Origin of the sequence: Amycolatopsis sp. NPDC098790, from assembly GCF_044759945.1 — a bacterium.
GTDB lineage: Bacteria > Actinomycetota > Actinomycetes > Mycobacteriales > Pseudonocardiaceae > Amycolatopsis.
Genome location: NZ_JBIWAI010000003.1, coordinates 846,225 through 899,846 on the forward strand (window position 1 = coordinate 846,225; position 53,622 = coordinate 899,846).

The 53,622-nt window shown below is 71.0% G+C and carries 53 protein-coding genes and 1 rRNA gene (1 of these 54 cut by a window edge); 33 read left to right on the top strand and 21 right to left on the bottom strand.

Annotation, left to right across the window (positions count from 1 at the left end; genetic code table 11):
- Positions 1-240 carry the beginning of an MBL fold metallo-hydrolase gene (locus ACIQWX_RS29175; protein ID WP_400877622.1) on the bottom strand. The gene continues 438 nt to the left of window position 1, outside the view, so the window shows 240 of its 678 coding nt (coding positions 1-240); it begins with the start codon at positions 238-240; its stop codon lies beyond the left edge, outside the window.
- A 110-nt stretch (positions 241-350) separates the two neighbouring features.
- On the opposite strand from ACIQWX_RS29175, the gene ACIQWX_RS29180 reads away from it, so the two are divergent.
- Entirely contained in the window at positions 351-1,556 is a 1,206-nt protein-coding gene (locus ACIQWX_RS29180) for an acyltransferase family protein (RefSeq protein WP_400877484.1), read from the top strand.
- Positions 1,557-1,633: 77 nt separating this feature from the next.
- On the top strand, positions 1,634-4,495 hold the full coding sequence (uvrA, locus tag ACIQWX_RS29185) for an excinuclease ABC subunit UvrA (RefSeq protein ID WP_400877486.1): 2,862 nt from the start codon (positions 1,634-1,636) through the stop codon (positions 4,493-4,495).
- A gap of 3 nt (positions 4,496-4,498) precedes the next feature.
- Here uvrA and ACIQWX_RS29190 read toward each other — a convergent pair whose 3' ends face one another.
- Entirely contained in the window at positions 4,499-5,041 is a 543-nt protein-coding gene (locus ACIQWX_RS29190; protein WP_400877488.1) for a fibronectin type III domain-containing protein, read from the bottom strand.
- Between the two features lie 223 nt (positions 5,042-5,264).
- Here ACIQWX_RS29190 and ACIQWX_RS29195 point away from each other — a divergent pair, with 223 nt between their 5' ends.
- The 4 genes from ACIQWX_RS29195 (at position 5,265) to ACIQWX_RS29210 (ending at position 7,618) form a co-directional block, all read left to right on the top strand.
- Positions 5,265-5,759 carry a hypothetical protein gene (locus ACIQWX_RS29195; RefSeq protein ID WP_400877490.1) on the top strand — a complete coding sequence of 165 codons (495 nt, stop codon included), beginning with the start codon at positions 5,265-5,267 and terminating at the stop codon, positions 5,757-5,759.
- Between the two features lie 146 nt (positions 5,760-5,905).
- Positions 5,906-6,457: a sigma-70 family RNA polymerase sigma factor gene (locus tag ACIQWX_RS29200; RefSeq protein ID WP_026469270.1), complete on the top strand. Its 552-nt coding sequence runs from the start codon at positions 5,906-5,908 to the stop codon at positions 6,455-6,457.
- Positions 6,454-7,173: an anti-sigma factor gene (locus tag ACIQWX_RS29205; protein ID WP_400877492.1), complete on the top strand. Its 720-nt coding sequence runs from the start codon at positions 6,454-6,456 to the stop codon at positions 7,171-7,173. Before ACIQWX_RS29200 ends, ACIQWX_RS29205 begins: the two co-directional genes overlap by 4 nt.
- Before the next feature lies 1 nt (position 7,174).
- Entirely contained in the window at positions 7,175-7,618 is a 444-nt protein-coding gene (locus ACIQWX_RS29210) for an SRPBCC family protein (RefSeq protein WP_400877494.1), read from the top strand.
- Here the strand turns inward: ACIQWX_RS29210 and ACIQWX_RS29215 are convergent.
- Positions 7,606-9,081 carry an MFS transporter gene (locus ACIQWX_RS29215; protein WP_400877496.1) on the bottom strand — a complete coding sequence of 492 codons (1,476 nt, stop codon included), beginning with the start codon at positions 9,079-9,081 and terminating at the stop codon, positions 7,606-7,608. The two genes, ACIQWX_RS29210 and ACIQWX_RS29215, sit on opposite strands and share 13 nt — an antisense overlap.
- Before the next feature lie 105 nt (positions 9,082-9,186).
- On the opposite strand from ACIQWX_RS29215, the gene ACIQWX_RS29220 reads away from it, so the two are divergent.
- Positions 9,187-9,582, top strand: a complete 396-nt coding sequence (locus ACIQWX_RS29220) for a winged helix-turn-helix transcriptional regulator (protein ID WP_400877498.1) — start codon at positions 9,187-9,189, stop codon at positions 9,580-9,582.
- Between the two features lie 138 nt (positions 9,583-9,720).
- Here ACIQWX_RS29220 and ACIQWX_RS29225 read toward each other — a convergent pair whose 3' ends face one another.
- Positions 9,721-11,082 (bottom strand): cation:dicarboxylate symporter family transporter, encoded by a 1,362-nt coding sequence (locus ACIQWX_RS29225; protein ID WP_400877500.1) that lies wholly within the window; start codon positions 11,080-11,082, stop codon positions 9,721-9,723.
- A gap of 146 nt (positions 11,083-11,228) precedes the next feature.
- Between ACIQWX_RS29225 and ACIQWX_RS29230 the strand changes: the two genes are divergently transcribed.
- Positions 11,229-12,803, top strand: a complete 1,575-nt coding sequence (locus tag ACIQWX_RS29230) for an ATP-binding protein (protein ID WP_400877502.1) — start codon at positions 11,229-11,231, stop codon at positions 12,801-12,803.
- On the top strand, positions 12,800-13,468 hold the full coding sequence (locus ACIQWX_RS29235) for a response regulator (protein ID WP_400877504.1): 669 nt from the start codon (positions 12,800-12,802) through the stop codon (positions 13,466-13,468). The genes ACIQWX_RS29230 and ACIQWX_RS29235 overlap by 4 nt, the downstream gene beginning before the upstream one ends.
- Before the next feature lie 4 nt (positions 13,469-13,472).
- Here ACIQWX_RS29235 and ACIQWX_RS29240 read toward each other — a convergent pair whose 3' ends face one another.
- A complete protein-coding gene (locus ACIQWX_RS29240; protein WP_400877506.1) occupies positions 13,473-14,135 on the bottom strand; it encodes a hypothetical protein in 663 nt (220 codons plus the stop codon).
- Positions 14,136-14,199: 64 nt separating this feature from the next.
- On the opposite strand from ACIQWX_RS29240, the gene ACIQWX_RS29245 reads away from it, so the two are divergent.
- Positions 14,200-15,948 (top strand): M64 family metallopeptidase, encoded by a 1,749-nt coding sequence (locus tag ACIQWX_RS29245; RefSeq protein WP_400877508.1) that lies wholly within the window; start codon positions 14,200-14,202, stop codon positions 15,946-15,948.
- Position 15,949: 1 nt separating this feature from the next.
- On the opposite strand, the gene ACIQWX_RS29250 is transcribed toward ACIQWX_RS29245, so the two are convergent.
- From ACIQWX_RS29250 to ACIQWX_RS29285, 8 genes are all read right to left on the bottom strand, one after another.
- The gene (locus ACIQWX_RS29250; RefSeq protein ID WP_400877510.1) at positions 15,950-17,320 is read right to left on the bottom strand and encodes a beta-N-acetylhexosaminidase; all 1,371 of its coding nucleotides are present in this window, start codon (positions 17,318-17,320) and stop codon (positions 15,950-15,952) included.
- 1 nt (position 17,321) lies between these two features.
- Positions 17,322-18,170, bottom strand: coding sequence for a carbohydrate ABC transporter permease (locus ACIQWX_RS29255; RefSeq protein WP_400877512.1), 849 nt, complete (start codon positions 18,168-18,170; stop codon positions 17,322-17,324).
- Positions 18,161-19,108, bottom strand: coding sequence for a carbohydrate ABC transporter permease (locus ACIQWX_RS29260; protein WP_400877515.1), 948 nt, complete (start codon positions 19,106-19,108; stop codon positions 18,161-18,163). The genes ACIQWX_RS29255 and ACIQWX_RS29260 overlap by 10 nt, the downstream gene beginning before the upstream one ends.
- Entirely contained in the window at positions 19,108-20,391 is a 1,284-nt protein-coding gene (locus ACIQWX_RS29265) for an extracellular solute-binding protein (protein WP_400877517.1), read from the bottom strand. The genes ACIQWX_RS29260 and ACIQWX_RS29265 overlap by 1 nt, the downstream gene beginning before the upstream one ends.
- A gap of 73 nt (positions 20,392-20,464) precedes the next feature.
- A complete protein-coding gene (locus ACIQWX_RS29270; protein WP_400877518.1) occupies positions 20,465-21,592 on the bottom strand; it encodes a lactonase family protein in 1,128 nt (375 codons plus the stop codon).
- Positions 21,593-21,638: 46 nt separating this feature from the next.
- Positions 21,639-23,027 carry a GntP family permease gene (locus tag ACIQWX_RS29275; RefSeq protein WP_400877520.1) on the bottom strand — a complete coding sequence of 463 codons (1,389 nt, stop codon included), beginning with the start codon at positions 23,025-23,027 and terminating at the stop codon, positions 21,639-21,641.
- Entirely contained in the window at positions 23,024-24,619 is a 1,596-nt protein-coding gene (locus ACIQWX_RS29280; RefSeq protein WP_400877522.1) for an amidohydrolase family protein, read from the bottom strand. The genes ACIQWX_RS29275 and ACIQWX_RS29280 overlap by 4 nt, the downstream gene beginning before the upstream one ends.
- A complete protein-coding gene (locus ACIQWX_RS29285) occupies positions 24,619-25,917 on the bottom strand; it encodes an amino acid deaminase (protein WP_400877524.1) in 1,299 nt (432 codons plus the stop codon). Before ACIQWX_RS29285 ends, ACIQWX_RS29280 begins: the two co-directional genes overlap by 1 nt.
- Before the next feature lie 151 nt (positions 25,918-26,068).
- On the opposite strand from ACIQWX_RS29285, the gene ACIQWX_RS29290 reads away from it, so the two are divergent.
- The 3 genes from ACIQWX_RS29290 to ACIQWX_RS29300 are packed head-to-tail and all read left to right on the top strand — an operon-like array spanning position 26,069 to position 28,142.
- Positions 26,069-27,004 (top strand): sugar kinase, encoded by a 936-nt coding sequence (locus ACIQWX_RS29290; protein WP_400877625.1) that lies wholly within the window; start codon positions 26,069-26,071, stop codon positions 27,002-27,004.
- The gene (locus ACIQWX_RS29295) at positions 27,001-27,759 is read left to right on the top strand and encodes an IclR family transcriptional regulator (RefSeq protein WP_400877526.1); all 759 of its coding nucleotides are present in this window, start codon (positions 27,001-27,003) and stop codon (positions 27,757-27,759) included. The genes ACIQWX_RS29290 and ACIQWX_RS29295 overlap by 4 nt, the downstream gene beginning before the upstream one ends.
- Entirely contained in the window at positions 27,759-28,142 is a 384-nt protein-coding gene (locus tag ACIQWX_RS29300; RefSeq protein ID WP_400877528.1) for a RidA family protein, read from the top strand. Before ACIQWX_RS29295 ends, ACIQWX_RS29300 begins: the two co-directional genes overlap by 1 nt.
- A gap of 35 nt (positions 28,143-28,177) precedes the next feature.
- Here the strand turns inward: ACIQWX_RS29300 and ACIQWX_RS29305 are convergent, their stop codons facing one another.
- The 3 genes from ACIQWX_RS29305 to ACIQWX_RS29315 are packed head-to-tail and all read right to left on the bottom strand — an operon-like array spanning position 28,178 to position 30,222.
- Positions 28,178-29,173, bottom strand: coding sequence for a 1-aminocyclopropane-1-carboxylate deaminase (locus ACIQWX_RS29305; RefSeq protein WP_400877530.1), 996 nt, complete (start codon positions 29,171-29,173; stop codon positions 28,178-28,180).
- Positions 29,170-29,805 (bottom strand): GntR family transcriptional regulator, encoded by a 636-nt coding sequence (locus ACIQWX_RS29310; RefSeq protein WP_400877532.1) that lies wholly within the window; start codon positions 29,803-29,805, stop codon positions 29,170-29,172. The genes ACIQWX_RS29305 and ACIQWX_RS29310 overlap by 4 nt, the downstream gene beginning before the upstream one ends.
- A 57-nt stretch (positions 29,806-29,862) precedes the next feature.
- Positions 29,863-30,222, bottom strand: coding sequence for a DUF1844 domain-containing protein (locus ACIQWX_RS29315; RefSeq protein WP_400877534.1), 360 nt, complete (start codon positions 30,220-30,222; stop codon positions 29,863-29,865).
- A gap of 197 nt (positions 30,223-30,419) precedes the next feature.
- On the opposite strand from ACIQWX_RS29315, the gene infC reads away from it, so the two are divergent.
- From infC to pheT, 7 genes are all read left to right on the top strand, one after another.
- A complete protein-coding gene (gene infC, locus ACIQWX_RS29320; RefSeq protein WP_400877536.1) occupies positions 30,420-31,040 on the top strand; it encodes a translation initiation factor IF-3 in 621 nt (206 codons plus the stop codon).
- A 69-nt stretch (positions 31,041-31,109) separates the two neighbouring features.
- Positions 31,110-31,304, top strand: coding sequence for a 50S ribosomal protein L35 (gene rpmI / locus ACIQWX_RS29325; RefSeq protein ID WP_086672342.1), 195 nt, complete (start codon positions 31,110-31,112; stop codon positions 31,302-31,304).
- Between the two features lie 68 nt (positions 31,305-31,372).
- Positions 31,373-31,747, top strand: a complete 375-nt coding sequence (rplT, locus tag ACIQWX_RS29330; RefSeq protein ID WP_086672344.1) for a 50S ribosomal protein L20 — start codon at positions 31,373-31,375, stop codon at positions 31,745-31,747.
- Entirely contained in the window at positions 31,744-32,559 is an 816-nt protein-coding gene (locus ACIQWX_RS29335; protein WP_400877627.1) for a TrmH family RNA methyltransferase, read from the top strand. The genes rplT and ACIQWX_RS29335 overlap by 4 nt, the downstream gene beginning before the upstream one ends.
- A 49-nt stretch (positions 32,560-32,608) precedes the next feature.
- Positions 32,609-33,442 carry a DUF6159 family protein gene (locus ACIQWX_RS29340; RefSeq protein ID WP_400877539.1) on the top strand — a complete coding sequence of 278 codons (834 nt, stop codon included), beginning with the start codon at positions 32,609-32,611 and terminating at the stop codon, positions 33,440-33,442.
- Positions 33,443-33,576: 134 nt separating this feature from the next.
- Positions 33,577-34,638, top strand: coding sequence for a phenylalanine--tRNA ligase subunit alpha (gene pheS, locus ACIQWX_RS29345; RefSeq protein WP_400877541.1), 1,062 nt, complete (start codon positions 33,577-33,579; stop codon positions 34,636-34,638).
- Positions 34,638-37,202, top strand: coding sequence for a phenylalanine--tRNA ligase subunit beta (gene pheT, locus ACIQWX_RS29350; protein ID WP_400877543.1), 2,565 nt, complete (start codon positions 34,638-34,640; stop codon positions 37,200-37,202). Before pheS ends, pheT begins: the two co-directional genes overlap by 1 nt.
- 89 nt (positions 37,203-37,291) lie before the next feature.
- Here the strand turns inward: pheT and ACIQWX_RS29355 are convergent, their stop codons facing one another.
- Complete coding sequence (locus tag ACIQWX_RS29355) at positions 37,292-37,981, bottom strand: DNA alkylation repair protein (RefSeq protein WP_400877545.1); 690 nt, start codon at positions 37,979-37,981, stop codon at positions 37,292-37,294.
- A 193-nt stretch (positions 37,982-38,174) separates the two neighbouring features.
- On the opposite strand from ACIQWX_RS29355, the gene ACIQWX_RS29360 reads away from it, so the two are divergent.
- Both ACIQWX_RS29360 and ACIQWX_RS29365 read left to right on the top strand, forming a co-directional pair.
- A complete protein-coding gene (locus ACIQWX_RS29360; protein WP_400877547.1) occupies positions 38,175-39,752 on the top strand; it encodes an alpha/beta hydrolase in 1,578 nt (525 codons plus the stop codon).
- 200 nt (positions 39,753-39,952) lie between these two features.
- The gene (locus tag ACIQWX_RS29365; protein ID WP_400877549.1) at positions 39,953-40,450 is read left to right on the top strand and encodes a helix-turn-helix domain containing protein; all 498 of its coding nucleotides are present in this window, start codon (positions 39,953-39,955) and stop codon (positions 40,448-40,450) included.
- Positions 40,451-40,593: 143 nt separating this feature from the next.
- Here the strand turns inward: ACIQWX_RS29365 and ACIQWX_RS29370 are convergent, their stop codons facing one another.
- Positions 40,594-41,550, bottom strand: a complete 957-nt coding sequence (locus tag ACIQWX_RS29370) for a helix-turn-helix transcriptional regulator (protein ID WP_400877550.1) — start codon at positions 41,548-41,550, stop codon at positions 40,594-40,596.
- Between the two features lie 74 nt (positions 41,551-41,624).
- Here ACIQWX_RS29370 and argC point away from each other — a divergent pair, with 74 nt between their 5' ends.
- From argC to argH, 8 genes are read left to right on the top strand one after another with little or no spacing between them, the layout of a single operon-like run.
- Complete coding sequence (argC, locus tag ACIQWX_RS29375; protein WP_400877552.1) at positions 41,625-42,653, top strand: N-acetyl-gamma-glutamyl-phosphate reductase; 1,029 nt, start codon at positions 41,625-41,627, stop codon at positions 42,651-42,653.
- On the top strand, positions 42,650-43,810 hold the full coding sequence (argJ, locus tag ACIQWX_RS29380) for a bifunctional glutamate N-acetyltransferase/amino-acid acetyltransferase ArgJ (RefSeq protein ID WP_400877553.1): 1,161 nt from the start codon (positions 42,650-42,652) through the stop codon (positions 43,808-43,810). Before argC ends, argJ begins: the two co-directional genes overlap by 4 nt.
- Positions 43,807-44,724 carry an acetylglutamate kinase gene (gene argB, locus ACIQWX_RS29385; RefSeq protein WP_086681022.1) on the top strand — a complete coding sequence of 306 codons (918 nt, stop codon included), beginning with the start codon at positions 43,807-43,809 and terminating at the stop codon, positions 44,722-44,724. The genes argJ and argB overlap by 4 nt, the downstream gene beginning before the upstream one ends.
- Positions 44,721-45,923, top strand: coding sequence for an acetylornithine transaminase (locus tag ACIQWX_RS29390; RefSeq protein ID WP_400877556.1), 1,203 nt, complete (start codon positions 44,721-44,723; stop codon positions 45,921-45,923). The genes argB and ACIQWX_RS29390 overlap by 4 nt, the downstream gene beginning before the upstream one ends.
- A complete protein-coding gene (gene argF, locus ACIQWX_RS29395) occupies positions 45,923-46,849 on the top strand; it encodes an ornithine carbamoyltransferase (protein WP_400877557.1) in 927 nt (308 codons plus the stop codon). The genes ACIQWX_RS29390 and argF overlap by 1 nt, the downstream gene beginning before the upstream one ends.
- Positions 46,846-47,346: an arginine repressor gene (locus ACIQWX_RS29400; protein ID WP_103338651.1), complete on the top strand. Its 501-nt coding sequence runs from the start codon at positions 46,846-46,848 to the stop codon at positions 47,344-47,346. The genes argF and ACIQWX_RS29400 overlap by 4 nt, the downstream gene beginning before the upstream one ends.
- Positions 47,343-47,669, top strand: coding sequence for an argininosuccinate synthase (locus tag ACIQWX_RS29405; protein ID WP_400877558.1), 327 nt, complete (start codon positions 47,343-47,345; stop codon positions 47,667-47,669). Before ACIQWX_RS29400 ends, ACIQWX_RS29405 begins: the two co-directional genes overlap by 4 nt.
- The gene (gene argH / locus ACIQWX_RS29410) at positions 47,666-49,081 is read left to right on the top strand and encodes an argininosuccinate lyase (RefSeq protein WP_400877560.1); all 1,416 of its coding nucleotides are present in this window, start codon (positions 47,666-47,668) and stop codon (positions 49,079-49,081) included. The genes ACIQWX_RS29405 and argH overlap by 4 nt, the downstream gene beginning before the upstream one ends.
- On the opposite strand, the gene ACIQWX_RS29415 is transcribed toward argH, so the two are convergent.
- From ACIQWX_RS29415 to ACIQWX_RS29425, 3 genes are read right to left on the bottom strand one after another with little or no spacing between them, the layout of a single operon-like run.
- Positions 49,074-49,724, bottom strand: a complete 651-nt coding sequence (locus tag ACIQWX_RS29415) for a TetR/AcrR family transcriptional regulator (RefSeq protein WP_400877562.1) — start codon at positions 49,722-49,724, stop codon at positions 49,074-49,076. The genes argH and ACIQWX_RS29415 overlap by 8 nt on opposite strands.
- The gene (locus ACIQWX_RS29420) at positions 49,724-50,392 is read right to left on the bottom strand and encodes a DUF4166 domain-containing protein (RefSeq protein ID WP_400877564.1); all 669 of its coding nucleotides are present in this window, start codon (positions 50,390-50,392) and stop codon (positions 49,724-49,726) included. The genes ACIQWX_RS29415 and ACIQWX_RS29420 overlap by 1 nt, the downstream gene beginning before the upstream one ends.
- On the bottom strand, positions 50,389-50,934 hold the full coding sequence (locus ACIQWX_RS29425; RefSeq protein ID WP_400877566.1) for a hypothetical protein: 546 nt from the start codon (positions 50,932-50,934) through the stop codon (positions 50,389-50,391). Before ACIQWX_RS29425 ends, ACIQWX_RS29420 begins: the two co-directional genes overlap by 4 nt.
- Before the next feature lie 103 nt (positions 50,935-51,037).
- Between ACIQWX_RS29425 and ACIQWX_RS29430 the strand changes: the two genes are divergently transcribed.
- The 3 genes from ACIQWX_RS29430 to ACIQWX_RS29440 all read left to right on the top strand — a co-directional run.
- Positions 51,038-51,676 (top strand): DNA-3-methyladenine glycosylase, encoded by a 639-nt coding sequence (locus tag ACIQWX_RS29430; protein WP_400877568.1) that lies wholly within the window; start codon positions 51,038-51,040, stop codon positions 51,674-51,676.
- A gap of 32 nt (positions 51,677-51,708) precedes the next feature.
- Positions 51,709-52,983, top strand: coding sequence for a tyrosine--tRNA ligase (gene tyrS, locus ACIQWX_RS29435; RefSeq protein ID WP_400877570.1), 1,275 nt, complete (start codon positions 51,709-51,711; stop codon positions 52,981-52,983).
- Positions 52,984-53,329: 346 nt separating this feature from the next.
- A 16S ribosomal RNA gene (locus tag ACIQWX_RS29440) occupies positions 53,330-53,622 on the top strand; the annotation flags it as partial.

Below are 53,622 nucleotides of genomic sequence, written 5' to 3' on the forward strand. Positions count from 1 at the left end.
CGTCACGACCGTCTTCAACGACGGCCGGTCCGGGCCGTGGCCGATCAGGTCCGAGATGCGCTCCGGGTCGTTCGCCGCGTCGATCAGCAGGGCCTCGTTCGACGCCCGGCACACCAGCAGGTACGCGTTGTTGTCCATCGGGCCGACGGACAGCTTGGTGATGGTCAGCGCGTCCAGGGTGCGGCGAGCGGCGTCGCCGCCCGGGTCGACGTGCCCCGTGTAGGTCTCCACGATGTTCACCTGGCACACGGTAGTCGTTTCGCTCCAACCGGTTCCACCCGCACAAGCGCCGCGGTGATCGGACACGTAGGCTCACGGCGACCCCCAGCCCAGCCGACCTCAGGACGACCGTGCCCACCTCCCCGACGCCGCGCCGGATCAGCTGGGACCTCCTCCGGGTCGTCGCCGTCCTCGCCGTCATCCTGGGGCACGTCACCCACCAGGGCGCTCTCCTGCACCCCGAACTCACGGGGTACCCCGTGCGGGTGACCGCGCAGTTCGGGGCCGCCATCCTGCTGGTGATTTCCGCCTTCTTCGTTTGCGCCAGCCTCCGCAAGGGCAACCCGCGCCGGTGGCTGTGGAACCGCGTCGCGCGCCTCGTGCCCGCCTACCTGGCCGCCGTCCTGGTGACCTACGTCATCACCCGCTGGGCCGCCATCTCCTTCAGCGGCCTGCCCTACCCGCCCGGCGTCACCGGGTTCCTCTTCGGGGTTCCGCAGGGACCGCCGACGAACCCGTCGCCGTGGTACATCCCGACCTGGCTCGACCTCGTCGCCAACCTCGGCATGGTGCAGGAGTGGGGCATCCGCTCCGAGACGTTCTACTACCTCGACGGCTCCTACTGGACGCTGCCGGTGCAGCTGCTCGCCTTCACCGGCGCCGCCCTGCTGTGGCCGCGCTCCTGGCGCACCCACCGGCTGACCGTCGCCCTGCTCTGGGCGCTCATCCTCGTCCCGCTCGCCCTCCGCTTCGTGGTCTTCCCACCCGGGACGGCGAGCCCGGTCGTCGAAACGTTCTTCTACGGACTGGGCCTGCACCGGCTGCACGTCTTCGCCATCGGCGTCGCGATCTGGCTGTGGGCGCAGCGCCGGCTGAAGACGTGGCACGTCGCGCTCTTCGTCACCGCCGCCGTGGCCGCGCAGGACCTGCAGGTCTTCCCGTTCCACGTCGCGCTGCCGCAGGACGCGCAGCGCTGGCCCTCCACGATCGGGTTCGCCGTGCTCCTGCTGCTGGTCTGCGTGGCCGCCCGCGGCCCGGACTGGCGGTTCCCCGGACTGGCGCGGATCGCCCCGGCCGTCACCTGGCTCGCGGGCATCTCGTATGGTCTTTATCTGGTGCACCAGGAACTGGGTTACATCCTGGCCCGCGCCCTGCTCGACCTCGGCCTCCCCGGCTGGCTGCGGCTCCCCGTGGTCGTCGGCGCCGCCGTGCTGGCCGGCTGGGCGGTCACCGCGGGGGTCGAACGCCCGGCCCACCGGTGGCTCACCAGACGTCGGAAGCCCGAAGAACCGCAGGTCAAGGACGCGGAACCCGTTTTTGTCGGTGGTGGCTCGTAGCATGGATCGAGGCCACCCGTGCAGCCTGACACCGGGTCGGCGACCGCAGCTGAAGAAGACATTGAGAGGACCCTGGCGTGGCTGATCGCCTCGTTGTTCGCGGTGCCCGCGAGCACAACCTCCGCGGCGTGGATCTCGACCTGCCCCGCGACAGCCTGATCGTGTTCACCGGCCTGTCCGGGTCGGGGAAGTCGAGCCTCGCCTTCGACACCATCTTCGCCGAGGGGCAGCGGCGCTACGTCGAGTCGCTCTCGGCGTACGCCCGGCAGTTCCTCGGGCAGATGGACAAGCCGGACGTCGACTTCATCGAGGGCCTCTCGCCCGCGGTGTCGATCGACCAGAAGTCGACCTCGCGCAACCCGCGCTCCACCGTGGGCACGATCACCGAGGTCTACGACTACCTGCGCCTGCTCTACGCCCGCGCCGGCAAGGCGCACTGCCCGAAGTGCGGCGAGGCGATCAGCAAGCAGACCCCGCAGCAGATCGTCGACCAGGTGCTGGAGATGGACGAGGGCGTCCGCTTCCAGGTGCTCGCGCCGGTGGTGCGCGGGCGCAAGGGCGAGTACGTCGACCTGTTCGAGAACCTGCAGCAGCAGGGCTACGCGCGCGTGGTCGTCGACGGCACGGTCCACGCGCTGACCGACCCGCCGAAGCTGAAGAAGCAGGAAAAGCACCAGATCGGCGTGGTCATCGACCGCCTGAGCGTGAAGTCGTCTTCGCGCCAGCGGCTCACCGACTCGGTCGAGACGGCGCTGCGGCTGGCCGACGGGCTGATCGAGCTGGAGTTCGTCGACCTCCCCGAGGGCGACCCGCACCGCATCCGCGGCTTCTCCGAGAACCTCGCCTGCCCCAACGGCCACCCGCTGGCCATCGAGGACCTCGAGCCCCGCTCGTTCTCCTTCAACTCGCCCTACGGCGCCTGCCCCGAGTGCACCGGCATCGGCATCCGCAAGGAGGTCGACCCGGAGCTCGTGGTGCCGGACGACGAGCTGTCCCTGGCCGAGGGCGCGATCGCGCCGTGGTCGGGCGGCCAGAGCGCGGACTACTTCATCCGCCTGCTGGAGTCGCTGTCGGAGACCATCGGCTTCCGCATGGACACGCCGTGGCGGCGCCTGCCCGCGCGTGCCCAGAAGGCGGTGCTCCACGGCGTCGACGAGCAGGTCCACGTCCGCTACAAGAACCGCTACGGCCGCCAGCGCTCGTACTACGCGGCCTTCGAGGGCGTCATCCCGTTCCTCGAGCGGCGCCAGGAGCAGACCGAGTCCGAGTACATGCGCGAGCGGTACGAGGGCTACATGCGCGAGGTGCCGTGCCCGGCCTGCCAGGGCACCCGGCTCAAGCCGGAGATCCTCGCGGTGACCCTCGCGCACAAGACCCGCGGCGACATGTCCATCGCCGAGGTCTGCGGGCTGTCCATCGCGGAGGCGTCGCAGTTCCTCGACGAGCTGGAGCTGGGACAGCGCGAGGCGATGATCGCCGGCGCCGTCCTGAAGGAGATCCAGGCCCGCCTGCGCTTCCTCCTCGACGTCGGCCTGACGTACCTGTCGCTCGACCGCGCGTCCGCCACTCTTTCGGGTGGTGAAGCGCAGCGGATCCGGCTCGCGACGCAGATCGGCTCGGGCCTCGTCGGCGTGCTGTACGTGCTCGACGAGCCGTCGATCGGCCTGCACCAGCGCGACAACCACCGCCTGATCGAGACGCTGACCCGGCTGCGGAACCTGGGCAACACGCTGATCGTCGTCGAGCACGACGAGGACACCATCCGCTCCAGCGACTGGGTGGTCGACATCGGCCCGGGCGCCGGCGAGCACGGCGGCCACATCGTCCACAGTGGACCGTACAAGAAGCTGCTGAAGAGCAAGGAGTCGCTGACCGGGCAGTACCTGTCCGGCCGGCGGCGGATCGAGATCCCGGCGATCCGGCGGCCGATCGACAAGAAGCGGCAGCTGACCGTCGTGGGCGCGCGCGAGCACAACCTGCGCGGGCTGGACGTCTCGTTCCCGCTCGGCTGCCTGGTCTCGGTGACCGGCGTGTCCGGCTCGGGCAAGTCCACGCTGGTCAACGACATCCTCGCGACGGTGCTGGCCAACAAGCTCAACGGCGCCCGCCAGGTGCCGGGCCGCCACACCCGCGTGAACGGCCTGGGCAACGTCGACAAGCTGGTGCGCGTCGACCAGTCGCCGATCGGGCGGACCCCGCGGTCCAACCCGGCCACCTACACCGGCGTCTGGGACCACGTCCGCAAGCTGTTCGCCGCGACGACCGAGGCGAAGGTCCGCGGCTACCAGCAGGGCCGGTTCTCGTTCAACGTCAAGGGCGGCCGCTGCGAGGCGTGCGCCGGCGACGGCACGATCAAGATCGAGATGAACTTCCTCCCGGACGTCTACGTCCCCTGCGAGGTCTGCAAGGGCGCGCGGTACAACCGGGAAACCCTCGAGGTGCACTACAAGGGCAAGACCGTCTCGGACGTGCTCGACATGCCCATCGAAGAAGCGGCCGAGTTCTTCGAGCCGATCAAGGCCATCCACCGCCACCTGCAGACGCTGGTGGACGTCGGCCTCGGCTACGTCCGGCTCGGCCAGCCCGCGCCGACGCTGTCCGGCGGCGAGGCGCAGCGCGTCAAGCTGGCCAGCGAGCTGCAGAAGCGCTCGACGGGCAAGACGGTCTACATCCTCGACGAGCCGACGACCGGGCTGCACTTCGAGGACATCAACAAGCTCATCGGCGTGATCAACGGGCTGGTCGACAAGGGCAACTCGGTGATCGTGATCGAGCACAACCTCGACGTGATCAAGACCTCCGACTGGATCATCGACATGGGTCCCGAAGGCGGCAACGGCGGCGGCACGGTCGTCGCCGAGGGCACGCCGGAGCACATCGCGAGCGTCGAGGAGAGCTACACGGGCGAGTTCCTGCGGACGGTGCTCGCGGGGGAGTGACGGCTACCGCTCCTTCCCGGTGGTCTGGTGGACCACCGGGGAGAGCGGGCCGTAGTGCAGCGCCCGGAGCCGGAACTCCGAGTGCTCCTCACCGGGCAGCAGCGACAGCGCGCACGTCGTCGTGTCCGGGTCGGTCACCTCGACCGGGTCGAAGCCCGGCGCGCCCGGCCGCCGGATCTCCAGCAGGAACCCGGCTTCGTCGCTCGTGCGGTCGGGCCACGTGAACGTCACCGTGTCGCCGGCCGTCTCCGCGTGCAGCTCCGCCGAGACCGGGCCGGTGAACGGCTGCTCCCGGTAGTAGAACGGCGTCTCCGGGATCAGGTCCGGGTGGTGGTAGCTCGTCGTGTGCGCGGGCAGGAACCGCAGCGTCGTCCACGGCCCGGCCGGGTCGTTCGCGTACTCGACGCGGTGGCCGTCCCCGTCGTCCGGCCACGTCAACACCACGTCGGTCGGTGACGTCAGCGCGGCGCTGAACGAGGGAGGCGGCGCGGCCGCCGAACAGCCCGCGGCCAGCAGCGCCAGCAGGACGAGGGGTTTCGCGGACACGGCGGCTCCCGGGACGAGCGGGGCGGCGGTGCGAACGCGACCAGCTTAGGAACCCGCCCGCACGGCGACAAGATCGTGCCGATCACCGGGACGCACCAATCCGGCCGCGAACCGGCACCGAATCGCGCGAAACCCCGCTGAACCGTTTTCCGCGACCGTCCGTGTTCTGAGGTGTCGAGGTCCGCCGGACGGCGGTGCCGCCCTCACCGAGGAGAGAAACGTCATGAACCGTATCCGGCCGGTCGTCGTCAGCGCTCTCGCGCTCGCCGCCGTCGCCACGTTGTCGGCCTGCAGCGAGATGGCCTCCAGCGCGCAGGGACCGGAACACGGTCAGCCGGGGCACAAGATGCTGTCGGCGGGCTCGGTCAACGGGCTGGGCGCGGTCGTCACCGACGCCGACGGCAAGACGCTCTACCGGTTCGACAAGGACTTCTCGCAACCGCCGACGTCCAACTGCGACGGCGAGTGCGCGACGACCTGGCCGCCGGTGCTCGCCGGGGTGGCCACCCCGATGCTCAAGGGCATCCAGGACACCCAGGTCGGCACGGTCGCCCGCAAGGACGGCAGCCAGCAGATCACGCTCAACGGCTGGCCGCTGTACGAGTTCTCCGGCGACCGGGCACTGGGCGACGCGAACGGCCAGGGCGTCAACGGTGCCTGGTTCGCGATCGCCCCCGACGGCAGCAAGATCACCGCGGCCAGGGCCTCCGGGTCCTGACCGACGACGGTTCTCCGGGCAGAACGAGGAAGGACGGGCAGCCGATGAACACCATGGTCGCGCTGCGCTCGGCGCACGCACCGCCGGTGGAGCTGAGGGTTGCAGTACTGTCCTCGCCGACTCAGAACACCGTCGGGAGGACGAGGGTGGCCATAGGAGGCAGGCGGCCTAAGAAGGCCAAAGGCGAGGACTTGATTCGGCAGCTGTACGCCGAACACGGGCGAAGCCTGCTGGCCTACGCGACGAGGCTGACCGGTGATCGGGCGGCGGCCGAGGACGTGGTCCAGGAGACGCTGGTCCGAGCGTGGAAGCACGCGGACGATCTGCAGAACGACGGGAAGGGCTCGGTGCGCGGCTGGTTGCTGACCGTCGCGCGCAACCTGGTCACCGACCGGGCGCGGGCCCGGGCGGCCCGGCCACAGGAGGTGGCCGAGCCTGCCGAAGGCGTGCCGACGCCGGCCGTCGAGCGCGATCACGCCCAGGGCGTGGTCGACTCGATGACCGTGCTCGGGGCGATGGACGGACTGTCCAACGAGCACCGAGAGGTCCTGGTGGAGATCTACTACCGGGGACGGACGGTGGCCGAAGCGGCGAGAACACTGGGCGTCGCACCGGGTACCGTGAAATCAAGGTCGTACTACGCACTGAGAGCGCTGAGAGCAGCGATGATATCGAGCGGAACGGAGGTGGCGCGATGAACTCGGTCGACGAGAGTCACACGCAGCTCGGCGCGTACGCCCTCGGCGCGCTCGATCCCGGGGAGGCGGCCGACTTCGAGCGGCGGCACCTGCAGACCTGCGCGCAGTGCCGGTTCGACCTGAACGAGCTCGTGGCGTTGCGCGAGTCGCTCGACGAGGTACCGCCCGAGGCGTTCCTCGACGGGCCGCCCGAAGGCGGGGACCTGCTGCTGCAGAAGACCCTGCGGCGGGTGCGCGACGAAGAAGAAGCGGCGCCGGCCCGCTCGGGCCGCTCGTCTCGCCGGGGCCTGGCCCTGGTCGCGGCGGCGGTGCTGGTCGTGGCCGCACTGGGCGGCGGCGTCCTCGTCGGGCGGCAGACGGCGCCGGACACCGGCATCGCCGCTCCGGCCCCGCCGCCGGACGCGCCCCCGGGCACGAAGAGCGTCGAAGGGCGCGATCCGACGACCGGCGTGCAGCTGGCCGCATCGGTGGCCCCGTTCCAGGGCTGGGTCAAGGTGGACGTCAACGTCAAGGGCGTCAAGGCCGGGGAGAAGTGCCTGCTCCAGGTGGTGACCAAGGAAGGTCAAGCGGTGACCGCCGGCAGCTGGCAGGTCTCGGAGAAGTGGGAGAACCAGGGGTTCCGGCTCGACGGCTCCGCCCTGGTGGCGCCCGACGACGTGAAGTCGGTCGACATCGTCACGGTGGACGGCCGGAAGCTGGTCTCGGCCCAGGTGTGACGTGACGGGCGCGCGCTACCGGTTCAGCAGCACGTGGCTGCTGCCCGGTACCGCGCCCGAGCGGGTCTTCGGCGCGGTCACCGACCTCGCCGGCTACCCGCGGTGGTGGTCGGACGTCCGCGAGGTGCGCCGCGTGGACGACGACACCGCCGAGCTGATCTGCCGGTCGCGGCTCCCGTTCCGCCTGGTCGTCCGGATGCACCGGGACCACCAGGACGAACGGGCGGGGTTGCTGCGGGTCCGGTTGAGCGGCGACCTGGACGGGGTGCTGTCGGGAGCGGTCCGCGCGGCGGGCGCGGGCACGCTCCTGCGGATCACCCAGGACGTCCAGGCTCGCAAGGAGCTGCTGCGGCGGCTCGACGCGGTGGCCCGGCCCATCTTCCGCGCGAACCACGCGCTGATGATGCGGCGGGGCCACCGTGGGCTGTCGGCCTACCTGGCCTGACCCTCCGGCTCGAAGCGCCCCAATGTGGCCTTGGTTGCGTCAGACGCACCGAAGGCCGCCTTGGGTGCGTCTGACGCACCGAAGGCCACATTGGGGCGCTTGCGGCGGGCCAGCACCAGGCCGCCCAGCGCCACCGCCGTGATCAGGAAGCCTGCGCTCACCCCGTACGCCAGCCGGAACCCGGCCGCCAAGGCCTCGCGGTGGTCCACCGATCCCAGGCTCGCCGTGCGGGACGCGGCCACCGAAGCCAGCACCGCCGTGCCGATCGCTGCCCCCACCTGCTGGGTCGTGTTGATCAGGCCGGACGCCACGCCCGCGTCCGCGGCCGGGACGTCCGACATCGCCAGCCCCATCAGCGCGGGGATCGCCGCGCCCGCGCCGAGGCCCATCACCAGCAGCGGCGGCAGCACCCCGGTGAAGTAGCCGTCGCCGACCTGCGTCAGGAGCAGCAGGCCCGCGATCACCAGGCCCAGTCCGGACAGCAGCACCGCCCGCGGCCCGAACCGCGCCGACAGCCTGTCCGCGAAGCCCAGCGACGCCACCGCGATCACCAGCGGCACCGGCAGGAACGCGACGCCGGTGCGCAGCGCGTCGAAGCCCAGCACCTGCTGCAGGTACAGCGCCGTCACGAACTGGAAGCCCAGCATCCCGGCGACCATCAGCACCATCACCAGGTTCGCGCCGGCGACCGCGCGGATCCGGAACAGCCGCAGCGGCAGCAGCGGCGTCCGCGCCTTCGCCTGCCGCACCACGAACGCCGCCAGCAGCCCGAGCGCCGCGGCCAGCGCCGCCCACACCGCCGACGAGATCGCGTACACGCCCAGCATCACGGCCGCGGTGACCAGCACCGCGCCGAGGACGTCCAGGCCGGCCCGCAGACCGGTGCCGCGGTCCGGCGCGACGACCCGGACCGCCAGCACCATTGCCGCCACGCCGATCGGCAGGTTGACGTAGAACGTCCAGTGCCAGTTCAGCGCCTGCGTCAGCGCGCCGCCCGCGATGAGGCCGATCGACGCGCCCGCGGCCTGCGTGAAGCTGTAGACGCCGATCGCGCGAGTCCGCGCTCGCGGCTCGGGGTACATCGTGACGATCATGCCGAGCACGACGGCCGACGCGAGCGCGCCGCCGACCCCTTGGACGAACCGGGACACGACCAGCACCCCGGCGTCCTCCGAGAGCCCGGCGACCAGCGAAGCGAAGGTGAACAGGCCGAGCCCGCCGAGGAAGACGCGGCGGCGGCCGAGCAGGTCGCCCAGCCTGCCGGAGATCAGCAGCAGGCCGCCGAAGGCGACCAGGTACGCCGTGACGACCCAGGCCAGGCCGGCGGGCGTGAACCCGAGGTCGGCCTGGATCGCGGGCAGCGCCACCGCGACGATGCTGCTGTCGAGCACGACCATCAGCGACGCGGCGCACAGCACCGCCAGCGCGAGGCCGCGGGAGCGAGTGGGGTGGTTCTCGGCCATGACAAGGCCCTCCAGTCGAGCGTTCCCCCTGGTCGTTGCCAGGGCACTTCTTGTAACAGTGCCCATCATGTGTGACCATGGATGCGCGCGTAAGGAGGCACTTCCATGTCCCAGGGGAACATCGGTGTACCCGACCAGGTCACGGAGATCGACCCGGCGAAACTCGACGTCTGCACGGTGCTCGAGGTCATCAACCGGATCAGCGGCAAGTGGGCGATCGGCATCCTGCTGGAGGCCATCCAGGGGCCGGTGCGGTTCACCGAGCTGGAACGCGCGGTCAACGGGATCAGCCGCCGGATGCTGACCTTGACGCTGCGCAACCTCGAGCGCGACGGCCTGCTCGAGCGCACGATCTACCCGACGGTCCCGCCGCGGGTGGAGTACGAGGCCACGGCGATGGCCAAGGAGCTGTACCAGTCGCTGAACGGCCTGATGGGGTGGGCCGAGCAGCACCGCGACGACATCGCCGCGGCGCGCGTCGCCTACGACGCCGCCGTCTGAACCGCCGAAAGCGGCACTTTCACGTGAAAGTGCCGCTCTCGACGTGGAAACGGGCCGCTGCGCGAGGTCGGGGAGACTCGCACAGCGGCCCGTCGTGGCTCGTGCTCAGCGGGGGCAGTGAGCACGAACGTCTAGGTGTTACTTGGCGGGTTCCGGGCCGTCCAGGTCGTCGGTCCCGGCCGCGTGGCTGTGCTCGTCGAGCATCGTCGCCTCGTCGAACGGTTCCTGGCCGGCGAAGACGCGTTGCGCCTTCTCGCGGTCGAACTCCTTCGTCCAGTTTCCGATGAGGACGGTCGCGACGGCGTTGCCGGCGAAGTTCGTCAGGGCGCGGGCTTCCGACATGAACCGGTCGATGCCGAGGATGAAGCCGACGCCGTTGACCAGTTCCGGCCGGTGCGACTGCAGGCCGCTCGCCAGGGTCGCGATGCCGGAGCCGCTGACGCCGGCCGCGCCCTTCGACGCGATGATCATGAACGCCAGCAGGCCGATCTGCGCGCCGATCGACAGCGGCTCGTCCTGCGCCGCGGCGATGAACAGCGTCGCCATGGTCAGGTAGATCGCGGTTCCGTCCAGGTTGAACGAGTACCCGGTCGGCACCGTGATGCCGACGACGGACTTGCTGACGCCGACGTGCTCCATCTTCGCGATCAGCCGCGGCAGCGCCGACTCCGACGACGACGTCGAGAGGATCAGCAGGAATTCGCGGCCGAGGTAGCGCAGCAGGTTCCAGATGAAGACGCGAGCCCCGAGCCACAGCACGATCCCGAGGATCACGAACACGAACACCAGGCAGGTCGCGTAGAACCCGACCATGATGACGGCGAGGCTCTTGAGCGCCGCCCAGCCCGTCGCGCCCACCACCGCCGCGATGGCGCCGAACGCGCCGATCGGGGCGGCCCACATGATCATCGCGAGGACCCGGAACACCAGGCGCTGGATGTGCTCGATGCCGCGCAGGATCGGGGCGCCCTTCGGGCCGAGCTTCTGCAGCGCGAACCCGACGAGCAGCGCGACCAGCAGCGTCTGCAGGACCTCGCCTTCGGTGAAGGCGGACACCAGGGTCTTGGGGATGATGCCGAGCAGGAAGTCGACCGGGCCTTCGGCGCCGCCGGCGGACTTCTGGACGCTCTTCACGTCGGCCGGGTTGAGGTGCAGGCCGGTACCCGGGTGCAGGATGTTGCCGACGACCAGGCCGATCGCCAGGGCGAAGGTCGACATGATGATGAAGTAGAACAACGCCATCAGACCGACTTTGCCGACCTTGGCCGCCTTCGCGACCGAGCCGACGCCGATGACGATGGTGCAGAAGATGATCGGCGTGATCATCATCTTGATCAGGTTGACGAATCCGTCGCCGAGGGGCTTGAGGCCCTTGGCGAAGCCCGGGAAGAGGAAGCCCACCAGGATCCCGAGCGCGACCGCGACGATCACGGCCAGGTACAGGAAGTGGGTCTTGTCCCGCTTGCGCGGGGTCTCCTCGGTGGTCGGTGGGGTCGGCACCGTTGCCTCCAGCTCAGGGGTGTTCCAGGTTGCGGCACACTGTAGGCGCCCGCCGGTGATCCGGCTCACTTGTGTTCATTGAGTTCGCGCACCGTCCCCTTCGGACACCGGAGCGCGTGTGCTGGTATGAGGAGGTGCCCCCGACGATGCGGTCCCGCTGGAGCCTCGCCCGTCAGCTGCTCGTGCTGCAGCTGGCGGTGCTCTGCGTGCTCGCCGGCGCCGGGATCACGTTCGCCTACCTCGACGCGTCCCGTGCGGTGAACGAGAACGCGCGCGACCAGGTCCGCGTGGTGGCCTCGGCGGTGGCGGACGCCCCGACCGTCGTCGGCGCGGTCGCGACGGCGAACCCGAGCGCCACGCTGCAGCCGTACGCGGTGCGCGTGCAGGCCGACACCGGCGTCGACTTCATCACGATCATGAGCCCGGCCGGGATCCGCTACACGCACCCGAACCCGGCGCTGATCGGCCAGCACTACATCGGGAACATCGCGCAGGCGCAGCGCGGACAGCCCTACACCGAGACCTACACCGGCTCGCTCGGCCCGTCGGTGCGCACGGTCGTCCCGGTGTTCGCCCCGGACCGCCGCGTCGTCGCGCTGGTCGCCGTCGGGATCACCGTCGCGGCGATCTCGGCCGAGCTGCGCGAACGGCTGTGGCCGCTGTTCGGCGTCGCCGGCGCGGTGCTCGTGGTCGGCGCGCTGGGCGGCTGGCTGATCAGCGCGCGATTGCGGCGGCAGACCCGCGGGATCGCGCCGGACGAGCTGAGCAACCTGTTCGAGTACCACGAAGCCGTGCTGCACTCGGTCCGCGAGGGCGTGCTGCTCGTCGGCCGCGACGGGCGCATCGGCCTCTGCAACGACGGCGCGCGCGCCCTCCTCGGCCTCGACGCCGACCCCGTCGGGCGCGAGCTGGCGTCGCTGGGTCTGCCTGCCGAGCTGGCGGAGGCGTTCACGTCGGCGGAAAACCGCGCCGAGGAACTGCACCTGACCGACGCCCGCGTGCTGCTGGTCAGCACGACCGCGGTCCGCTCGGGCGGCCGGGCGCAGGGCACCGTCGTCGTCCTGCGCGACCACACCGAACTGCAGACGCTGACCGGCGAGCTGACGACCGCCCGCGGGCTCGCGGAGGCACTGCGGTCGCAGGCGCACGAGGCCGCGAACCGGTTGCACACGGTCGTTTCCCTGGTGGAGATCGGCAAACCCGAGCAGGCCGTCGAGTTCGCGACCGCCGAGCTCGCGCTCGCCCAGGAGCTGACCGACCGCGTCGTCGGCGCCGTCGCCGAGCCGGTGCTCGCGGCGCTGCTGCTGGGCAAGGCGGCCGAGGCGAGCGAACGCGGGGTCGAGCTGACGGTCACGCCGGACACGGTGATCGACGACGTCTCGCTCGGCATCGAGGCCCGGGACCTGGTGACCATCCTCGGCAACCTGATCGACAACGGCCTCGACGCGGCTGTCCGCGGCGGCGGCAAGCCGTCGGTCGTCGTCACCGCCCGCACCGGCGACGACGGGCTGCTGCTGCGCGTGGCCGACACCGGGCCGGGCGTGCCCGAGGACGCCGACGTCTTCCGCCGCGGCTGGTCGACGAAGGCCGAAGACGGGCACGGGCTGGGCCTGGCGCTGGTCGGGCAGGCGGTGCGCCGCTACGGCGGCACGGTCGACGTCGGCCACGACGGCGGCGCGGTGTTCACGGTGCGGCTGCCCAGACAGGAGGCGGACCGGTGATCCGGGTGCTGGTGGTGGAGGACGAGCCGGTGGCCGCCGAGGCCCACCGCGTCTACGTGGAACGGCTCCCGGGCTTTTCGGTGGCGGGCGTCGTCCATTCCGGCGGCGAGGCCCTGCGGTTCTGCGAACGCGAGCCGGTCGACCTGGTGCTGCTGGACTTCTACCTGCCCGACACGCACGGCCTGGCGGTCTGCCGGTCGCTGCGCGCGGCCGGGCTGCCGATCGACGTGATCGCGGTGACGTCCGCGCGTGACCTGGGCCTGGTCAAAGCCGCGGTGTCGGTGGGGGTGGTGCAGTACCTGCTGAAGCCGTTCACGTTCGCGAGCCTGCGCGAAAAGCTGGAGCGCTACGCGGAATTCCGCGACGCGTCGGGCGAAGTGACGGGCCAGGCGGAGATCGACCGGGCACTGGGCGCGTTGCGCACGACGGAGCAGCCACCGCTGCCGAAGGGGATGAGCGTCCAGACCCTGGAGGCGATCACGGACGCGTTGTCGGGCGCCGCGGAAGGGCTTTCAGCGGGCGCGGCGGCATCGGCGATCGGCGCGTCCCGCGTGACGGCGCGGCGGTACCTGGAGTACTTGGCGGACAACGGGATGGCGCACCGGGAACCGCATTACGGGCAGGTGGGCCGGCCCGAAGTCTGGTACCGGCTCACTCGCGTATAACGACTTATAGCCGGTCGCTCAGGAGCCGGGCGATCTTCGCGTAGACCTCGGGTGCGAAGGGGCGCAGGTCGAGTTCGGCCAGCCGCGTCTGGCCGTGCGACTTCTTCACGACCAGCAGCATGACGTCACCGTATCCACGGCCGTTGCCGGCCACGTTGTCGTTCAGCTTGCAGGTGCGCGTGGTGCCGTCCACGCCCGCGATCGGCGTCGCCGGCTCCACGCACGGCTTGGTCCACTCCTTGACCAGCGCCGCGACCTGCCCGGTGCCCGGGACGACCGTGATGTACAGGTCGAACAGCTGCCGGCCGCCGGTCCGGCTGGCGTAGTTGCAGTGGTGGGTCGTGGCGCCCTGCTGCGAGCTCGGCGCCTCTTCGACCGCGTAGGTGTCCAGCACGACGCCCATCGCGGCACTCGTCTCGGTCACACCGAGGAACGGGCAAGCCGACGTGACCTTGTCCGGCGAGTGCGGTGGTGGCGGCTGCGGTGTCGTCGGCGGCTGCGAGCCCGGCCCCGGCCCCAAGGCGGGCGCCTCCGAAGACGGCCGGTCCGTCGCCGGAGGCGTCGATGTCGCCGTGGTCTGCGCGACCGGCGCGGCCGCCGGCGTCGAACACGCGGTCAGCAGGGCCAGCGCACCGGCCGCGACCAGGATTCCCCCTCGATTCCCCATGCCGGGGAGGATAGCCCGACTTCCGGCGGTTCCGGCCGCATTTCGGGTGCGGTAGACCGGGACCATGTCGAAGTGGGCCGGATTCGTCGCCGCCGCTGTCCTGACTCTCGGACTCGCCACCCCGGCTCACGCCGCCGAGCCCGTCGCGAGCGTCACCGATGTCCAAGTGACCGGGCCCGCGGCCCAGCGGTTCAACCTCGTCGTCCTCGGGGACGGCTACACCGCGGCCGAGCAGCCCAAGTTCTTCGCCGACGTCCAGCGGCACGTCAGCACCCTGTGGTCGCTCGAACCGTTCAAGTCCTACCGCAGCTACTTCAACGTCTACGCCGTGTCGATCGCCTCGCCCGAGTCCGGTGTGGACTGTGACCCGTCGCTCGACGCACCGCAGCGGGACACCCCGCTGAACATGGGCTTCTGGGGCGGCTGCAACCCGCAGAGCGTCCAGCGCCTGCTGACCGTCGACGACGACGCCGCGCAACGGTACGCCGGCCTCGTGCCCGGCACGACGAGCGCCAACCGGCAGATCCTGGCGCTGGGGAACAGTTCCACCTACGGCGGCGCGGGTGGGGCGTACGCGACGGCGTCCGGCGGGAACGCGCTCTCCGCGCTGATCTCCCCGCACGAGCTGGGCCACTCGCTCGGCGGCCTCGACGACGAGTACGACTACTACGCCCGCAACGTCCCGGGCGGCGCGTACGAGGGCGGCGAGCCGGACTCGGTCCACCACACCCTGCTCACCGAACGGCAGATGCGCGACCAGCACGCGAAGTGGTGGCGCTGGCTGGGCGAACCCAGCGAGTCCGGCGGCGCGATCGGCCACTTCGAAGGCGGGCTCTACACGCAGACCGGCGTCTGGCGGCCCAGCGCGCACTCGATGATGAAGACCCTGGGCTACAACTTCGACCAGGTCGGCCGCGAACGGATGACGCAGCGGATCTCCGCGAAGGTGCCGCTGATCGGCGGCGGCACCCCGGCCGGCACGATCGGCGCCGACCGCGTCGTGTGGGTGCGGCCGATGCACCCCGTCAGCCACCGCCTCGACGTGAAGTGGACCCTCGACGGCCGTCCGCTGCGCGGTTCCGAGGCCGTCGACCTGCGGCAGGCCCACGTGAAGCCGGGGAAGCACACGTTGACGGCCACGGTGACCGACCCGACGCCGTTCGTCCGCGACCCGGCGGTCCGGCCGACGGCGACCCGCACGTGGACCGTGGACACGTCGGTCGTCACACCGCCGGCGACCGGTCCGGCGGTCATCGCGTCGACGCCGACCACGTCCCCGGTCGGCGGCCACGACGTCGTCTACGTCGAGACGGGGGAGCCGACCGGTTCGATCCCGGCGGTCCGCTGGACCCTCGACGGCCGCCCGGCCGGGAACGGACCCGACTTCGCCTTGAAGGAGTCACGCGGCCGGCACCGGCTCACGGCGACGACCGGCGGAACGACGTTGACGTGGACGGTGGACGCGGACGGCCCGACGACGACGGTCGCGCTGCCGCCGGGCACGGTGTTCCACGGTTCGTTCACGATGCGCTTGACGTCGTCCGACGGGATGCCGGAGTTCCGCGTGGACGGCGACGGCTGGCACAAGTACTACGGCTGGCCGACGGACCCGGACGCGCCGTACGTGTTCACGCCCCGCGGGACCGAGATCGACGGGTTGGCGTACGGAAACCTCGGGTCCGGTGGGTTGACGGTGTCGCCGTTCGCCGAGCGGACGCCGGGGTACGGCCGCCATCGGATCGAGTACCGTTCGATCGACGCGGCGGGCAACGTGGGCCCGACGCGGTCGTTCGAGGTGACGCTGCTGCCGTGAGTCAGCGCGGCCGGCCCGGCACGCCCGGCCGGGTCTGCCACGGGTGCGGCCCTTCGAGGGGCCGGTACTCGACGCCGAGGGCGTCCAGCCGCGGCAAGTGGTGGTCCCGCAGCCGCGGCAGGAACTCCGCGTAGTCCCGCGCCCCGCTGCTCCAAGCCACCTCCGCGAAGGCCGACAACCGCGGGAAGGCCATGTAGTCCACCCGCCGCACGTCGTCCAAGTGCTCGCTCCACACCTGCGCCTGCACCCCGCGCAGCCGATCCCCGGTCAACGCCGGCTCGTACCGGTACACGTCCTCCAGCGTGTGCACCATGCCGACCGGGATCGGCTCGCCGGGATCCTCGGACTGCCGGTGGTCCAGGTACACGTGCTGCTCCGGGCACATCACCACGTCGTGCCCCGCCGAGGCCGCGCGCACCCCCGCCTCTTCGTTCTGCCACGAGCCGATCACCATCGGGGGCAGGCCGGGGATGTCGAGAACCTCGTCCCAGCCCATCGGCGTCCGGCCGCGCGCCACCAGGTGCTCGGCCAGCTGCCGGACGAACGCGCGGTGCTCGTCGGTCGCGCCCGGGGTCTCGTCGCCACCCAACGCGATCACCGGGGAGGGGAAGATTTCCAGCAGGTGGTCGAACACCGTCTTGAAGAAGTCCAAAGTAGACGACGACGGCGAGAGCAGCGAAGTGCTGATCCCCCAGGAAGTCCAGATCTCGTACGACGAAGAAGTTCCCAGCGACGGGTAAGCCGCCAGAGCCGCCCGTGCGTGTCCGGGGATGTCGATCTCCGGCACCACCGTGACGGCCCGGGCAGCCGCGTACGCCACGATCTCCCGCAGATCGTCTGCGGTGTAGAACCCGCCGTGCGGACGCCCGTCCTGCGCACCCCCGCTGCCCACCATCGACGACGGCCGCCAGCCACCCACCGACGTCAATCGAGGGTACGCGGGAACCTCGAAGCGCCAGCCCTGGTCGTCGGTCAGGTGCAGGTTGAGCACGTTCAGCTTGTGCGCCGCCAGCAAGTCGATGAACCGCAGCACCTCGGCCTTCGTCCGGTAGTGCCGGGCGACGTCGAGCAGGCACCCGCGCCAGCCGAACCGCGGGTGGTCCTCGACGACTCCGCACGGCAGCGACAACGCGTCACCGAAAGAAGCCGCGCGGAAAGCCGAAGGCCCGGCCAGCTGACGCAGGGTCTGCCGCCCGTAGAACTCCCCGGCCGGGTCACCACAAGACAAAACCACGCCCGAAGGAGTGATCTCCAGCCGGTACCCCTCGGCCGGAAGCGCCGCGGCGCGAACGTCCACAGGGGACGGCCACGGGCACGAACCCGGCGCGGGAGTGACGGAAACCGGACGGGGGAGCAGAGTGTCGAAAGCCATGTCAGCCCTTCACGGCGCCGGCCATCCCGGACACCAGCCGTCGTTGCACGAGGACGAAGAACACGAGCACCGGGATCGTCATCAGCGTCGAGGACGCCATCACCGCGCCCCAGTCGGTGTCCTCCGGCTTGAAGAACACCAGGATCGCCTGGGGCAGCGTCTGGTTCTCGGTCTTGGAGATGATGAACGTCTTGGCGAAGAGGAAGTCGTTCCAGGCGTGGATGAACGCGAGCACGCTCACGGCCACCAGCCCCGGCGCCACCAACGGGAACAGGATCTGCCAGGTGAACCGCATGCGGGACGCACCGTCCAATTTGGCCGCCTCTTCGAGCTCCACCGGCACCGCGGCGACGAACCCGCGCAGCATCCAGATCGCGAACGGCAGGCTGAACGCCAGGTGCACCAGCACCAGTGAGCCCAGCTCGTTCAGACCCAGCGCCGGCACCGCGCCGCCGAGGGACCGCATCAGGAAGAACAGCGGGATCGTCAGCGCCTCCACCGGAACCATCTGCGCCACCAGGATCATCACCAGCAGCACGGTCCGGCCCTTGAACGAGAACCGCGTCAGCGCGACGGCCGAAAGGAACGACAGCAGCAGCGAAAGCACGACCACGACCAGCGCCACCACGAGGCTGTTCACGAAGAACCGCCCGAAGCCGGACACCGTGAGCACGCGCGAAAAGCTGTCGAACGACGGGCTGAACGTCCACGGCTTCGGGTTCGCCGACTGGATTTCGCCCGCCGGCTTGAACGCCGAAAGCAGCATCCAGTACAGCGGGAAGGCGACTATGCCGGCGATCACGACCGTGACGACTTCGGCGATCAACCGCCCGGGACGTTTCACAGCCATGCCGCGCTCCGGCGCTGCGACCGGACGTACAGCCCGGTGATCGAAAGCAGCAGCAGCGTCATGACGACTCCGATCGCCGAGCCGAGGCCGTACTCCTGCCCGGCGAAAGCCTGTTGGTACGCATAGACGTTGAGGACCAGGTTGCGGCCGGCGACGCCGCCGCCGTTGGTCATCACGTAGATCTGGGTGAAGACCTTGAAGTCCCAGATGATCGACTGGACGGTCGCGATCATCAGCAGCGGCCGCACCATCGGCAGCACGATCGAATAGGTGGTGCGCCACACCGACGCGCCGTCGAGCGACGCGGCCTCGAGCACCTCGTCCGGCACGCCCTTGATGCCCGCGTACATCGTGACCAGTACGAACGGGAACGAACACCAGATCACCTCGGCCGCGACCAGCCCGAACGCGCCGAGCGTGCCGAAGGTCCACGAGTGGTGCTCGAACGGCAGCCCGATTCCCGACAACACCTCGTTGACCAGCCCGAAGTCGGTGTCGAAGAGGAACAGCCAGACGTAGGAGCCCGCGATCGCCGGCGTCGACCACGCGCCCAGCGCGGCGAGGAACAGCAGCGTCCGGGGCAGCGAGCGCACCCGCGAAGCCAGCACCGCGAGCCCGGTGCCGACGAGCAGCGAGCCGACGACGCACGCCGCGGCGAACCCGACCGTCTTGCCGAGCACCGTCCAGAACTGCACTTCGGACAGGAGGTCGGCGTAGTTCGCGAAGCCGAGGAACACCAGCGGTGCGTTGCCCGCGGCCTGCGGCTGGCCGTAGTCGTAGAACGAGATGAGGACCAGCTGGTAGATCGGGTAGGCCAGCATCGCCGCGAGCAGGACGCCCGCCGGGGCGAGGTAGAGCGCGGCGGCCCGGCCGTCCCCCTTCCGCCGCGGCCGCCGGGCGGGGGCCGTGACGGAAGGGGCTTCCTGGACGGTCACCACTACCCGAAGGCCTTGTCCATCGCCGCGGCCGCGTCGGTCAGCGCCGCGGCCGGGTCCTTGCCGCCGGTCGCGATCTGCTGGACGGCGGTCGGCAACACGTTCTGGCTGTCGATCTTCGACCACGCCGGCGTCGCCGGGACGAACTTCGTGCCCGCCTTGAGCGTGTCGACGAACGGCTTGAGGAACGGGTCGTTCGCCGCGAGCTTCTGCTGCACGCCGCTCAGCGTCGGCAGGTTCCCCATCGCCGTGTACATCTTCTCCTGGTACTTCGCGCCGCCGAGCAGCTCGATGAACTCCAGCGCCAGGCCGCGGTGCTTGCTCGCGTTGAAGACGCCCAGGAGGTTGCCGCCGGCGAACGCGGGGGCGACGCTGCCCGCGGTCGTGCCCGGGATCGGGACGACCGCGTACTTGCCCTTGACCGCGCCCTGCTCGACGGCCTTGCGGTTGAAGTCGCCGCCGATGGTCATCCCGGCCTTGCCGCCCGCGAACGCCGTGACGCTCTGCGTGCCGGTCAGGTTCGCGCACTGCGCGGGCGGGCAGATGTCGTCCTTGAGCAGGCTCGCGTACTGCGTGACACCGGCCTTGGCCTTGTCCTCGGTGACGGCGGACTTCCACTTGCCGCCGTTGTCCGTCGCCAGCTCGCCGCCGTTGGCCCAGAGGAAGGGCAGCATCGCGTAGGTGTACTTGCCGCCGACGGAGATGCCGTAGAGGTCCGGCTTGGCGGCGCGGATGCGACGGGCGGTGTCGGTCAGCTCGGCCAGCGTCGTGGGCGGCTTGAGACCCAGCTCGGTGAAGACGTCCGTGCGGTAGTACAGAGCGCGGATGCCGGTGTACCAGGGCAGGCCGTAGGTCTTGCCGCCGGACTTCGCGGTGTCCAGCACGGTCGGGATGAGGTCCTTGCCCTCGCTCCACGACGCGAGGTCGCCGGTCAGGTCGGCCAGCGCGCCGGTGGCGGCGTAGCTGGAGACGTCGGTGTTGCCGAGCTCGGCGACGTCCGGGGCGTTGTTCGGGTCGTTGAAGGCGCCGGAGAACTTGTCGGCGCGGCCTTCGACCGGTACCCACTGGACGTCGACCTCGACGCCGGAGTGCGCGGCCTTGAACTCGGTGATGGCGTCCTTGACCGCGGCCTCCTTCGGCGCGCGGTTGGCCTCGTCGAACAGCCAGACGCGGACGGTGCCGGTCTTCTCGTCCCCGCCGGAGCCGGCGGGCGCGGACTGGGTGGGCGCGCAGCCGGCGAGCAGGGCCAGCCCGGCGACGACGGGCAGGGTGCGGCGCAGTCTCATGACGGATCCTCCAGTGGGAGGGTCGTGAGTGCGTAACAGTGTTAGAACACTGTTACGCACTCACGACCTCTGTTCAGGCGAAATAGACGGAGTTGACGTCGGGCACCGCGAGCGAGCCGGCGACCGCGCCGGGCAGGCCGGTGGCCGGGTCGCGGGGCAGCCAGGTGACGGTGCCGGAACGCTGGTTCGAGACGTAGAACCAGTTCTCGCCCGGGTCGAGGGCGACGTGCCGCGGCCAGTTGCCGCCGGTGGCCACAGTGGACACCAGCTTCAGCGTCTCGCCGGCGACCGAGAACGTCGCCAGGGTGTTCGGGCCGCGGACGGTGGCGTAGGCGAACTTCCCGTCCTTCGACAGGGCGATCTCGCCCGGGAACAGGTCGCCGGTGCTGCCCGGCGGCACGGCCGGGACGACGGAAAGCGCCTTCAGCGTCCCGGTGGCCGCGTCCCAGCTCGCGACCGTCACCTCCGGGCGCAGCTCCTGCAGGATGTAGGCGAACGTCCCGGTCTTGTCGAACGCGAGGTGCCGCGGCCCGGCGCCGGCGGGCAGCTTCAGCTGCTGGTGCAGCGCAAGCTTCCCGGTGGCGACGTCGAGCGAGTAGACGTACACCGAGTCGGCGCCGAGGTCGACCGACAGCACCCAGCGGCCGGTCGGGTCGTTGACGACCTGGTGGGCGTGCGCCTGGCCGGAATCCGCCTGGTGCGTCACGAGGTCCGTGGCCGCGCCGAGCTTGCCACCGGCCAGGATCGGCAGCACGACGACGCTGCCCGAGCTGTAGTTCGCCGCCAGCACGTACTTCTGGCTCGAGTGCACGCTCAGGTGCGTCGGCGCGCCGCCCTTCGAGGAGACCTTGTTGAGCAGCTTCGGGTTCGTCGCGTCGGCGATGTTGAACGCCGAGACGAACCCGTTCGGGTCGCCTTCGTTGGTGACGTACAGGGTCTTGCCGTCGGCGCCGCGGTCGAACCACGACGTGTCGGTGATGCCGGGCACCGTGCGCACGGGGTTCAGCGCGGCGCCCGACCGGGTCGTGACGTCGAGGCCGTGACCGCCGGCCCCGCTGGTGTAGCTGCCGATGTACACGGTTCCTCCGGCGATGCAGCCCTTCGAGGTGGTGGCCGCGGCCGCGAGCGGCGCCCCGAGAACGGTGGCGGCGCCCGCGCCCGCGGCGGCGCCGAGGAACGTGCGACGGGAAAGTCCGGTCATCATTGTCTCCCAACGGGTTCGGGTCGGCGGCTCACCCCATTATGGTCTAGACCACAGCCATGAGCAATGCCGAAACCCCGAATCCGGAAACGGAAAGCACGGTTTCCAGCGCGGTCCAGGACTTCAGCGTCTGGACGACGCTCATGTTGAAGTACCGCGAAACGATCCAGAAGCCGCCGTCGTTGACGTGCGAGGCGATGATCGACCCGGCCGAGATCGCCATGACCAGCAGGGCCAGCTGCACCTGCGAATACCCGAGCTGCGCCACGGTCGGCGCGATGATCCCGCTCGTGGTCACGATGGCGACGGTGGCCGAGCCCTGCGCGATGCGCATGCCGCAGCTGATGACGTAGGCGGCGAGCAGCACCGGCAGCCCGGCGTCGTGCAGCGAGTCGGCGACGGCCTTGCCGATGCCGGTGGCCGACAGCACCGCGCCGAAGAACGCGCCCGCGCCGACGACCAGCAGGATCATCGCGACCGGGCGCAGCGACTTCGCGGCCAGTTCGTTGAGGTCCTTGCCGGTGAACCCGCGGCGCAGCCCGAGCAGCCAGGACGCGAGCAGCACGGCGACGGTCAGGGCCACTGCCGGGGTGCCGATGAACGCGGCGACCCCCGAGAGCGCGGAGCCCTTCGGCAGCCAGATGCTGCCGAACGTGCCGGCCAGGATGAGCACCAGCGGCACCGCGATGATCGAGCCGACCAGCGCCAGCGACGGCACGTTCTGCTCCTGCTCGCCCTCTTCCTCGGCGACGATCATCTCTTCGGGCACGGCGACGTCGATGCGCTTGCCGATCCAGGTCGCGTAGGCGACGCCGCCGATCAGGAAGGCGGGGATGCCGCAGGCCAGGCCCATCAGGATGATCCAGCCGAGCTCGACGTGCAGCAGGCCGGCCGCGGCGACCGGACCCGGGTGCGGCGGCAGGAAGGCGTGCGTGATCGACAGACCGGCGATCAGAGGCATCGCGTACAGCACGAGGGAGCGCTTTCCCTGCTTCGCGGCGACGTACACCAGCGGTGCCAGGACGAAGATGCCGATGTCGAAGAACACCGGGATGCCGAAGATGAACCCGGCGACACCCATCGCCAGCGGCGCCCGCTTCTCGCCGAACGCCCGCAGCAGCGCGCCGGTGAGCACCTTCGCGCCACCCGAGCGTTCCAGGATCGACCCGAGCAGCGTGCCGAGCCCGATGATCGCCGTGATGTGCCCGAGGATGCCGCCGAACCCCTTTTCCAGCAAGGAGTCCGACGACTTCTGCGCGGTGCCGACGATCGTCCCGACCGGCAGCCCGGCGGCCAATGCGGTGAGCAGGCCCACGACGATCAGCGCGATGAACGGCTCGATCTTCAGCTTGACGATCAGCAGCAACAGGACGGCGATCGAGACGGCGGCGAGCGTGAGCAGCCCGCCCGTGGTGTGTTGCAGCCAGTGGATCATCGGGCTCTCCGGGGGTTGCGCAGGGAGTGGCCGGCGAGGGCGCCGGTGGGGGTTCCGTCGTCGAGGGCGGCGACGCCGTTGACGAAGACGTGGGTGATGCCCGCGGCGGGTTGCCGGGGGTCGTCGAAGGTGGCGGTGTCGGCGACCGCGTCCGGGTCGAACAGCACCAGGTCGGCGGCGTACCCGGCGCGGACCAGCCCGCGGTCGGTGAGCCGCAGCCGCCGCGCGGCTCGCCCGGTCAGGTGGGCGACGCACTCGGCGAGGTCCAGCACGCCCAGTTCCCGGACGTACCGGGCCAGGTACCGGGGGAACGTGCCCCACGCGCGCGGGTGCGGCCGGGCGCCGACGAGCAGGCCGTCGCTGCCGCCGGTGTGCGTGCGGTGCCGCATGATGGCCTGCACGTTCTCCTCGTGCCCGACGTGCATCAGGCACGACGTGCCGAGCTTCTCGTCCAGCAACGTGTCGAAGTACAGGTCCGCGGGGGCCACGTCGGCGGTCGTGGCCGACGCGGCGACGCTGTGCCCGACGAGGTGGTTGTTGTGCTCGTGGCGGACGCCGTTGACTTCGATGGCGTCCCAGTCGATCGGGACGCCGTGCGCACCGTCCGAACCGGACTCTTCGATGGCCACCCGGATCCGCTCGCGGGTGTCCACATCGGACAACCGAGCCAGGGTGGCGTCGAGCCCACCCTCGGTGGCCCAGCTCGGCAGCAGCGCGCTCAGGTAGGTCGCGCCCGGCAGGTACGGGTAGGTGTCGAGGCTGACGTCGCAGCCGTCGTCGAGTGCGTCGTCCAGGAGCTTCAGCAGGTCGGGCGCTTTGCCTTTGTTGACCGAGAAGTTCATCGTCGCGTGCGCGAGGTGCAGCGGGCAGCCTGACTGCCTGCTGACGTCGATCATCTCGGCGAACGCTTCCAGGGCGCCCTTGCCGTAGCTGCGGTGGTGCGGGCTGTAGAACCCGCCGCCTTCGCCGACCACCCGGCACAGCTCGACCAGCTCGCTCGTCTGCGCGTACATCCCCGGCGTGTAGGTCAGGCCGGACGACATCCCCATCGCGCCCTCGGCCAGGCCGGTGGCGACGAGTTCCTTCATCCGCGTCAGCTCGGCGTCGGTGGCCGGGCGGTCGTCCCAGCCGACGGCGAGCATCCGGACCGTGCCCTGCGGCACCAGGTAGGCCGCGTTCACCGCGACGCCCTGGTCGAGGCGGTCGAGGTACTCGCCGACCGAGCGCCAGTTCCAGTCGAACCCGGCCGGGTCGTCGTTCCAGCCCGCGAGCTGCTGCCGCAGCGCTTCGAGCACGGCGTCGTCGACCGGCGCGTACGACAGCCCGTCCTGCCCGAGCACCTCGGTCGTGACGCCCTGGGTGATCTTGGCCGGGTGGTCCGGGTTGGCCAGCAGCTGCAGGTCGGAGTGCGAGTGCATGTCGATGAACCCGGGCGCGAGCACCAGGCCGCCGGCGTCGATCGTCCGGCCACCGGTGAGCGACCCCGCGTCGGCGACCTCCGCGATCTTCCCGTCGCTGATGCCGACGTCGTGGCGGGCGAGGGGTTCGCCGGTGCCGTCCGCGACCAGCGCGTTCTTGACGACGACGTCCATCAGAACCACGTCCGCACGAGGTCGACGACGGTTTCGCCGTCGGCGGCGGTCACCGGCAGCAGCGGCCACTTGTCGAACACCGTGCACGGGTGCGAGAGGCCGAGCCCGACCCAGTCACCCACCTCGATCGGCGAGCCGGCGGGCAGCGTCAGGAACGCGTGCTGGTCGTTCATCTTCGCGACGACGTGGTCCCGCAGCGGCTCGGCGGGGCCGTTCGGGGTCCGGCGCAGCTGCGGCTCGGGCATGCCCTCGTCGAAGGACGCGTCGCGCTTGCCGATCGTCAGCAGCGCGAGGGTGTCCGACGGCTTCGACGTCACCTGCGCCCAGGCGCGCAGGGCGGGCCGGAACGACTCGACGCCGTCGATGCGCGGGTGGTCGCCGAGCGGGGAGATCTCTCGGTAGAAGCCGTCGTCGTGGGTGACGTAGGCACCGCTGCGCAGCACCGGCAGCACGTCGAGGCCGGCGGGCCACGGCTTCGTCAGCTCGTTGGCGACCTGGTCGAAGTACGCGCTGCCGCCGGCGGTGACGATGACCTGCCCGTCGAGCAACCCCTTCTCCGCGAACGCGATCGCGAGGTCGCGCAGACCGTCCACATAGGAGCTGATCTTGGCGAGCGCGGCTTCGTCGGTGTCGTGGGAGAGCGCGCCCTCGTAGCCACCGGTGCCCCGCAGCCGCAGGACCGGGCTGGCGTCCACGGCTTCGGCGACGGCCCACGCGGTCGCGGTGTCGCGGACGCCCGTGCGGCCGCCGTCGGCGCCCAGTTCGAGCAGGACGTCCACCGGGCGTTCGCTGCCTTCGAGGGCCTCCGTCATCAGCTCGACGCCGCGGACCGAGTCGACCCAGCAGACGAACTCGAACGCCGGGTCCGCGGCCAGTTCGGCGGCCAGCCAGCGCAGGCCGGCCGGGTCCAGGAACTGGTTGGCCAGCAGGATCCGCGAGACGCCGAACGCCCGGTAGATCCGGAGGTGACCGGCGTTCGCGCAGGTGACGCCCCACGCGCCGTGCTCGATCTGGCGGGCGAACAGCTGGGGTGCCATGGTCGTCTTGCCGTGCGGGGCGAGCACGACGCCGCGGGCGGCGCACCAGGCGGCCATCGTCCGCAGGTTGTGTTCGAGCGCTTCTTCGTCGAGGACGACGAAGGGCGCGAAGAACCCGTCGGTGAAGAGGTTGAGCCGGCGGTCCGCGGCTTCGTCCAGGGTGAGCCCGGTCAGCGCGGGGGCGGCCGAGCGGAAGCGCCAGTCGACCCGCTCCTGGCGGAGGGCGTCGAGCGCGGCGGTGTTCATGGTGCAGTCGTTCATCGGCGGCGACCTCTGTTGCGTATGTTGCAACGACTGTTGCGCATTTTGAGTGCCATAGGTGTAGCATCCGGGTCGCTACAGGTCAACGGGGTGAAGGGCAGGGAGACGGACAGTGACGAGCGGGCCCGAGGTGCTGTGTGTCGGCGAGTCGATGGCGCTGTTCGTGCCCGCCGAGCCCGGCCCGCCGGACGAGGTGAAGCGGTGGCTGCGCACGATCGGCGGCGCCGAGTCGAACGTGGCCTGCAACCTGCCGACGCTGGGGGTGCGCAGCGGCTGGGTGAGCGCGGTCGGGGACGACCCGTTCGGCCGGGCGATGCTGCGGGAGGTCGCGTCCCACGGCGTCGACGTCAGCGCGTGCTTCGTCGACCCGGCGCGCCCGACCGGGCTCTACGTCAAGGAAAGCGGCGCCGGCGGCAGCCCGGTGCGCTACTACCGGGCGGGCTCGGCGGCGTCGGCGATGGGCCCGTCGCTGCTCGACCGGCTCGACCTCGACGGCGTCCGCGTGCTGCACCTGTCCGGGATCACGCCGGCGTTGTCCGACAGCTGCCTCGCGCTCGTCCGGGCTCTTCTGGAAATGCCCCGCGGTGACCGGCTGATCTCGTTCGACGTCAACCTGCGCCCCGCGCTCTGGGCCGGCCGCGACCCGCGCCTGCTCGCCGAACTGGCCGCTCGGGCGGACATCGTCCTGACCGGCGACGACGAGGCCCAGCACGTCTGGGGGACCGGCGATCCCGCCGAGCTGCGGGCGCTGCTGCCGCAGCCGCGCACCCTGGTCGTCAAGCACGGCGAGCGCGGCGCGACGCTGGTCGAAGGCGAGCCGCTGTTCGCGCCCGCGCTCGCCGTCGACGTCGTCGAGCCGGTCGGCGCCGGTGACGCGTTCGCGGCGGGTTTCCTGGCCGCGACCCTGCGCGGCGCGTCGCCGTTGGCGCGGTTGCGCCAGGGGCACCTGCAGGCCGCCGTCACGCTGCTCACCCACGACGACGTCGGGGTGCCCCTGCCGCGTCCGGTGGTGGATAGCCTGCTGGAGGCGGACCCGGACGAGTGGCGTTCGGCCCGGCTGACCGGAGAGGGGCTGGTGCGGACGTGAGCCAAAGTCTGGACCGCGCGTTGACGCTGCTGAATTCGATCGCGAAGGACGCGCGCACCCTCGACGACCTCGCCGAGGAGATCGGCGTGCACAAGTCGACCGTGCTGAGGCTGCTGCGCACGCTCGAGCAGCACCACTTCGTCCGCCGCGAAGGCGCCCGCTACTACCGGCTGGGCAGCGCGATGTTCGACCTGGCCAACCAGGCGCTCGACTCGATCGACGTCCGGCGCAGCGCCCAGCCCGCGCTGGCCGCGCTCAACGCGCGCACCGGCCACACCGTGCACCTGGCCAGCTACGACGACGGCGAGGTCGTCTACATCGACAAGTACGAGGGCCGGCACTCGGTCCGGATGTACTCGCGCGTCGGCAAGAGGGCACCGCTGCACTGCACGGCGGTGGGGAAGGTGCTCGTCGCGGCGATGCCGCAGGCGCGGCGCGAGGAGATCGCGCGGTCGATCGAGTACCCGGTGCTGACGCCGAACACGATCACCTCGGCGCCGGACTTCCTGGCGGAGCTGGACCGCGTCGCCCGGCTCGGGTACGCCGTCGACAACGCCGAGCACGAGGACTTCATCCACTGCATCGCGGCGCCGGTCCGCGGGGCGGACGGCGAAGTGCTGGCCGCCGCGTCGATGTCGGTGCCGAAGGTGCTGCTCGACTACGAAGGCCTGCTCGCGCTGGTGCCGGACCTGCGCGCCGCGACCACGGAAGCTTCCGTCCACAGTGGATGGACGGAGAACGGAAAGGGGCACTGATGAGCAAGACGGCAGTTTCCACCGAGAACGCGCCGAAGCCGCCGGCGAAGTTCTCGCAGGCCGTCCGCAAGGGGAACCTGCTGCAGGTCGCCGGCCAGGTCGCCTTCGACCCGGCCACGAACGCGATCGTCGGCGACGACGTCGTCGGCCAGACGCGGCAGACGTTCAAGAACATCGAGGCCGTGCTGGCGGAGGCGGGCTCGAGCCTCGCCGACGCGATCATGGTCCGGGTGTACCTGACCGACACCGCGCACTTCGCGCCGTTCAACGAGGTCTACGACGAGCTGATCGGCGACGCGCCGCACGCCGCCCGCACGACGGTGTACGTCGGCCTGCCGGGCGAGCTCCTCGTCGAGATCGACGTGCTCTGCGTGCTGGACTGAGCCCGCGGTGGGCCGGGTTTCCCCGGCCCACCGGTTCAGCCGAGGACGCTCGTGTAGCCGTTGAGCGCGGGCTGCCCGCCGAGGTGGGCGTAGAGGACGTTGGAGTCGCGCGCGATCTCGCCGTTCTCGACGAGGTCGATGAGTCCCGCCATCGACTTGCCCTCGTACACCGGGTCGGTGATCATCCCCTCCAGCCGGGCGCACGTTTCGATGGCGTCCACAGTGGACTTGTCCGGGATGCCGTAGACACCGGCGTGGTAGCGGTCGTCCAGCTCGACGTCCGCGATCTCGCCGGCGCCGATCAGTTCGGCGGTGGTGCGTGCGATGCGCGTGACCTGCTCGCGGGTTTCTTCGGGCTTCGCGGAGGCGTCGATGCCGAGGATGCGCCGGTTCTTGTTCCCCGCCACCCCGGCGACCATGCCGCCCTGGGTGCTGCCGGTGACTGAGCAGACGATCACGGTGTCGAAGAAGACGCCGAGTTCTTCCTCCTGCTCCTCGAGTTCGACGACCCAGTTCGCGAACCCGAGCCCGCCCAGCCGGTGGTCCGAGGCGCCGGCCGGGATGGCGTACGGCTTCCCGCCGTTTTCTTCGATCTCGGCGACCGCGTCCTCCCACGCCTGCTTGAAACCGATGCCGAAGCCGGCCTGGACGAGCCGGACGTCCGCGCCGAGGATCCGCGAGAGCTGGATGTTGCCGACCTTGTCGTAGAGCGGGTCGTGCCAGTCGACCCAGCTTTCCTGCACGAGCACGGCTTTGAGCCCGGCCCTCGCCGCGGCGGCCGCGACCTGCCGGGTGTGGTTGGACTGGACGCCGCCGATGGAGACGAGCGTGTCGGCGCCTTCTTTGAGGGCGTCCGCGACGAGGTATTCGAGCTTGCGGGTCTTGTTGCCGCCGTAGGCGAGGCCGGAGTTGACGTCCTCGCGCTTGGCCCAGATCTTCGCGCCGCCGAGGTGCTCGGTGAGCCGTTCGAGCGGGTGCACCGGCGACGGTCCGAACAGCAGGGGGTAGCGGGGGAAGTCGGCGAGGGTCATCGGTCCTCCAGCAGATCGGTCCAGATGGTCGAGATCACGGAGACCGCCGTGCCGGTGTCGCGTGCTTCGAGGGCGTCGATGAGCCGGGCGTGGCGTTCGACGGAGTTCCAGGCGAGCGTCGAGCTGAAGCGGGAGTGTTCGAGCCGGCGCAGCAGCGGGGTGTAGCGGTCGAGGGTCGCGGCGACGGCGGCGTTGCCGGCCAGCCGGACGGGGATGTCGTGCAGTTCGTCGTCGGCCTTGACGGCCGCGGCGATGTCGCGGGCCTCGATGGCTTTCGCGAACCGGTCGTTGGCCGCGCGCATCGCGGCGATGTCGGCGGGCCGGCAGCGGGACGCCGCCTGCCGGACGGCGAACTCGTGCAGCAGCCGGACGATTTCGCGGGCGTCGAGGACGTCGGCCGACCTCATCTCGGCGACCCGGGTGTAGCTCTGCGGCTTGGAGTCGACGAGGCCGTCGTCGGTCAGCCGCAGCAGGGCCTGGCGCACGGGAGCCTTCGACAGGCCGAGCTGGTCGGCGAGGTCGGCGTCGCGCAACGGGGCGCCGGGCGGCAGGGTGCCGTCGACGATCGCGTGGCGGATGCGTTCGTACGCCTTGTCGCGCAGGAGCGGGCGGGTGACCTTTGAGAGACTCACATCTAACATGTTAGTTGCTGGTGGGCTCGCCGGGCAAGAACCCGGGCGAGTGAAAGGTCAGTAGACGGGGCCGGTGTACTTCTCCCCGGGCCCCTGACCGGGGGCGTCGGGGACCGCGGAGGCTTCGCGGAACGCCTTCTGGAGCGACTGCAAACCGTCCCGCAACGGCCCGGCATGCAGCCCCAGGTACTCGGCCGACGCCGTCACGAGCCCGGCCAGAGCGGTGATGAGCCGGCGGGCTTCGTCCAGGTCGCGGTGCGGGGACGTCGCCGGGTCCGCGTCGGCGAGCCCGAGCCGTTCGGCGCCCGCCGAGAGCAGCATCACCGCCGCTCGGCTGATCACCTCCACGCTGGGGATCTCGGCCAGGTGGCGGTCGTCCGGGGAATAGGGGGCCTGTTCGGAGGGTTGATCTGACACGTCTGGTACCCTTCCACGAGCGACCAGCCCTCGAGCGATCGGGGGCGGCAAGTGGAGCCCCGCTCCCACCCGCGTCACCGTACAGGTGGCCGGGTCCGGTCTCGCCCGGACACAGTCCAGGGTGAAGAAGTGTCCTCCGGGACACGATCGGAAACAGAGTGGGCCCCGCGCACCGAATGGTGACCGGGGCCTTCGCTATGTGGGCACCAGGTCGAAACGAGAACAGGAAACATTCCTCGGACCAAGGAGGCCCCATCAGCTCCGAGACACGCATCAACGACCGAATCCGGGTGCCGGAGGTCCGACTCGTCGGGCCCGCCGGTGAACAGGTCGGCATCGTCCGGATCGAGGATGCGCTGCGCCTGGCGCAGGAGAACGATCTCGACCTCGTCGAGGTCGCGCCGCAGGCCCGCCCGCCGGTGTGCAAGCTCATGGACTTCGGCAAGTTCAAGTACGAGAGCGCGCAGAAGGCCCGCGAATCGCGGCGCAACCAGCAGCTGACCGTCATCAAGGAACAGAAGCTGCGCCCCAAGATCGACCAGCACGACTACGAGACCAAGAAGGGTCACGTGTCGCGCTTCCTGGCGGCGGGCAACAAGGTCAAGGTCACGATCATGTTCCGCGGTCGCGAGCAGTCCCGGCCGGAGCTCGGCTACCGGCTGCTGCAGAAGCTCGCCGAAGACGTCACGGAGCTCGGCTTCGTCGAGTCGTCGGCCAAGCAGGACGGTCGCAACATGATCATGGTGCTGGCCCCGCACAAGAACGTGAAGCCGAAGGCGAAGGCCGAGGCGGCCCCCGAGCCGACCACCGACGCGTAAGGCGCCGACCAGCACAGTCAGCGGCTCACCGGAATCTCCGGTGAGCCGCCGCACGAAAGAGGACTCACCATGCCGAAGATGAAGACCCACAGCGGTACGTCCAAGCGGATCCGCGTCACGGGCACGGGCAAGCTGCGCCGCCAGAAGGCCGGCCGCCGCCACCTGATGGAGAAGAAGTCGAACCGCCTCACCCGCCGCCTCGAGGGCACCACCGAGCTGGCGAAGACCGAGGCCGGCCGCGTCAAGCGCCTGCTCGGCATCTGATCCCCCAGAACTTGCTGTAACCACCCGGGGCGGCCCCCTTCGCCCCCTGAGATCGACAGGATGGACCCGTGGCACGCGTCAAGCGGGCGGTCAACGCCCAGAAGAAGCGTCGCGCAACTCTCGAACTGGCCAGCGGCTACCGCGGCCAGCGTTCGCGGCTGTACCGCAAGGCCAAGGAGCAGACGCTTCACTCGCTCAACTACGCCTACCGGGACCGCCGTGCCCGCAAGGGTGACTTCCGCCAGCTGTGGATCACCCGCATCAACGCGGCGGCCCGCGCGAACGGCGTGACCTACAACCGGTTCATCCAGGGCATCAAGGCCGCGGGTGTCGAGGTCGACCGCAAGATCCTCGCGGACCTCGCCGTCAACGACGCCGCCGCCTTCACCGCGCTGGCCGAGCTCGCCAAGGCCAACGTGAACACCGAAGCGAAGTCGGCCTGACCGGCAGCTTTCCCCGACCCGGGGCGGATCCGTTCACCGAACGGACCCCCCGGGTCGTTGCTGCGCGCAAGCTGACGCGGCGCGCGGAACGCGACAAGACCGGCCGCTTCCTGGCCGAAGGCGCCAACGCCGTCGAAGCCGCGCTCGAGCACGGCACCGTGCACGAGCTGTTCGTCACCGAGCGCGCGGCGGCCCAGCACAATGACCTGGTCGACGCCGCCCGCGCGGCCGGCGTCGCCGTCTCGCCGATCACCGACCGTGCCGCCGACGGCCTGTCGGAAACCGTGACGCCGCAAGGCATCGTGGCCGTCTGCGCCCTGCTGGACCGGCCCCTCGACGAGGCCGTGACGCCCGGCGCCCGGCTCGTCGTGGTGCTCGTCGACGTCGCCGACCCCGGCAACGCGGGCACCGTGATCCGCGTCGCCGACGCGGCGGGCGCCGACGCCGTGGTCCTGGCCGGCGACACCGTCGACCCGCACAACGGCAAGTGCGTCCGCGCCGCCGCCGGCAGCCTCTTCCACCTGCCGATCGCCCGCGTCCGCGACGTCCCGGCCGCCCTCGCCGCCTGCTCGGCCGCGGGCCTGCGCACGTTCGCCGCCCACGGCTACGCCGACGCCGAACTCGATCGGGTGGACCTCGCCGAACCGACGGCTTGGGTCTTCGGCAACGAGGCCCACGGCCTGCCCGCCGACGTCCTCGACCGGACCGACCTCGCCGTCCGGATCCCGCTGTACGGCAAGGCGGAAAGCCTCAACCTCGCCACCGCGGCGGCCGTCTGCGTGTACACGAGCGCGATGGCGGCACGCCGCTGACCAGCCGCTAGGCTGCCCCGGTATCCACTGTGGTCACCTGGGGGGAATCATGGGCAGGCTCGCCCGTTCGTACGCCTTGTTCGTCGCTTCGGTCCGGGTGCTGCGCGCCCACAAGGGCCTCGCGTGGTTCCCGGTGCTCGCCGGGATCGCCGGGCTGCTGGTCGCCGCGGCGTTCCTCACGCCGGCGTTCTTCACCGCCCACGTGCAGACCGGTGACGTCCGGCCCAGTGCCGGCACGTACGTGCTGCTCGGGGCGTTCTACCTCGTCTCGGCGTTCACCACGATCTTCTTCAACGCCGCCCTGATCTCCCAGGCGGACCTCGCGCTGCGCGGCGACGGCGGCGTCCCGGGCGTCGGCGCGGGCCTGGCCGCGGCGGCCCGCCGCTGGCCGGCGCTGCTCGGCTGGGCCGGCCTCACCGCGACGGTCAGCCTGGCGCTGCGCACGATCGAGGAGCGGCTCGGCTTCCTCGGCAGCATCGTCAGCAGCCTGGTCGGCCTGGCCTGGCGGCTCACGACGTTCCTCGTGCTGCCGGTCGTCATGCTCGAAGGCACCGGGGTCCGCGACAGCGTCAAGCGCTCGGTCGAGCTGTTCCGCCGCGCCTGGGGCGAGAACGTCGCCGGCACCGCGGGCCTCGGCCTGATCGGCTTCCTGCTCACGCTGGCCGGGTACGTCGTGTTCCTCGGGGCCGGCTTCCTGCTCGGGGGCACGGCCACCGTGTTCGTCGCGGTCGGCCTGGCGATCGTCTGGACCCTGCTGGTGGCGGTCTTCACCACGACTTTGTCCGGTATCTACCAGACGGCGCTGTACCGCTACGCCGCCGAAGGCGTCGTACCCGGCGAATTCGCGTCGGTCGACTTCGCCGACGCGTTCCGCAGGCGCTGACCGCACGTCCGCGCGGCCCGGGGCGACCGGGGGCGCGCGGACCCGATCCCATAGACTTTTCCCACCTTTGACCTCTCGCGCGCCGCGTGTCCGGCGGTGCGCGCACGACCAGTCCCAGCGGACGCCGAGGAGTTATGTCCGGAGCCAAGGAGAAGGAAGCCCAGGGCGCGGTGCTCGCCCCCGAGACGCTGCTGGAAGCGGTCAAGGCCGCCGAAGCCGCGTTCGCCGCCGCGACCGGGCTCGACGCGCTGGCCGAGGTCAAGCCGGCTCATCTCGGCGACCAGTCCCCGGTGGGCCTGGCCCGCCGGGAGATCGGTGCCCTGCCCAAGCAGGAGAAGGCCGAGGCCGGCAAGCGCGTCAACGAGGCCCGCCAGGCCGTCCAGGCGGCCTTCGACACCCGCCGCGCCGAGCTCCAGGTGGAGCGCGACGAGCGCGTGCTGCGCGAAGAGGCCGTCGACGTCACGCTGCCGTGGAACCGCGTCCCGCGTGGTGCCCGGCACCCGATCAGCACCATCTCCGAGCGCGTCGCGGACGCGTTCGTCGCGATGGGTTACGAGGTCGCCGAAGGCCCCGAGCTCGAAGCCGAGTGGTTCAACTTCGACGCGCTGAACTTCGGCAAGGACCACCCCGCGCGTCAGCTGCAGGACACGTTCTACGTCGGCGAAGAGGACTCCGGCCTGGTGCTGCGCACGCACACCTCGCCGGTGCAGGCCCGCACGCTGCTGCACCGCGACCTGCCGGTGTACGTCGTCTGCCCGGGCCGCACGTACCGCACCGACGAGCTCGACTCGACGCACACCCCGGTGTTCACCCAGGTCGAGGGCCTCGCGGTGGACAAGGGCATCACCATGGCGCACCTGAAGGGCACCCTGGACGCCTTCGCCCGCGCGATGTTCGGCGAGAGCTCCAAGACGCGCCTGCGTCCGCACTTCTTCCCGTTCACCGAGCCGTCCGCCGAGGTGGACGTCTGGTTCGAGGAGAAGAAGGGCGGTCCCGGCTGGGTCGAGTGGGGCGGCTGCGGCATGGTCAACCCGAACGTGCTGCGCGCCTGCGGCGTCGACCCCGAGGTGTACTCGGGCTTCGCCTTCGGCATGGGCATCGAGCGCACCCTGCAGTTCCGCAACGGGATCCCGGACATGCGCGACATGGTGGAGGGCGACGTCCGCTTCACCCTTCCCTTCGGAACGGAGGCGTAGTGCGAGTCCCCGTCAGCTGGCTGACCGAGCACCTCGACATCGGTGCGGAGGTCACGCCGCAGGACCTGGCCGACGCGTTCGTGCGGATCGGGATCGAGGTCGACGACGTCAAGGAGCTCGGGCCGGTGACCGGCCCCCTGGTCGTCGGCCGGGTGGCCGACATCGAAGAGCTGACCGAGTTCAAGAAGCCGATCCGGTTCTGCCGCGTCGACGTCGGGGAAGAGGCCGAAGAGCCCGCTCTCGACGAGGACGACGAAGACGACGAGGAGGAGGAGGACGGCGACTTCGAGGACGAGGGCCCGCACGGCATCCGGACCCGCGGCATCGTCTGCGGCGCGCGCAACTTCGCCGAGGGCGACCTGGTCGTCGTGGCGCTGCCCGGCGCGGTCCTGCCCGGCGACTTCACCATCGCGTCCCGCAAGACGTACGGCCGCGTCAGCGACGGCATGATCTGCTCGGCGCGCGAGCTCGGCCTCGGCGAGGACCACGCCGGCATCCTCGTGCTGCCGTCGGGCGCCGCGAGCCCCGGCGACGACGCCCGCGAGCTGCTCGGCCTCGACGACACCGTGCTCGAGCTGGCGCCGACCCCGGACCGCGGCTACGCGCTGTCGGTCCGCGGCCTCGCGCGCGAGCTGTCGAACGCGCTGGACGTGCCCTTCGGCGACCCGGCGCTGCTGGAGGTCCCGGGGGCCGAGGGCGACGCCTGGCCGGTCCACGTCGAGGACCCGGACGGCTGCCCGCGCTTCGTGTTGCGGCGGGTCACCGGCCTGGACGCGACGGCGCCGACCCCGTGGTGGATGCGGCGGCGGCTGATGCTGGCGGGCATCCGGTCCATCTCCCTGGCCGTCGACGTCACCAACTACGTGATGCTCGAGCTCGGGCACCCGCTGCACGCGTTCGCCACCAAGGCCATCCAGGGCGACCTGGTGGTCCGCCGGGCGAAGCCGGGCGAGAAGCTGACGACGCTGGACGACGTCGAGCGCACCCTCGACCCGGACGACGTGGTCATCGCCGACGACAGCGGCGTCATCTCCCTCGCCGGCACGATGGGTGGCGCGAGCACGGAGATCACGCCGGAGAGCACCGACGTCCTGCTCGAGGCGGCGCACTGGAACCCGGCGGCGATCAGCCGCACCGCGCGGCGGCACAAGCTGTTCTCCGAAGCCGCGAAGCGGTTCGAGCGGTTCACCGACCCGCAGCTGTGCGCGGCGGCGGTCGAGCTGGCCGCCCGGCTGCTGCGCCAGTACGGCGACGCCGCCATCCAGCCCGGCCGCACGGACGAGGGGTCGGTCGAGCCGAACCCGGCCGTCGTGATGCCGATCAACCTGCCCGACAAGGTCGCGGGCGTGAACTACCAGCGCGGGGTCACGGTCCGCCGGCTGTCCCAGATCGGCTGCAAGGTCTCGGTCGGTACGGGCGACGACGGCACCGGCCTGGTCACGGCGATCCCGCCGAGCTGGCGCGGCGACCTGCGCCAGCCCGCCGACCTCGTCGAAGAGGTGCTGCGGCTGGAGGGCTACGACAGCATCCCGTCGACGCTGCCTGCCGCCCCGGCGGGCCGCGGCCTGACCGACGGCCAGCGGCGCGTCCGCGGGGTGTCCCGGGCACTGGCCGAGGCGGGGTACGTCGAGGTCCGCCCGTTCCCGTTCGTCTCCGACGCGGTGTGGGACGCCTTCGGGCTCCCGGCCGACGACGTCCGCCGCAACACCGTCGTGGTCCGCAACCCGCTGGAGGCCGACCGCAACCGCCTGGCCACCACGCTGCTGCCGGGCCTGCTGGACACGCTGCAGCGCAACGTGTCCCGCGGCATGAAGGACGTGGCGCTGTTCCACGTCGGCCAGGTGGTCCTGCCGGCGCCGAACCCGCTGAAGATCCCGGACCTCGGCGTCGACCGGCGGCCGTCGGACGAGGAACTGGCCCTGCTGGAAGCGGCGGTACCCCAGCAGCCGCTGCACGTGGCGGTGGTCCTGGCGGGCCAGCGCACCCGAGCGGGCTGGTGGGGCGCCGGCGAGCAGGCGAACTGGGCCGACGCGGTCGAGGCGGCCCGCACGATCGCCGAGGCGTCGGGCATCGAGCTGACGGTCCAGGCGGCGGACCTCCCGCCGTGGCACCCGGGCCGCTGCGCCCGCCTGCAGGTCGGCGACTGGCCGGTCGGCCACGCGGGCGAGCTGCACCCGAAGGTCGTCGAGGCGCTGGGCCTGCCACCGCGGACGGTGGCGATGGAGCTGGACCTGGACGCGATCCCGCTGCCGGACTCGCGTCCGGCGCCGAGCGTGTCGGGCTACCCGCCGGTGCTGCTGGACGTGGCGCTGGTCGCGGCGGCGGAGGTGCCGTCGGCGGACCTGGCCGCCGTCCTGCGCGAGGGAGCGGGCGAGCTGCTCGAGGACATCACGCTGTTCGACGTGTACGCGGGCGAGCAGGTCGGCGAGGGCAAGAGGTCGCTGGCCTACAAGCTGAGGTTCCGCGCGGCGGACCGGACGCTGACGGTCGACGAGGCGACGAAGGCCCGAGACGCAGCGGTGGCCGCAGCGGGCGAGCGCTTCGAGGCAACGCTGCGCGCGTAGCCACGAGCGAACGCGAGGGAAGTTCGGGAGGGGCCGGGGAACCGGCCCCTCTTCGCGTTGCCGGGCAGCGCTTTGCCCGCTCCCGGCTCTCACCCGATGTGCTTCAGCGCCTCCCGCCGGGACAATCCGGACAACCCCGGGTGATCGTCCACAAAGGACCGCACCCAGTCCGGCGAAGTCTTCGCGTACTCCCGCAGTGCCCACCCGATGCCCTTCCGCAGGAAGAACTCCGGTTCCGCGATCGCCGGTTCGATCGTCCGCGTGAGCAGGTCGGTGTCCGTATCCTCCTTTGCCCCGATCTGGCAGATGATCGCGGTGCGGCGGCGCCAGAGGTCCGCGTCCCCGGCCCAGCTCAGCATGATCGGCGTGACCCCGGCCCGATCGGCGCGCAGGATCGGGCCGATCCGGCGGATCGCCAGCTCGTCCACGTAGTCCCACCAAGCCCCGTCGACGATCATCTCCTCGTACAGCGGCACCAGCTCCCGGTCCTGCCACTGCCGGTAGGCCCGGTGCCCGGAGAGCGCGATGGCCGCGTAGCGCTCTTCGCGGAATTCGGCCGCGCGCCACAACTTCAGCACCGTCGCCGAATACGTCACCCGATCGGGCAGTATGTGGCCGGCCAGAATCCCCTTGAGGAAGGCACTCCGCTCGGGTGAGGCCACCCCGCGGAACGGCATCGCCGACTTCATGTACGCCCGCATAGCCGGCGCCTTCACCGGGTCGGCCAGCCCGGCCAGCCCGGCGCGGATCGCCTTGACCAGCTGTTCGTCCACGCTCATGCGTTCTCCCGTCGCGCTCCGGCGGTCCGCAGCGTACTGCCGGGCACCGACAGTTCCGGTCCTCGGCGACCGGCGCAGGTCCCGACGAAAGACGGATGGCGGAAGTCGCGCCGGTCGACGAGATTGGCGAAGGTTGCCGGTAGTTTCGCCGGAATACGGCGAACTCTGTCCAATGCGGATGAAAAGGACGACTGTGAAGAGAATCGTTGCCGCCGTCGCCGCCGCGGGTCTCGCGGCCGGGCTGATGGCCGCCGCGCCCGCCGCTTCGGCGGACCCCGGGGTGCGGTTCAGCCCCGCGCCGATCGCCTGGGGGCCCTGCGCGTCGGCGAGCCTGAAGGCCGCGGGCGCCGAGTGCGGCTTCCTCGAGGTGCCGATGGACTACGCGAAGCCCGGCGGGGCGAAGGTCTCCGTCGCGGTGTCGCGGATCAAGCACAAGACCCCGCAGTCGCAGGGCATCATGCTGGTGAACCCGGGTGGCCCCGGCGGGTCCGGCCTCGGGCTCTCGGTGCTCGGCAAGTACGTGCCGAACCACGCGGGCGACAACTACGACTGGATCGGCTTCGACCCGCGCGGTGTCGGGTCCAGCAAGCCGGCGATCACCTGCGACGGGAACTACTTCAGCTACAACCGGCCGGCTTACGTGCCGGCCACGCCGGGGCTCGAAAAGACCTGGCTCGACCGCTCGAAGGGCTACGCCGACGCCTGCAAGAAGAACGGCGAGATCCTCGACCACCTGAAGACGACCGACGTCGCGCAGGACATGGACAGCCTGCGCAAGGCGCTGGGCGAGAAGCAGGTCAACTACTACGGCTTCTCCTACGGCACCTACCTCGGCCAGGTGTACAGCACGCTGTACCCGAAGAACGTCCGCCGGATGGTGCTGGACGGCAACGTCGACCCGCGGAAGGTCTGGTACCAGGCCAACCTCGACCAGGACGTCCAGTTCGACAAGAACATCAAGGTCTACTTCGACTGGCTGGCGTCCTACGACGACGTCTACCACCTGGGCAAGACCGGTGCCGCGGTCGAAAAGCTCTGGTACGACACGCAGCGCAAGCTCGCCAAGAACCCCGCCGGCGGCGTGATCGGCGGCGACGAGTGGACCGACATCTTCCTGCAGGCCGGCTACTACGTGTTCGGCTGGGTCGACATGGCCAAGGCCTTCGACGGTTACGTCCACCGGGGTGACTGGCAGACGCTCAAGGGGCTCTACGACGACTCGAACCCGCCCGGCGCCGACAACGGCTTCGCCGTGTACCTGGGCGTGCAGTGCACGGACGTCCAGTGGCCGACGAACTGGAACAAGTGGCGCGCCGACAACTGGCTGACCTACTTCAAGGCCCCGTTCGAGACCTGGGGCAACGCCTGGTTCAACGCGCCCTGCGTGTTCTGGCCGGCCAAGGCGGGCAAGCCGGTGAACATCGACGGCCGCAAGGTCGCCGGCGCGCTGCTGATCAGCGAAGAGCTCGACGCCGCCACGCCGTACGCCGGCAGCATCGAGGTCCGGAAGCGGTACCCGAACTCGAGCCTGATCAGCGCGCCGGGCGGCACGACGCACGCCGGCTCGCTGTCCGGGGTGTCCTGTGTGGACGACAAGATCGCCGACTACCTGGCCACCGGTGCGCTGCCGAAGCGTCAGCCCGGCAACCATTCGGACGTCCAGTGCGACCCGGTGCCGGCGCCGGTGCCCGACGGCGCCGCGGCGCAGAAGTCGGACAGCTCCGCGAAGGCCGTGCAGGAGAAGCACCTGGCACAGCTGCTGCACTTCTGATCGCAAGCCTCCTGAGGTGCCCCGGTCCGGCTCGCCCGGACCGGGGCACCGTCTTGTCCGCCGCTGTCTCATCGTCGCCTCCTGGTGACGGGGTGTGGTCGCCGGAGACGTTAGGGGAGGGGTCCGACAATTTCGCAGCGTTGTCGCCCGTGAGCAGCGCGTGGCCGGAAATTGTCGGGGGTGCGCGCTAGCTTCGCGGCATGTCGATCATCGAAGAGCGCCGGACCGAGGTCCGGGCACAGGACATCACCTACCGGCTCGCGGTCTCCACCAGGACGGACGACGACCGCGCCGAACCGACTCCCCGGGTGATGATCACCCTGGAAGCCGGCGGCCCCGGCGGCGAACCCGTCGCCGAGGGCAGCCTCGACCTGGACGTGGCGGTGGCGGCCAAGGTGGCCGACCTCGTCGCGGACGGGTTGCTGGCCGCGACCGGGGAGGGCCGGGGGCCGCGGCGAAGATCCGCGGGCCGTCCCGCTCAGCAGGGGCGGCCGTGGAACGAGGAGATGGACGCAGAACTGGAGTCCCGGTGGACAGCGGGCGAGAGCGTCGCGGAGATCGCGGCGTACTTCGAGCGCACCCCGGGCGGCATCCGCGCCCGGCTGCCCCGCGTGGGCTGCGACCCAGAGAACCCGGGCTGCTACCTCCCCGTGCCGCCGAGCAGGCGGACGGACCTGGACGGGGGTGAGCCGAGCTGAGGCCCGCGGTGGGCCGGTTCCCGATGAACCGGCCCGCCGCCGGCCCTGCCCAGCGACAGGAGGTAACGCCCATGCTCCATCGGTTCAGCCCGACCCGGCACGCGAGAGGTGCGCCGCGACGACACCGCGCGGCCGAAGACCGGTCATTCCTGCGAGCCTGCCGCCGCGTTGGCGCGGTCCGCGAGCACCTTCAGGTGCGCCACCAGTTCCGGTGGCTCCTCGACGGTGAACGCGCACCCCAGCCCCAGCAACCGGAACGCGAGCCAGTCCAGCGTGTCCGCGTGACTGCGCCACCGGCAACGACCGTCCTCGAGGTCGGTCAGCTCGCCCGTCCCCAGCCGGGGTGCCACCTGCGCTGCCGGTTCCGCCAGGACCGCCACCGCCCGGTACGTCGGCATGAGGTCGTACAGCCGGTCGATCACGTACGCCGCCAGGTCCGTGGCGGGTGGCCGGCGCGGCACCACCCGGCCGCCGGTCGCCTGGGCGTCGCGGACGCGGTCGGCGCGGAAGATGCGCCAGTCCGCCCGGTCCAGGTCGTACGCCACCAGGTACCAGCGGCGCCCGGTGGCGACCAGCCGGAGCGGCTCGGCCCGGCGCCGCGTCTCGGTGCCGTCGTTCGCGCGGTAGCGGAAGCGGACCGTCTCGTGGTTGGTGATCGCGCCGGCGAACACCGTCAGCTGCGCGGGGTCGACAGCCGGTCCCGCGGCCGGCACGGCGACCGTCGCCGTGCCGATCGTGCCCACCCGGCGGCGCAGCCGGGCCGGCAGGACCTGCTCCAGCTTGGCCAGCGCCCGCACGGACGCCTCCTCGATCCCGGCGACGGTCTGCCCCGCGGCCGTCCGCAGCCCCACCGCGATCGCGACGGCCTCGTCGTCCTCGAGCACCAGCGGCGGCATCGCGGTGCCCGCCACGAGCCGGTAGCCGCCCGCGACGCCGCGGCTGGCCTCCACCGGGTAGCCGAGGTCGCGCAGCCGGTCGACGTCCCGGCGGATCGTGCGCGGGCTGACGCCGAGCCGCTCGGCCAGCTCGCTGCCCGGCCACTCGCGCGGGGTCTGGAGCAGCGAAAGCAGGCCGAGCAACCGGGCCGGGGTGTCCGTCATGGGCCCAGCATCCCAAGGTGGCGGGCACCACTCCGGGTTTGTTTAGACTTGCAAGGGCGTGCATAATCATGCGTATGACGGTGAACATCGCGGTGGCCGGAGCCAGCGGGTACGCGGGCGGCGAACTGCTGCGCCTGCTCCTGACCCATCCCGAGGTCGAGATCGGCACGCTCACGGCCGCCAGCAGCGCGGGCACGAAGCTCGGCGTCCACCAGCCCCACCTCGTCCCGCTCGCCGACCGGGTCCTCGCCGAGACGACGCCGGAGACCCTCGCCGGCCACGACGTCGTGTTCCTCGCGCTGCCCCACGGGCACTCGGCGGAGCTCGCGGCGCGGCTCGGCTCGGACGTCCTGGTCGTCGACCTGGGCGCCGACCACCGGCTGGCCGACTCCGCCGACTGGCAGCGCTGGTACGGCGGCGACCACGCCGGCCAGTGGCCCTACGGCCTGCCCGAGCTGCCCGGCGCCCGCGAAAAGCTCGTCGGTACCAAGCGCGTCGCCGTGCCCGGCTGCTTCCCGACCGGCGGCTCGCTCGCCTTGGCGCCCGCGTTCGCCGCCGGCCTGGTCGAGCCGGACGTCACGGTCGTCGCGGTCACCGGCACCTCCGGCGCCGGCAAGAGCCTCAAGCCGAACCTGCTCGGCTCCGAGGTGATGGGTTCGGCCAGCGCGTACGGCGTCGGCGGCGCGCACCGCCACACCCCCGAGTTCGCGCAGAACCTCTCGGCCGTCGCGGGGGAGCGGGTCACCGTGTCCTTCACGCCGGTCCTGGCGCCGATGCCCCGCGGCATCCTCACCACGGCGAGTGCCCCGCTGAAGGGCGACGTCGACGAGGCCGCTGCCCGCGCGGCCTACGAAAAGGCCTACGACGCCGAGCCGTTCGTCCAGCTGCTGCCCGCGGGCGCCTGGCCGACGACGTCGGCGACGCTCGGCTCGAACAACGTCCAGCTGCAGGTCACGGTCGACGCCGACGCGAAGCGCCTGGTCGTCGTCGCCGCGATCGACAACCTCACCAAGGGCACCGCCGGCGGTGCCGTCCAGTCGATGAACCTGGCCCTCGGCCTCCCCGAGACCACCGGCCTTTCCACCGTAGGAGTGGCACCGTGACCGTCACCGGCCCCCAGGGCTTCCGCGCCGCCGGCGTCGCCGCCGGGATCAAGGCCTCCGGCGCACTCGACTTCACGCTGGTCGTCAACGACGGCCCGCTCGACGTCGCGGCGGGCGTGTTCACGCGCAACGTCATCAAGGCCGCGCCGGTGCTGTGGTCGCAGGAGGTGCTCAAGCAGCAGCGGCTCAAGGCCGTCGTCCTCAACTCGGGCGGCGCGAACGCGGCCACCGGTCCCGGCGGCTTCCAGGACACCCACGCGACCGCCGAAAAGGTCGCGGAAGTCCTGCAGGCGGGCGCGATCGAGGTCGCCGTCTGCTCCACCGGCCTGATCGGCGAGCGGCTGCCCATGGACGCGATCCTGTCCGGAGTGGACACCGCCTTCAAGGCCCTCGACGCGAGCGCCGAAGCGAGCCTCAACGCGGCCACGGGCGTGATGACCACCGACACCAAGCCGAAGCAGGCCTTCGCGAAGCACGAAAGCGGCTGGAGCGTGGGCGGGTTCGCCAAGGGGGCGGGCATGCTCGCGCCGAACCTGGCCACCATGCTCTCGGTGCTGACCACCGACGCCGTGGTGGACAAGGAAACCCTCGACCGGGTCCTGCGCGCGGCCACCCACGTCACCTTCGACCGGCTTGACGTCGACGGCGGCACGTCCACCAACGACACCGTCCTGGTCCTGGCCTCCGGCGCGAGCGGTGCCGAGCCGACCGAGGCGGAGCTCACCGAGCTGCTCACCCAGGTCGGCCTCGACCTCGTCCTCCAATTGCGCGCGGACTCCGAAGGCGCGACGAAGGACGTCGACATCACCGTCCAGGGCGCGGAGTCCGAAACCGACGCGATCGCGGTCGCCCGCACCATCGCCGAGGACAACCTGGTCAAGACGGCGCTGTTCGGCTCCGACCCGAACTGGGGCCGGATCGCGATGGCGCTGGGCCGGGTGCCGGCCCGCATCGACCCGGAGACCGTGTCGATCGCGATCAACGGCGTCACCCTGTTCGCCCAGGGGATGCCGGCCGCGGACCGCTCCGAGGCCGACCTCACCGCACGGGCCATCGAGATCGTCGTCGACCTCGGCGTCGGCACCGAAGCGGCCACCATCTACACCACGGACCTTTCGCACGGTTACGTCGAAGAGAACAGCGCGTACTCCTCATGACCAAGGAGGCACTGATTTCCGCGGACGAACGACTCGCGACGGCGGCCGAGAAGGCCGGGGTGCTCATCGAGGCGCTGCCGTGGCTGCAGCGGTTCCACGGCGCCACGGTGGTGGTCAAGTACGGCGGCAACGCCATGATCGACGACGAGCTGAAGGCGGCCTTCGCCGAGGACATGGTGTTCCTCCGGCTGGCCGGCCTGCGCCCGGTCGTCGTGCACGGCGGCGGCCCGCAGATCACCGCCATGCTCAAGCGCCTCGGCGTCGAAGGCGAGTTCAAGGGCGGCCTGCGGGTCACCACGCCGGAGACCATGGACATCGTCCGGATGGTGCTCACCGGGCAGGTCAGCCGCGAGCTCGTCGGGCTGATCAACGCACACGGCCCGTACGCGGTCGGCATCTCCGGCGAGGACGCCCGGCTGTTCACCGCCGAGCGCAAACAGGCCACTGTGGACGGTGAGCAGGTCGACATCGGCCTGGTCGGCGAGGTCGCCGAGGTCAACCCGGACGCCGTGCTCGACATCGTCAACGCCGGGCGCATCCCGGTGGTGTCCACCGTCGCCCCGGACGTCGACGGCGTGGTGCACAACGTCAACGCCGACACCGCCGCGGGCGCGCTGGCGGCCGCGCTGGGCGCCGAAAAGCTCGTCGTGCTCACCGACGTCGAAGGCCTCTACGCCAACTGGCCCGACCGCTCGTCGCTGATCGACCGCATCCGCGTCGACCACCTCGAGCCGATGCTGCCCACCCTGGCCAGCGGCATGATCCCGAAGATGGAGGCGTGCGTGCGCGCCATCCGCGGCGGCGTGCGCCGGGCGCACGTCATCGACGGCCGTCTCGCCCACTCGGTGTTGCTGGAGGTCTTCACCTCACGCGGCATCGGCACCATGGTCTTCCCCGAAACGGAGCTCCCGTGACCGACCTCAAGTCCAATGTGGACGGCCAGACGCACTGGCAGTCCGCCCTCATGGACAACTACGGCACCCCGGCGCTGACCCTCGTGCGCGGCGAAGGCGCGAAGGTGTGGGACGCCGACGGCAAGGAGTACGTCGACCTGGTCGGCGGCATCGCCGTCAACGCGCTCGGTCACGCCCACCCGGCGATCGTCGAGGCCGTCACCACGCAGATCAAGCAGCTCGGCCACACCTCGAACCTCTACGTCAACCCGGTGGCGGTCGAGCTCGCCGAGGCGCTGCTCGACGTCGCCGGCCTCACCGGCGGCGGCAAGGTGCTGTTCGTCAACTCCGGTGCCGAGGCCAACGAAGCCGCGCTGAAGATCAGCCGGCTGACCGGGCGCACCAAGGTCGTCGCGGCCGAGGGCGCGTTCCACGGCCGGACCATGGGGTCGCTGACGCTGACCGGCCAGCCCGGCAAGCGCGACCCGTTCAAGCCGCTGGTGCCCGGGGTGGCGCACGTGCCGTTCGGGGACGTCGCGGCGCTGAAGGCGGCCGTCGACACCGAGACCGCGGCCGTCTTCCTGGAGCCGGTGCTCGGCGAAGCCGGCGTGATCCCGGCGCCGGACGGCTACCTGCAGGCCGCGCGCGAGATCACCAAGGCCACCGGCACGCTGCTGGTGCTCGACGAGGTGCAGACCGGCCTCGGCAGGCTCGGCACGTGGTTCGGCTACCAGCAGGCGGGCATCGTGCCGGACGTGATCACCCTGGCCAAGGGCCTCGGCGGCGGCCTGCCGCTGGGGGCCGTGATCGGCGTCGGCGCGGCGGGCGACCTGCTCAAGCCGGGCCAGCACGGGACGACCTTCGGCGGCAACCCGGTGTGCTGCGCGGCCGGTCTCGCCGTCATCAAGACGATCGCCGCGGACGGCCTGCTCGACCACGTCTCGACGCTGGGCAAGGACATCGCGGCGGGCGTCGAGGCGCTCGGCCACCCGCTCGTGGCCGGGGTGCGCGGGGCCGGCCTGCTGCTCGGCATCGCGCTGCGCAAGCCGGTCTCGGCCGCGGCCGCCAAGGCGGTCCAGGACGCCGGTTACCTGGTCAACCCGGTCGCCCCCGACACCATCCGGCTCGCGCCCCCGCTCGTGCTCGACGCCGAGCAGGCCGACGGCTTCCTCGCCGCCCTCCCGAACGCGCTCGACTCCACCACGAAGGACTCCGACTGATGCTCCGCCACTTCCTCCGCGACGACGACGTCAGTCCCGCCGAACAGAAGGCCATCCTCGACCTCGCCGACGCGCTCAAGGCCGACCCGCTCGGCACCAAGACGTTGGCCGGCAAGTCGATCACGGCGATCTTCGAGAAGAACTCGACGCGCACGCGCTTCTCGTTCGAGGTCGGCATCAGCCAGCTCGGCGGGCACCCGGTGATCGTCGACGGCCGCTCGATGCAGCTCGGCCGCGAAGAGACCATCGAGGACACTTCACGGGTGCTTTCCCGGTACGTCGACGGAATCGTGTGGCGCACCTTCGCGCAGAAGCGCATCGAGGCGATGGCGTCGGCGGCGTCGATCCCGGTCGTCAACGCGCTCACCGACGAGTTCCACCCGTGCCAGGTCCTCACCGACCTGATGACCATCCGCGAGCGCAAGGGCAAGCTCGACGGGCTCACCCTGGTCTACCTCGGCGACGGCGCCAACAACATGGCGCACTCGCTGCTGCTCGGCGGCGTCACGGCCGGGATGCACGTCCGGGTCGTCTCGCCGGTCGGCTTCCAGCCGGACCAGGGCGTGATGCTGGACGCGAAGAAGCGCGCGAACGAGACGGGCGGCACCGCGACCGTCTTCACCGACCCGTACGCGGCGGTCGACGGCGCGGACGTGCTCGTCACCGACACGTGGACGTCGATGGGGCAGGAGAACGACGGGCTCGACCGGGTCGGCCCGTTCCGCGCCCTGCAGGTCAACACCGAGCTGCTGAAGAAGGCCGCGGACGACGCGATCGTCCTGCACTGCCTGCCCGCGCACCGCGGCTGGGAGATCACCGACGAGGTGCTCGACGGCCCGGCCAGCGCGGTGTGGGACGAGGCGGAAAACCGGCTGCACGCCCAGAAGGCCCTGCTGGTCTGGCTCTTCGAAGAGAGCCGGCGATGACCAGCAGCCGGGTGGGCAGGCAGGCGCGGATCACCGAGCTGGTGTCCACCATGACCATCCGCAGCCAGACCGAGCTGGCCAAGCTGCTGGCCGCCGAGGGCATCGAGGTCACGCAGGCGACGCTGTCGCGCGACCTCGACGAGCTCGGCGCGGTCAAGCTGCGCGGTCCGGACTCGGGCGCGCCGGTCTACGTCATCCCCGAGGACGGCAGCCCGGTCCGCGGGGTGCAGGGTGGCACGTCCCGGCTCTCCCGGCTGCTGGCGGAATTGATGGTCTCGGCCGACTCGTCGGGCAACCTGATGGTGCTGCGGACGCCGCCGGGCGCAGCGCAGTTCCTGGCCAGCGCGATCGACCGGGCCGCGCTGGAGGAGGTCGTCGGCTCGATCGCGGGGGACGACACCGTCGCCGTGATCGCCCGCGAACCGTTGACGGGCAAGGAACTGGCCGAACGCTTCGCCGCTCTCGCCCAGCGATCGGCGGACGAAGGATCGCCATGACGGCGCTCGCCGACATCTTCCCGGCCGAGGGCGAGTTCCTCGCGCCGGACGAGGTCGTGGTCACCTTCGACCGCGGGGTCCCGGTGGCGATCGACGGTGAGACCGTGTCCATCGCCGAAGCGCGCCGGATACTGAGCGCGCGCGGCGAAGCGCAGAGAATCGGCCGCGGTGAAGCGTGCGCGGCACTCGAACGGCGGGCCGGCCGCGGATGCGCCAGGCTGACCGGCGCCGTGTCGGGCGAAGTCCGCCTGGTCCTGTACGACGGCCGCGTGACGGCCGAAGACCTGAATCCGACGTACTACGAGGAGAAGCGAGAACAGTGAGCGGGAACGAGCAGCCGGTGCAGCTCTGGGGCGGCCGGTTCGCCAGCGGTCCGGCGGAGGCCATGGCCGCGCTGAGCGCGTCGACGCACTTCGACTGGCGCCTGGCGCCCTACGACATCGCCGGGTCCCGCGCGCACGCCCGCGTGCTGAACAAGGCGGGCCTGCTCACCGAGGACGAGCTCGCCGGCATGCTGGCCGCGCTGGACACGCTCGCGCAGGACGTCGCCGCGGGGGTGTTCACCCCGACGATCGCCGACGAGGACGTGCACACCGCGCTCGAACGCGGCCTGCTCGAGCGGGCCGGCACCGAGCTGGGCGGCAAGCTGCGTGCCGGCCGGTCGCGCAACGACCAGGTCGCCACGCTGTTCCGGATGTGGCTGCGGGACGCCGCCCGCCGGGTCGTCGCCGGCACGCTCGACGTCGTCGACGCGCTGGTGTCGCAGGCCAAGCGGCACCCGGACGCGATCCTGCCCGGCCGCACCCACCTGCAGCACGCCCAGCCGGTGCTGCTCGCGCACCACCTGATGGCCCACGGCCAGGCCCTGCTGCGCGACGTTTCGCGGCTGCAGGACTGGGACGCGCGCACGGCCGAGTCGCCGTACGGCTCGGGCGCGCTCGCCGGCTCGTCGCTGGGGCTGGACCCGGAGGCCGTCGCCGAGGAGCTGGGTTTCGCGACCAGCGTCGAGAACTCCATCGACGGCACCGCTTCGCGGGACTTCGTCGCCGAGTTCGCCTTCGCCGTCGCGATGCTCTCGGTGAACCTGTCCCGGATCGCCGAAGAGGTGATCATCTGGAACACCGCCGAGTTCGGCTACGTGACGCTGGACGACGCCTGGGCGACCGGCAGCTCGATCATGCCGCAGAAGAAGAACCCGGACGTCGCCGAGCTGACCCGCGGCAAGGCGGGCCGGCTGATCGGCAACCTCACCGGCCTGCTGGCCACGCTCAAGGCGCAGCCGCTGGCCTACAACCGCGACCTGCAGGAGGACAAGGAGCCGGTGTTCGACTCCGTCGAGCAGCTCGAGCTCCTGTTCCCGGCGATCGCCGGCATGCTCGCCACGCTGACGTTCCACACCGACCGGCTCGCCGAGCTGGCCCCGGCGGGGTTCACGCTCGCCACCGACATCGCGGAGTGGCTGGTGCGCCAGGGCGTCCCGTTCCGCGTCGCGCACGAGGCGGCGGGCGAAAGCGTCCGCGTGGCCGAGGCCCGCGGTGCCGGCCTGGACGAGCTGACCGACGAGGAGTTCGAGAAGATCAACCCCGCGCTCACCCCCGAGGTGCGGGCGGTGCTCACCGTCGAAGGCTCGGTGAAGTCCCGCAACGCCCGCGGCGGCACGGCGCCCGAGCGCGTCGCCGAACAGCGCGCACGGCTGGAGGAGCGCGTCACCGCCGCGCGTCAGTGGCTCAACTGAGGGATTTGCGGAGCTTGGCCCGGACGGCCCGCGTGGCCACCGGGCCGAGCCCGTCCAGGACGTCGACGAGCACGGCCAGCTGCTCGAGTGCGGCGATGGCCTGCTCGGCGCCGTCGGGGTCGACGGTCTCGAAGAGCGACAGCCCGAGGAACCCCGACGACACGGCGTGCGCCAGCCCGGCGGGGTCCGCCAGGTCGGCCAGCGGCGACCCGGCGAGCACGCGCTCCAGCGCCGTCCGGACCTCGGTGATCCACTTTTCCAGGCCTTCGCGGGTCGCCTGGGAGAGCCGTTCGCTGCCCTGCGCCCCGGCCAGCGTCTGGGCCAGCACGGCGAGGTTGCCCTCCGCGCGCTCGGCGACCCGGATTTCGCGGCCGAGCTCCAGCAGGTCGCCGACCGAGTTCACCGCGGCGAAGCGCTCGCGGTAGAGCGAGACGCGGGCTTCGGTCGCGAGGAGGCACGCCTGCGCGATGAGCTCTTCGACGCTGCCGAAGTGGTAGAAGATCAGCGCCTGGTTCGCGCCGGCCGCGGTGGCGACCGACCGGGCCGAGACCGCGGTGATGCCCTGGTGCCGGATGATCTCGAGCACGCCGTCCACGAGCTTCTGCTTCGTGTCCCGCGAGCTGGAGTTCCGGCCGGTGCCCATCAGTCCATGACCCTCTCACGGAGTGGCTTCACCGCGCCGCTCACCCCGCCGCCGACGTCGACGAACCGCGCGTCGAAGGCACCTTCGTAGCCGAACACGGGCCCGAAGCGCGGGTTGACCACCGCGACCTCGATCCGGAACTGCCCGCTCGCCTCGTCGAACCACTCTTCGACCCGGGCGGAGCCCGTGATGGCCCGCGGCAGACCGGCGCGGATCGGTCCTTCCTGCAGCCGGAACTCGCCGGTGCGGATCCGGAAGCCGCCGTCCGGCCGGGCCGACACCGCGAGGTCGACCGCCAGGTGCTGGTGCGTTCCCAGGTAGTCGACGAGCCCGCGCCCGGGGCTGAACACCATCTGCGCGTCGAAGCGCCTTCGCCGTCTCGGGAACTCGAAGGTGCGCACGAAGGACACGGTTTCGCGGCCGTGCCGGTCCACGTACGGGTAGTTCTCGATGGTGAACGGCACGTTCCGGCCGCAGTCGGGGAACAGGATGTGCCGCGTCGACCCGAGCCACAGGAACGGCAGCGTGAAGCCGGGGCCGCGCCAGATCCGGTCCATCACGCCGTGGCCGATCATGCCGTGGCCGGTCGAGAGGGCGAGGCGTTCCCGCATGCGTGGGTGCAGGAACGCGAAGTCCGCGCCGAGCGCGCGCTCGAAGACGCCGGTCACCGCGCCGCCACCTCGTCACGGGGGCGGGTCCGGCCGCAACGGGCGGCCGAGGGCGCGGTCAAGAGCTGTTCTTCCGGAGGTGTCCCGGTCTCGAGCCACAGCCGCAGCCGGTCGAACGACCAGGCCGTCATCCAGCCGAACAGCGGGCGGAACACCCGGTCGGCCAGCTGCCCGGAGCGGCCCCAGCGGGTGCCGTAGTCGAAGCCGGTGACGAACCGGACGCCGTCGCCGACCGGCGTGTAGCGCCAGAACCCCGCGCCGGCGCTGATCAGCGACAGCGGGTCGGCGGAGGCGAACCGCAGCACCGAGGTGCGCGAGCCGTCCGGCCAGGTGCGCGACGCCGCGCTCACCCCGACACCGGTGACCGTGACCCCGAGGAACCGCGAGGCGTAGCGGAAGTGGCCGTCGTGGCCGGCGAGCGGGCTGATGTCGGCGAAGCGCAGGTCCCAGCGCCGGTGCAGGCCGGGGTCTTGGGTGTGCCGCCACAGCGTGTCCAGGTCCGTGCGGATCAGCGTCTCGACGTAGAGCGCCTTCGGTCGCATCTCTCGGCTCCCCTCAGAGTTTGAGCGACTGCTCAAAACGACTGTAGAGAAGTTTGAGCGATCGCTCAAGTACTAGGGTGGCCGGGACCCGAGGGAGGTTCGCTTGAGCGGCGACGCAGGCCGGTTGTTCACCCGCGACGAGCTGGCGCTGGACCCGGTCGACCTGGCCCACCTGCTGCTCGGCGCCGTCCTGGAGGCCGACGGTCCCGACGGCACGGTCGGCGTCCGGCTCGTAGAGGTCGAGGCCTACCGCGGCGAGGACGATCCGGCGTCGCACTGCTACCGCGGCCGGACCCCGCGCAACGCCGTCATGTGGGGGCCGGCGGGTCACTTGTACGTGTACTTCGTCTACGGGATGCACTTCTGCGCGAACGTCGTCGGCACCCACGAGGGCATGCCCGGAGCGGTGCTGCTCCGAGCGGGCGAGGTCGTCGAAGGCCTCGACGTCGTCCGCAAGCGGCGGCCGTCCGCGCGGGGGACCGGCGAGCTGGCGAAGGGCCCGGCCATCCTGACGTCGGTGCTGCGCATCGACCGCGCGCAGAACGGCGTCGACCTGACCGACCCGGCCTCGCCGGTCCGGCTGCGCGTCGGCGAGCGCGTCCCGGCCGAGCGGATCCGCGTCGGGCCCCGCGTCGGCGTCGCGATGGCCATGGACACGCCGTGGCGGTTCTGGGACGGCGGATCGGCGGCCGTGTCCACCTACCGCCGCGGCGGGAAGCGCCGGGTCCGACCCGCCAGTTAGTCGGTTGACCTGGTGCGGGAGGATCTACAGGCGTGAGCGAACACATCCTCGACGAGCTGACCTGGCGCGGCCTCATCGCGCAGTCCACCGACATCGACGCCCTCCGGCGCGAGCTCGACCAGGGTCCCGTGACGCTCTATTGCGGGTTCGACCCGACCGCGCCCAGCCTGCACGCCGGCAACCTCGTCCCGCTGCTCATGCTCAAGCGCTTCCAGCGCGCGGGGCACCGGCCGATCGTGCTGGCCGGCGGCGCGACCGGGATGATCGGCGACCCGCGGGACACCGGTGAGCGCACGCTGAACACGCTCGACGTCGTCGCCGACTGGGCCGGGCGCATCCGCGGCCAGCTCGAACGGTTCGTCGACTTCGACGACTCGCCGACCGGCGCGATCGTCGAGAACAACCTCAACTGGACCGGGCAGCAGACCGCCCTGGAGTTCCTGCGCGACGTCGGGAAGCACTTCTCGATCAACGTCATGCTCAACCGGGAGACGGTGAAGCGCCGGCTCGAGGGCGACGGCATGTCCTACACCGAGTTCAGCTACCTGCTGCTGCAGTCGCAGGACTACCTGCAGCTGCACCGCAAGTACGGCTGCAAGCTGCAGGTCGGCGGGTCCGACCAGTGGGGCAACCTCGTCGGCGGGGTCGACCTGATCCGCCGGACCGACGGCGCGGGCGCGCACGCGCTGACCGCACCGCTGGTCACCGACGCCGAGGGCCGCAAGTTCGGCAAGTCCACCGGCGGCGGGAACCTCTGGCTCGACCCGGAGATGACCTCGCCGTACGCCTGGTACCAGTACTTCGTGAACGTGGGCGACGCCGACGTCATCCGCTACCTGCGGATGTTCTCCTTCCTGAGCCAGGAGGAGATCGCTTCGCTGGCGGAGGACACCTCGGAGCGCCCTCACCTGCGTGCCGCGCAGAAGCGGCTGGCGGAGGAGTTCACGAACCTCGTCCACGGCGAGGAGCAGACCCGGCAGGTGATCAACGCCAGCCAGGCGCTGTTCGGCCGCGGCGAGCTCGCCGACCTGGACGAACGCACCCTGGACGCGGCGATGGCCGAGGTGCCGAACGGCAAGGTCGACCCGTCCGGGGACGCGACGATCGTCGACCTGCTGCTCGCCGGGGGACTGGTGGACAGCAAGGGCGCGGCGCGCCGCACGCTCAAGGAGGGCGGCGCGTACGTCAACAACGTGAAGATCGCGGACGAGGAGTGGAAGCCGGCGCCGGGCGACGCCCTGCACGGCAAGTGGCTCGTCGTCCGCAAGGGCAAGCGGAACGTCGCCGGCGTCGCGCTCGGCGGCTGACCGGCCTCCGGCGGCCCGAAACAGGGGCTTGACCTGCGGGAACGCGGTTAAGGTACCCCCCTGTTTCGGGCCCTCTGGCGGGGTGTAAAGTTCTCCAAGTCGCCAGGGAAACCGGGTGGCCGCCGGGACACGAACCAAGCTCTCGCCTGAGGCGATTGAGTGGGTGTCCCACACAAACTGCTAGGAATGACTCGCTTCGAGTAAGGCCGCTTGACGGCGGTGCGACTCGAGGTGTGTTGCTTGAGAACTCAACAGTGTGCTAGTGAACTAAGCCAGTAGAGCTTATGTATTGAACCTCGTATGAGGTTCCTTTGAGAGCATTAAATTGCCTCGATTAAACTGTTCATTGTTGGAGAGTTTGATCCTGGCTCAGGACGAACGCTGGCGGCGTGCTTAACACATGCAAGTCGAACGCTGAACCACTTTCGGGTGGGGATGAGTGGCGAACGGGTGAGTAACACGTGGGTAATCTGCCCTGCACTCTGGGATAAGCCTTGGAAACGAGGTCTAATACCGGATATCACCTCCCTTCGCATGGAGGGTGGTTGAAAGTTCTGGCGGTGCAGGATGAACCCGCGGCCTATCAGCTTGTTGGTGGGGTAGTGGCCTACCAAGGCGACGACGGGTAGCCGGCCTGAG

Coding starts and splice junctions, on each gene's coding strand:
- ACIQWX_RS29280 (WP_400877522.1), bottom strand. CDS start 24,619: ATGGACGTCGTCGTCAAGAACGCGCTGGTCGCGGACGGCACCGGCGAA.
- ACIQWX_RS29240 (WP_400877506.1), bottom strand. CDS start 14,135: ATGGGGAATCGAGGGGGAATCCTGGTCGCGGCCGGTGCGCTGGCCCTG.
- ACIQWX_RS29305 (WP_400877530.1), bottom strand. CDS start 29,173: ATGACCCTCGCCGACTTCCCCCGCTACCCCCTGCTGTTCGGACCGTCG.
- ACIQWX_RS29230 (WP_400877502.1), top strand. CDS start 11,229: ATGCGGTCCCGCTGGAGCCTCGCCCGTCAGCTGCTCGTGCTGCAGCTG.
- argB (WP_086681022.1), top strand. CDS start 43,807: ATGACCAAGGAGGCACTGATTTCCGCGGACGAACGACTCGCGACGGCG.
- ACIQWX_RS29215 (WP_400877496.1), bottom strand. CDS start 9,081: ATGGCCGAGAACCACCCCACTCGCTCCCGCGGCCTCGCGCTGGCGGTG.
- ACIQWX_RS29370 (WP_400877550.1), bottom strand. CDS start 41,550: ATGACGGACACCCCGGCCCGGTTGCTCGGCCTGCTTTCGCTGCTCCAG.
- ACIQWX_RS29195 (WP_400877490.1), top strand. CDS start 5,265: ATGAACCGTATCCGGCCGGTCGTCGTCAGCGCTCTCGCGCTCGCCGCC.
- ACIQWX_RS29340 (WP_400877539.1), top strand. CDS start 32,609: ATGGGCAGGCTCGCCCGTTCGTACGCCTTGTTCGTCGCTTCGGTCCGG.
- infC (WP_400877536.1), top strand. CDS start 30,420: ATGTGGGCACCAGGTCGAAACGAGAACAGGAAACATTCCTCGGACCAA.
- ACIQWX_RS29365 (WP_400877549.1), top strand. CDS start 39,953: ATGTCGATCATCGAAGAGCGCCGGACCGAGGTCCGGGCACAGGACATC.
- ACIQWX_RS29425 (WP_400877566.1), bottom strand. CDS start 50,934: ATGCGACCGAAGGCGCTCTACGTCGAGACGCTGATCCGCACGGACCTG.
- pheS (WP_400877541.1), top strand. CDS start 33,577: ATGTCCGGAGCCAAGGAGAAGGAAGCCCAGGGCGCGGTGCTCGCCCCC.
- ACIQWX_RS29275 (WP_400877520.1), bottom strand. CDS start 23,027: ATGATCCACTGGCTGCAACACACCACGGGCGGGCTGCTCACGCTCGCC.
- ACIQWX_RS29300 (WP_400877528.1), top strand. CDS start 27,759: ATGAGCAAGACGGCAGTTTCCACCGAGAACGCGCCGAAGCCGCCGGCG.
- ACIQWX_RS29270 (WP_400877518.1), bottom strand. CDS start 21,592: ATGACCGGACTTTCCCGTCGCACGTTCCTCGGCGCCGCCGCGGGCGCG.
- ACIQWX_RS29245 (WP_400877508.1), top strand. CDS start 14,200: ATGTCGAAGTGGGCCGGATTCGTCGCCGCCGCTGTCCTGACTCTCGGA.
- ACIQWX_RS29255 (WP_400877512.1), bottom strand. CDS start 18,170: ATGGCTGTGAAACGTCCCGGGCGGTTGATCGCCGAAGTCGTCACGGTC.
- ACIQWX_RS29290 (WP_400877625.1), top strand. CDS start 26,069: ATGGCGCTGTTCGTGCCCGCCGAGCCCGGCCCGCCGGACGAGGTGAAG.
- ACIQWX_RS29250 (WP_400877510.1), bottom strand. CDS start 17,320: ATGGCTTTCGACACTCTGCTCCCCCGTCCGGTTTCCGTCACTCCCGCG.
- argF (WP_400877557.1), top strand. CDS start 45,923: ATGCTCCGCCACTTCCTCCGCGACGACGACGTCAGTCCCGCCGAACAG.
- ACIQWX_RS29265 (WP_400877517.1), bottom strand. CDS start 20,391: ATGAGACTGCGCCGCACCCTGCCCGTCGTCGCCGGGCTGGCCCTGCTC.
- ACIQWX_RS29285 (WP_400877524.1), bottom strand. CDS start 25,917: ATGAACGACTGCACCATGAACACCGCCGCGCTCGACGCCCTCCGCCAG.
- ACIQWX_RS29415 (WP_400877562.1), bottom strand. CDS start 49,724: ATGGGCACCGGCCGGAACTCCAGCTCGCGGGACACGAAGCAGAAGCTC.
- ACIQWX_RS29355 (WP_400877545.1), bottom strand. CDS start 37,981: ATGAGCGTGGACGAACAGCTGGTCAAGGCGATCCGCGCCGGGCTGGCC.
- rpmI (WP_086672342.1), top strand. CDS start 31,110: ATGCCGAAGATGAAGACCCACAGCGGTACGTCCAAGCGGATCCGCGTC.
- ACIQWX_RS29400 (WP_103338651.1), top strand. CDS start 46,846: ATGACCAGCAGCCGGGTGGGCAGGCAGGCGCGGATCACCGAGCTGGTG.
- argC (WP_400877552.1), top strand. CDS start 41,625: ATGACGGTGAACATCGCGGTGGCCGGAGCCAGCGGGTACGCGGGCGGC.
- ACIQWX_RS29220 (WP_400877498.1), top strand. CDS start 9,187: ATGTCCCAGGGGAACATCGGTGTACCCGACCAGGTCACGGAGATCGAC.
- ACIQWX_RS29405 (WP_400877558.1), top strand. CDS start 47,343: ATGACGGCGCTCGCCGACATCTTCCCGGCCGAGGGCGAGTTCCTCGCG.
- ACIQWX_RS29205 (WP_400877492.1), top strand. CDS start 6,454: ATGAACTCGGTCGACGAGAGTCACACGCAGCTCGGCGCGTACGCCCTC.